Annotated in this window: 53 protein-coding genes; 32 read left to right on the top strand and 21 right to left on the bottom strand. The window is 63.8% G+C overall.

Features of this window, described 5'->3' with window-relative positions; genetic code table 11:
* Positions 1-76: 76 nt before the first annotated feature.
* The 3 genes from LB541_RS26710 to LB541_RS26700 are packed head-to-tail and all read left to right on the top strand — an operon-like array spanning position 77 to position 3,502.
* Entirely contained in the window at positions 77-661 is a 585-nt protein-coding gene (locus tag LB541_RS26710; protein WP_140501131.1) for a TRAP transporter small permease subunit, read from the top strand.
* Positions 658-2,454: a TRAP transporter large permease subunit gene (locus LB541_RS26705; protein WP_224619961.1), complete on the top strand. Its 1,797-nt coding sequence runs from the start codon at positions 658-660 to the stop codon at positions 2,452-2,454. The genes LB541_RS26710 and LB541_RS26705 overlap by 4 nt, the downstream gene beginning before the upstream one ends.
* 19 nt (positions 2,455-2,473) lie before the next feature.
* On the top strand, positions 2,474-3,502 hold the full coding sequence (locus tag LB541_RS26700; protein WP_224619960.1) for a zinc-dependent alcohol dehydrogenase family protein: 1,029 nt from the start codon (positions 2,474-2,476) through the stop codon (positions 3,500-3,502).
* A 147-nt stretch (positions 3,503-3,649) separates the two neighbouring features.
* Here LB541_RS26700 and LB541_RS26695 read toward each other — a convergent pair whose 3' ends face one another.
* Positions 3,650-4,759, bottom strand: a complete 1,110-nt coding sequence (locus LB541_RS26695; protein WP_140501135.1) for a TRAP transporter substrate-binding protein — start codon at positions 4,757-4,759, stop codon at positions 3,650-3,652.
* Between the two features lie 262 nt (positions 4,760-5,021).
* Between LB541_RS26695 and LB541_RS26690 the strand changes: the two genes are divergently transcribed.
* On the top strand, positions 5,022-5,795 hold the full coding sequence (locus LB541_RS26690) for a gamma-glutamyl-gamma-aminobutyrate hydrolase family protein (RefSeq protein ID WP_140513543.1): 774 nt from the start codon (positions 5,022-5,024) through the stop codon (positions 5,793-5,795).
* Here LB541_RS26690 and LB541_RS26685 read toward each other — a convergent pair whose 3' ends face one another.
* From LB541_RS26685 to LB541_RS26665, 5 genes are all read right to left on the bottom strand, one after another.
* The gene (locus LB541_RS26685) at positions 5,796-6,200 is read right to left on the bottom strand and encodes a hypothetical protein (protein WP_140512842.1); all 405 of its coding nucleotides are present in this window, start codon (positions 6,198-6,200) and stop codon (positions 5,796-5,798) included.
* An 86-nt stretch (positions 6,201-6,286) separates the two neighbouring features.
* Positions 6,287-7,270 (bottom strand): 2-hydroxyacid dehydrogenase, encoded by a 984-nt coding sequence (locus tag LB541_RS26680; RefSeq protein ID WP_224619959.1) that lies wholly within the window; start codon positions 7,268-7,270, stop codon positions 6,287-6,289.
* Entirely contained in the window at positions 7,267-8,289 is a 1,023-nt protein-coding gene (locus LB541_RS26675; RefSeq protein ID WP_140501249.1) for a LacI family DNA-binding transcriptional regulator, read from the bottom strand. The genes LB541_RS26680 and LB541_RS26675 overlap by 4 nt, the downstream gene beginning before the upstream one ends.
* 67 nt (positions 8,290-8,356) lie before the next feature.
* Complete coding sequence (locus LB541_RS26670; protein WP_181165295.1) at positions 8,357-9,241, bottom strand: DMT family transporter; 885 nt, start codon at positions 9,239-9,241, stop codon at positions 8,357-8,359.
* Between the two features lie 173 nt (positions 9,242-9,414).
* Positions 9,415-9,822 (bottom strand): DUF2000 family protein, encoded by a 408-nt coding sequence (locus tag LB541_RS26665; protein WP_140525592.1) that lies wholly within the window; start codon positions 9,820-9,822, stop codon positions 9,415-9,417.
* Between the two features lie 49 nt (positions 9,823-9,871).
* Between LB541_RS26665 and LB541_RS26660 the strand changes: the two genes are divergently transcribed.
* Positions 9,872-10,741 carry an AraC family transcriptional regulator gene (locus tag LB541_RS26660; RefSeq protein WP_224619958.1) on the top strand — a complete coding sequence of 290 codons (870 nt, stop codon included), beginning with the start codon at positions 9,872-9,874 and terminating at the stop codon, positions 10,739-10,741.
* Positions 10,742-10,756: 15 nt separating this feature from the next.
* Here LB541_RS26660 and LB541_RS26655 read toward each other — a convergent pair whose 3' ends face one another.
* Positions 10,757-11,227: a MarR family winged helix-turn-helix transcriptional regulator gene (locus LB541_RS26655; protein WP_140501145.1), complete on the bottom strand. Its 471-nt coding sequence runs from the start codon at positions 11,225-11,227 to the stop codon at positions 10,757-10,759.
* 411 nt (positions 11,228-11,638) lie between these two features.
* Between LB541_RS26655 and LB541_RS26650 the strand changes: the two genes are divergently transcribed.
* The 5 genes from LB541_RS26650 to LB541_RS26630 all read left to right on the top strand — a co-directional run bounded on the left by LB541_RS26650 (position 11,639) and on the right by LB541_RS26630 (position 17,443).
* On the top strand, positions 11,639-12,706 hold the full coding sequence (locus LB541_RS26650; protein WP_224619957.1) for a CobW family GTP-binding protein: 1,068 nt from the start codon (positions 11,639-11,641) through the stop codon (positions 12,704-12,706).
* A gap of 128 nt (positions 12,707-12,834) precedes the next feature.
* Positions 12,835-13,809: a WD40 repeat domain-containing protein gene (locus LB541_RS26645; protein WP_224619968.1), complete on the top strand. Its 975-nt coding sequence runs from the start codon at positions 12,835-12,837 to the stop codon at positions 13,807-13,809.
* A gap of 93 nt (positions 13,810-13,902) precedes the next feature.
* Positions 13,903-15,276 (top strand): aspartate aminotransferase family protein, encoded by a 1,374-nt coding sequence (locus LB541_RS26640; protein ID WP_140567824.1) that lies wholly within the window; start codon positions 13,903-13,905, stop codon positions 15,274-15,276.
* Between the two features lie 47 nt (positions 15,277-15,323).
* On the top strand, positions 15,324-16,709 hold the full coding sequence (locus tag LB541_RS26635; RefSeq protein ID WP_140501251.1) for a glutamine synthetase family protein: 1,386 nt from the start codon (positions 15,324-15,326) through the stop codon (positions 16,707-16,709).
* Positions 16,646-17,443, top strand: a complete 798-nt coding sequence (locus LB541_RS26630) for a UdgX family uracil-DNA binding protein (protein WP_318012639.1) — start codon at positions 16,646-16,648, stop codon at positions 17,441-17,443. Before LB541_RS26635 ends, LB541_RS26630 begins: the two co-directional genes overlap by 64 nt.
* A 9-nt stretch (positions 17,444-17,452) precedes the next feature.
* On the opposite strand, the gene LB541_RS26625 is transcribed toward LB541_RS26630, so the two are convergent.
* From LB541_RS26625 to LB541_RS26610, 4 genes are all read right to left on the bottom strand, one after another.
* Positions 17,453-18,718 (bottom strand): glycerate kinase, encoded by a 1,266-nt coding sequence (locus LB541_RS26625; RefSeq protein WP_224619956.1) that lies wholly within the window; start codon positions 18,716-18,718, stop codon positions 17,453-17,455.
* Between the two features lie 178 nt (positions 18,719-18,896).
* Positions 18,897-19,403 (bottom strand): heme-degrading domain-containing protein, encoded by a 507-nt coding sequence (locus LB541_RS26620; RefSeq protein WP_224619955.1) that lies wholly within the window; start codon positions 19,401-19,403, stop codon positions 18,897-18,899.
* Between the two features lie 89 nt (positions 19,404-19,492).
* Positions 19,493-20,806 (bottom strand): guanine deaminase, encoded by a 1,314-nt coding sequence (guaD, locus tag LB541_RS26615; protein WP_224619954.1) that lies wholly within the window; start codon positions 20,804-20,806, stop codon positions 19,493-19,495.
* 2 nt (positions 20,807-20,808) lie between these two features.
* Positions 20,809-22,026: a urate hydroxylase PuuD gene (locus LB541_RS26610; protein ID WP_140729538.1), complete on the bottom strand. Its 1,218-nt coding sequence runs from the start codon at positions 22,024-22,026 to the stop codon at positions 20,809-20,811.
* A gap of 138 nt (positions 22,027-22,164) precedes the next feature.
* Here LB541_RS26610 and LB541_RS26605 point away from each other — a divergent pair, with 138 nt between their 5' ends.
* From LB541_RS26605 to LB541_RS26595, 3 genes are all read left to right on the top strand, one after another.
* Positions 22,165-23,085, top strand: coding sequence for a LysR family transcriptional regulator (locus LB541_RS26605; protein ID WP_140558761.1), 921 nt, complete (start codon positions 22,165-22,167; stop codon positions 23,083-23,085).
* Positions 23,086-23,193: 108 nt separating this feature from the next.
* Positions 23,194-24,177 (top strand): LLM class flavin-dependent oxidoreductase, encoded by a 984-nt coding sequence (locus tag LB541_RS26600; RefSeq protein WP_224619953.1) that lies wholly within the window; start codon positions 23,194-23,196, stop codon positions 24,175-24,177.
* Complete coding sequence (locus LB541_RS26595) at positions 24,174-25,430, top strand: LLM class flavin-dependent oxidoreductase (protein WP_224619951.1); 1,257 nt, start codon at positions 24,174-24,176, stop codon at positions 25,428-25,430. The genes LB541_RS26600 and LB541_RS26595 overlap by 4 nt, the downstream gene beginning before the upstream one ends.
* A gap of 13 nt (positions 25,431-25,443) precedes the next feature.
* On the opposite strand, the gene xdhC is transcribed toward LB541_RS26595, so the two are convergent.
* The 4 genes from xdhC to uraH all read right to left on the bottom strand — a co-directional run bounded on the left by xdhC (position 25,444) and on the right by uraH (position 30,718).
* Positions 25,444-26,451: a xanthine dehydrogenase accessory protein XdhC gene (gene xdhC / locus LB541_RS26590; protein ID WP_224619949.1), complete on the bottom strand. Its 1,008-nt coding sequence runs from the start codon at positions 26,449-26,451 to the stop codon at positions 25,444-25,446.
* A gap of 62 nt (positions 26,452-26,513) precedes the next feature.
* Positions 26,514-28,859, bottom strand: coding sequence for a xanthine dehydrogenase molybdopterin binding subunit (xdhB, locus tag LB541_RS26585; RefSeq protein ID WP_224619966.1), 2,346 nt, complete (start codon positions 28,857-28,859; stop codon positions 26,514-26,516).
* The gene (gene xdhA, locus LB541_RS26580) at positions 28,859-30,340 is read right to left on the bottom strand and encodes a xanthine dehydrogenase small subunit (RefSeq protein WP_224619948.1); all 1,482 of its coding nucleotides are present in this window, start codon (positions 30,338-30,340) and stop codon (positions 28,859-28,861) included. Before xdhA ends, xdhB begins: the two co-directional genes overlap by 1 nt.
* A 3-nt stretch (positions 30,341-30,343) precedes the next feature.
* Positions 30,344-30,718 (bottom strand): hydroxyisourate hydrolase, encoded by a 375-nt coding sequence (gene uraH, locus LB541_RS26575; protein WP_224619946.1) that lies wholly within the window; start codon positions 30,716-30,718, stop codon positions 30,344-30,346.
* Positions 30,719-30,919: 201 nt separating this feature from the next.
* Between uraH and puuE the strand changes: the two genes are divergently transcribed.
* The 14 genes from puuE (at position 30,920) to LB541_RS26505 (ending at position 46,988) form a co-directional block, all read left to right on the top strand.
* Positions 30,920-32,344 carry an allantoinase PuuE gene (gene puuE, locus LB541_RS26570; protein ID WP_140580621.1) on the top strand — a complete coding sequence of 475 codons (1,425 nt, stop codon included), beginning with the start codon at positions 30,920-30,922 and terminating at the stop codon, positions 32,342-32,344.
* 10 nt (positions 32,345-32,354) lie between these two features.
* Positions 32,355-33,218: a bifunctional allantoicase/(S)-ureidoglycine aminohydrolase gene (locus LB541_RS26565; protein ID WP_140501178.1), complete on the top strand. Its 864-nt coding sequence runs from the start codon at positions 32,355-32,357 to the stop codon at positions 33,216-33,218.
* Positions 33,215-33,718, top strand: coding sequence for an ureidoglycolate lyase (locus tag LB541_RS26560; protein WP_224619945.1), 504 nt, complete (start codon positions 33,215-33,217; stop codon positions 33,716-33,718). The genes LB541_RS26565 and LB541_RS26560 overlap by 4 nt, the downstream gene beginning before the upstream one ends.
* On the top strand, positions 33,718-34,311 hold the full coding sequence (locus LB541_RS26555) for a nucleoside deaminase (protein ID WP_140501182.1): 594 nt from the start codon (positions 33,718-33,720) through the stop codon (positions 34,309-34,311). Before LB541_RS26560 ends, LB541_RS26555 begins: the two co-directional genes overlap by 1 nt.
* A gap of 92 nt (positions 34,312-34,403) precedes the next feature.
* Positions 34,404-36,389 (top strand): CocE/NonD family hydrolase, encoded by a 1,986-nt coding sequence (locus LB541_RS26550; RefSeq protein WP_224619943.1) that lies wholly within the window; start codon positions 34,404-34,406, stop codon positions 36,387-36,389.
* Between the two features lie 153 nt (positions 36,390-36,542).
* Positions 36,543-38,129, top strand: coding sequence for an ABC transporter substrate-binding protein (locus LB541_RS26545; RefSeq protein ID WP_140512805.1), 1,587 nt, complete (start codon positions 36,543-36,545; stop codon positions 38,127-38,129).
* A gap of 15 nt (positions 38,130-38,144) precedes the next feature.
* Positions 38,145-39,104, top strand: coding sequence for an ABC transporter permease (locus LB541_RS26540; RefSeq protein WP_140512803.1), 960 nt, complete (start codon positions 38,145-38,147; stop codon positions 39,102-39,104).
* An 11-nt stretch (positions 39,105-39,115) separates the two neighbouring features.
* Positions 39,116-39,940, top strand: a complete 825-nt coding sequence (locus tag LB541_RS26535; protein WP_140501190.1) for an ABC transporter permease — start codon at positions 39,116-39,118, stop codon at positions 39,938-39,940.
* Positions 39,940-41,595, top strand: a complete 1,656-nt coding sequence (locus LB541_RS26530; protein WP_140501254.1) for an ABC transporter ATP-binding protein — start codon at positions 39,940-39,942, stop codon at positions 41,593-41,595. The genes LB541_RS26535 and LB541_RS26530 overlap by 1 nt, the downstream gene beginning before the upstream one ends.
* A 114-nt stretch (positions 41,596-41,709) precedes the next feature.
* Positions 41,710-43,293 carry an ABC transporter substrate-binding protein gene (locus LB541_RS26525; RefSeq protein ID WP_224619941.1) on the top strand — a complete coding sequence of 528 codons (1,584 nt, stop codon included), beginning with the start codon at positions 41,710-41,712 and terminating at the stop codon, positions 43,291-43,293.
* An 80-nt stretch (positions 43,294-43,373) separates the two neighbouring features.
* Positions 43,374-44,213 (top strand): alkaline phosphatase family protein, encoded by an 840-nt coding sequence (locus LB541_RS26520; RefSeq protein WP_140512797.1) that lies wholly within the window; start codon positions 43,374-43,376, stop codon positions 44,211-44,213.
* A 126-nt stretch (positions 44,214-44,339) separates the two neighbouring features.
* Complete coding sequence (locus LB541_RS26515) at positions 44,340-44,906, top strand: sigma-70 family RNA polymerase sigma factor (protein WP_140512795.1); 567 nt, start codon at positions 44,340-44,342, stop codon at positions 44,904-44,906.
* Positions 44,903-45,571: an anti-sigma factor gene (locus LB541_RS26510; RefSeq protein WP_140558770.1), complete on the top strand. Its 669-nt coding sequence runs from the start codon at positions 44,903-44,905 to the stop codon at positions 45,569-45,571. Before LB541_RS26515 ends, LB541_RS26510 begins: the two co-directional genes overlap by 4 nt.
* On the top strand, positions 45,561-46,988 hold the full coding sequence (locus LB541_RS26505) for a S8 family serine peptidase (protein WP_140559800.1): 1,428 nt from the start codon (positions 45,561-45,563) through the stop codon (positions 46,986-46,988). The genes LB541_RS26510 and LB541_RS26505 overlap by 11 nt, the downstream gene beginning before the upstream one ends.
* A 74-nt stretch (positions 46,989-47,062) precedes the next feature.
* Here the strand turns inward: LB541_RS26505 and LB541_RS26500 are convergent, their stop codons facing one another.
* The 3 genes from LB541_RS26500 to LB541_RS26490 form a co-directional block, all read right to left on the bottom strand.
* Entirely contained in the window at positions 47,063-48,409 is a 1,347-nt protein-coding gene (locus tag LB541_RS26500) for an NAD(P)/FAD-dependent oxidoreductase (RefSeq protein WP_140559816.1), read from the bottom strand.
* 170 nt (positions 48,410-48,579) lie between these two features.
* Positions 48,580-49,602 (bottom strand): LacI family DNA-binding transcriptional regulator, encoded by a 1,023-nt coding sequence (locus tag LB541_RS26495; protein WP_140558772.1) that lies wholly within the window; start codon positions 49,600-49,602, stop codon positions 48,580-48,582.
* 16 nt (positions 49,603-49,618) lie between these two features.
* Complete coding sequence (locus LB541_RS26490) at positions 49,619-49,843, bottom strand: hypothetical protein (RefSeq protein WP_140559801.1); 225 nt, start codon at positions 49,841-49,843, stop codon at positions 49,619-49,621.
* Positions 49,844-49,965: 122 nt separating this feature from the next.
* On the opposite strand from LB541_RS26490, the gene LB541_RS26485 reads away from it, so the two are divergent.
* From LB541_RS26485 to LB541_RS26465, 5 genes are all read left to right on the top strand, one after another.
* On the top strand, positions 49,966-51,321 hold the full coding sequence (locus LB541_RS26485; RefSeq protein WP_140559802.1) for an ABC transporter substrate-binding protein: 1,356 nt from the start codon (positions 49,966-49,968) through the stop codon (positions 51,319-51,321).
* 264 nt (positions 51,322-51,585) lie between these two features.
* Complete coding sequence (locus tag LB541_RS26480) at positions 51,586-52,599, top strand: carbohydrate ABC transporter permease (RefSeq protein ID WP_140501210.1); 1,014 nt, start codon at positions 51,586-51,588, stop codon at positions 52,597-52,599.
* Position 52,600: 1 nt separating this feature from the next.
* Positions 52,601-53,755 (top strand): carbohydrate ABC transporter permease, encoded by a 1,155-nt coding sequence (locus LB541_RS26475; RefSeq protein WP_140501212.1) that lies wholly within the window; start codon positions 52,601-52,603, stop codon positions 53,753-53,755.
* Between the two features lie 4 nt (positions 53,756-53,759).
* Positions 53,760-55,424, top strand: coding sequence for an alpha-glucosidase (locus tag LB541_RS26470; protein WP_140512788.1), 1,665 nt, complete (start codon positions 53,760-53,762; stop codon positions 55,422-55,424).
* Positions 55,425-55,449: 25 nt separating this feature from the next.
* Positions 55,450-56,562, top strand: a complete 1,113-nt coding sequence (locus LB541_RS26465) for an ABC transporter ATP-binding protein (protein WP_140501216.1) — start codon at positions 55,450-55,452, stop codon at positions 56,560-56,562.
* 86 nt (positions 56,563-56,648) lie between these two features.
* Here the strand turns inward: LB541_RS26465 and LB541_RS26460 are convergent, their stop codons facing one another.
* From LB541_RS26460 to LB541_RS26450, 3 genes are all read right to left on the bottom strand, one after another.
* Positions 56,649-56,885 (bottom strand): DUF680 domain-containing protein, encoded by a 237-nt coding sequence (locus LB541_RS26460; RefSeq protein ID WP_140512784.1) that lies wholly within the window; start codon positions 56,883-56,885, stop codon positions 56,649-56,651.
* A 71-nt stretch (positions 56,886-56,956) separates the two neighbouring features.
* Positions 56,957-57,163: a DUF680 domain-containing protein gene (locus LB541_RS26455; protein ID WP_140512782.1), complete on the bottom strand. Its 207-nt coding sequence runs from the start codon at positions 57,161-57,163 to the stop codon at positions 56,957-56,959.
* 69 nt (positions 57,164-57,232) lie between these two features.
* Positions 57,233-57,372, bottom strand: a 140-nt coding sequence (locus tag LB541_RS26450; protein WP_224619965.1) for a DUF680 domain-containing protein, incomplete at its 5' end; no start/stop codon positions are given.

The following is a 57,372-nucleotide window of genomic DNA, read 5'->3' as shown; positions in this document are numbered from 1 at the left end:
GGCATACGGTTAGGCCACAGCGGCGCGGCGTAAAACAACGGGGAGCCGTCGCGCCTCGGACAAAAGGGAGGAATGCATGGCAGGGCTTCTCGCTCTATCCAGGACGATCGACCGTGTGAACGAGTTCATCGGCAAATGGATATCGTGGTTGATCCTGCTGGCAATCCTAGTGAGCGCCGCTAACGCGACCATCCGCAAGGTGTTCGACACCTCGTCGAATGCGTGGCTGGAGCTGCAATGGTACCTGTTCGGCGCCGCCTTCATGCTGGCGGCGGCCTACACGCTGAAGCAGAACGACCATATCCGCATCGACATCGTCTATGGCCTGTTCCCGCGCCGCGTGCAGCACTGGATCGACCTTTTCGGCCATGTCTTTTTCCTGATGCCGTTCGTGACGCTGATGGTGATCTATTTCGTCCCGTATGTGTCGCTGTCGTTCCGCAGCGGCGAAATGTCGAACAATTCCGGCGGGCTGATCATCTGGCCGGCAAAGGCGATCCTGCTGGTCGGCTTCTTCCTGCTAGCGCTGCAGGGCATCTCCGAGATCATCAAGAAGATCGCCATCATGCGCGGCGACATGGACGACCCGACCCCGTTCATATCGGCGCATGAGCAGGCGGAACTCGAAGCCAAGGCACTGGCCGACGAGGTGCGCTCGTGATCGAGTTCATCGCCCAGAACATGGCGCCGATCATGTTCGCCTCGCTGGTCCTCTTCCTGCTGATCGGCTATCCCGTCGCCTTCTCGCTCGCCGCCAACGGACTTTTGTTCTTTTTCATCGGCGTGCTGGTCTCACCCTATTCGGGCGGCTCGATCAATCTCGCCTGGCCGCTGCTGCATGCGTTGCCGGATAATTTCTACGGCAGCCGGGTGATGTCGAACGACACGCTGCTGGCGATCCCTTTCTTCACCTTCATGGGCATCGTGCTCGAGCGATCGGGGATGGCGGAAGACCTGCTCGATACGATCGGCCAGCTGTTCGGGCCGATCCGCGGCGGGCTTGCTTATGCCGTGATCTTCGTCGGCGCGCTGCTGGCCGCGACGACCGGCGTGGTGGCGGCATCGGTCATCGCCATGGGGCTGATCTCGCTGCCGATCATGCTGCGCTACGGCTATGACCGCCGGCTGGCGTCCGGCGTCATCGCCGCGTCCGGAACGCTCGCCCAGATCATCCCGCCGTCGCTGGTGCTGATCGTGCTCGCCGACCAGCTCGGCCGCTCGGTCGGCGACATGTATGCGGGCGCGCTGATCCCCGGCATCGTGCTGACCAGCCTCTACATGCTCTACATCCTGATCATGACGATCGTCCGGCCGAATTCGATGCCGGCGCTGCCGCTGGAAGCACGCACGCTCGGCCATGGCGTCGTGTCGCTGCTGGTGGCGTTGCTGGCGACGGTGGCGATCTCCTACGCGGCCTACCGCTATCTCGCACCGACCCATGGCGACAATGCCGACATCCTCGGCGCCAGCATCGGAGTGGCCGTGATCTATATCGTTGCGATCGCCGATCAGCGCCTGAAAATCAACATGATGTCGCGGCTGGCGCAGCAGGTCGTGATCGTGCTGATCCCGCCATTGGCGTTGATCTTCCTGGTGCTGGGCACCATTTTCCTTGGCATCGCCACTCCAACCGAGGGCGGCGCCATGGGCGCTGTCGGCGCGCTGGCGATGGCGGCGATCAAAGGCCGGCTGTCGCTCGACGTGGTCAAGCAGGCGCTCGCTTCGACGACAAGGCTGTCGTCCTTCGTGCTGTTCATCCTGATCGGCGCGCGCGTCTTCTCCCTCACCTTCTACGGCGTCAACGGCCACATCTGGGTCGAGCATCTCCTGACCTCGCTGCCGGGCGGCGAGGTCGGCTTCCTGATCGGCGTCAACATCCTGGTCTTCGTGCTTGCCTTCTTCCTCGATTTCTTCGAACTGGCCTTCATCATCGTGCCGTTGCTGGCACCGGCCGCCGACAAGCTCGGCATCGACCTGATCTGGTTCGGCGTGCTTCTGGGCGTCAACATGCAGACCAGCTTCATGCATCCACCCTTCGGCTTCGCGCTGTTCTACCTGCGCTCGGTCGCCGCCCGGGTGCCCTATCTCGACCGCTTGACCGGCAAGCAGATCGCGCCGGTGACCACGGGTCAGATCTATTGGGGCGCCGTGCCGTTCGTCTGCATCCAGGTGATCATGATCGGGCTCACCATCGCCTTCCCGCAAATGGTGATGCACTACAAGGGCACAGCGGTCGATTCCGGCACGATCGACTATACGGTGCCGGAGGTGCCGGGACTGACGCCGCTCGGCACGCCGCCGGCCGGGAGCGGCCCCGCACCCGCCACTGGCGCCCCGCCGCCCGCCGCGCCTGCCGCGCCCGACCTGTCGCAACCGCCGAACTTCGGCGACACGGCGCCCGCCAAACCGGCGGCACCACAGCCGGATCTGTCGCAGCCGCCGAATTTCAACTGATGCCGGAGGTCGCAAAACCATGAAAGCGGTACGGCTGGAAGCGGTTGGCAGCATCACGCTGCGCGAGGTCGCCAAGCCGGTTCCCGGGCCTGACGATCTGCTGGTGCGCATCGAGTCCTGCGGCGTCTGCGGCACGGACCGGCATCTCTTCCACGGCGAGTTTCCCTGCCGGCCGCCGGTAACACCCGGACATGAGTTCTCCGGCATCGTCGAGGCAATGGGACATTCCGTGAGCGGCTTCTCGATCGGCGACCGCGTCACCGGCGATCCCAACATCGCCTGCGGACGCTGCCGCCATTGCCATGCCGGCCGCATCAATTTGTGCAGCAATCTCAATGCCATCGGCATCCATCGCGACGGCGGCTTCGCCGACTACGTCGTGTTGCCGCAGAAACAGGCCTTCATCCTGCCCGCGGACTTGAAGCCGACGCACGGCGCCTTCTGCGAGCCTCTCGGCTGCTGCCTGCATGGCGTGGATCTGGCCGAGATCAAGCCCGGCTCCTCGGTCGCCATACTTGGCGGCGGCGTGATCGGCCTGCTCACAGTGCAACTGGCAAGGCTTGCAGGGGCGACGACCATCATCCTGTCGACGCGACAGGCATCACGACGCGCACTGGCCGAGGAGCTCGGCGCGACGGCAACGGTCGACGCAAGCGCCGCCGACGTCATCGATGCCATCTCCGGGCCAGCGGGACTGGTGCCCGGCGGTGTCGACGTGGTGCTCGAATGTGCCGGTGTCCAGGAAACGGTCGAGCAGTCGCTGCGGCTGGCGAGGGCCGGCGGCACGGTCGTCATTGTCGGCGTGGTGCCGCAAGGAATGAAGGCGGCGTTCGAGCCCTTCGATCTTCTGTTTCGCGAGTTGAAGGTTCTCGGCTCCTTCCTCAACCCCTACACGCACCGCCGCGCCGCCGAGCTGATCGCTTCGGGCGCGATCGAGATCGACCGGCTGATCTCCAGGCAGGTGCCGCTGGAAGAGGCCGCCGCGGTAATCGCCAACCCGCCTGCCGCCGGCGAGGTCAAGGTGGTGGTGGTGCCGGACCGAGGCTGAGTGCCGCTGTCGCTTCGAACCCGTTCGACCCCCGGCGCTGCGGCGCAAGTTTCGACGCCTTCGACTATCGATGTTTCCAGCACCGACGCCCAACGAATAAACCCCGGACTACCGAGTCCGGGGTCTTCGAAAGGAGGCAGAAAAACCTTACAGCTTGCCGTTGCGCTGCTGGACCATCATGAAGGTGTCGTAATTGTACTCGGCCACCTGCGCCCAGAGATAGTGCTCCTTACGGAATCCCTTGATCGAGTCCCAGATCTTCTTAAACGGCGCGTTCGAGGCTTCCATTTCGGCGTAGACCTCATTGGCCTTCTCGAAGCAGGCGGACATGATCTCCTGGCTGAACGGACGCAGTTTGGCGCCGCCGGCCACCAGCCGCTTCACCGCCGCAGGATTGAGATAGTCGTATTTCTGCAGCATGTTGGCATCGGCGGCTTGCGCGGCGGTATGCAGCAGCGACTTGTAAGTCGGCGAAAGTTCTTCGTATTTCGCCTTGTTGAACATCAGGTGGACGGTCGGGCCGCCTTCCCACCAGCCTGGATAGTAGTAGTAGGGCGCAACCTTATAGAAGCCGAGCTTCTCGTCGTCATAGGGGCCGACCCATTCGGCTGCGTCAATGGTGCCCTTTTCGAGCGCCGGGTAGATGTCGCCGCCGGCGATCTGCTGCGGCACGACGCCGAGCTTCTGCACAACCTTGCCGGCGAAGCCGCCGATGCGCATCTTGAGGCCGGAAAGGTCGGCCACCGTGTTGATCTCCTTGCGGAACCAGCCGCCCATCTGCACGCCGGTATTGCCGCCAGGCAGGCCGAACAAGCCTTGCGTGGCGAGAAATTCGTTGAACAGGTCGATGCCGCCGCCATGATAGTGCCAGGCATTCATGCCGCGCGCGTTGAGCGAGAACGGAACCGCCGCGCCCAGCGCCCAGGTCGGATCCTTGCCCCAGTAATAATATGCCACCGTGTGGCAGGCCTCGACCGTGCCGGCGGTCGTGGCGTCGGCCGCCTGAAGGCCGGGCACCAGTTCGCCAGCGGCGAAGACTTGGATCTGGAAATTGCCGTCGGTGGCTTCCGAAAGCATCTTTGAGAAGACCTCGGCGCCGCCATAGATCGTGTCGAGCGATTTGGGAAAGGACGACGCCAGCCGCCAGGTCACCTTTGGATTGGACTGGGCTATGGCCGGCGCGGCGAGCGTGGCGGCGGCCGCAGCGGCGCCAACGCCGGTCGTCCCGGCCTTGCGGATGAATGAACGACGATCCATGAAGTCCTCCCTTTTGGATCAACAAACCGACGTGCGGCGCATGCTCGATGTCCCGCACGGCTGGGCGAAACAATACACGGGCAAGGAGTCGAGTCCAGCGTGGCGGCCTGATTTGACGGCGTGTGCGCAGGGCCTTGCAACTATAGTCTAACGGGCCGTTTGGTGGCCCATCCGACGGACCGAAACTTGTCATGGAAAAATGTGCTGGGATCGCCTATTTTGAAGGCAGGATTCCCCGGCCCAGATGGAAAACAAAGCCAAAATGCAGCAGCCGCTCGTCGCCATATCGACCGACGTCCGTCAATTCGACAACTACACCTGGCATGCCGCCCCACAGCAATATCTGGAGGCGGCGATCGCCGGCGCCGGCGTGTTTCCGGTGCTGGTGCCCTCGTTCGGCGATCGGCTCGATTTCGATGAGCTGCTGTCGTCGGTCGACGGCGTCATGCTGACCGGCTCGAAATCCAATGTCGACCCCTCGCTCTATGGCGGCGATGCCAGCGAGGCGAACGGCCCCTATGACCCGGCACGCGACGCCACCACCTTGCCGCTGATTCGCAAAGCGATCGAGCGTGGCGTGCCGCTGCTTGCCATCTGCCGCGGCATCCAGGAGATGAACGTGGCGCTGGGCGGCACGCTGGGCACTGAAATCCAGGAGCGTGAAGGCTCGCTCGACCACCGCGCGCCGGTGAGCGACAATCAGGACGAACGTTTCGCGATTCACCAGACCGTTTCGATCAAGGCGGGCAGTTGCCTGGCCAGTGTGTTTGGGGCCGGCGACATGAAGGTCAACTCTTTGCACCGCCAGGCAATCGGCCGGCTTGGTTCGAAGCTGCAGATCGAAGCCGTGGCCGACGACGGCACCGTCGAGGCGGTCTCTGTAAAGGATGCCCGCGCTTTCGCGGTCGGTGTCCAGTGGCATCCCGAATACTGGGTCAAGTCGGATAGTAACTCGGCCAAGATCTTCCGGGCCTTCGGCGACGCGGTTCGCCTGCATGCGGCTGCCAAGGCCGGCGCCCGCGCGGCGGCGGAGTAATCAGTCGTCGGTGCTCGGGTCCCCGGCGGCCGCCAGCGACAGCAGCGGCAGTGCAGGAGCGTAGGATTCGAATCCGTCGCCATCGGCGACCGCGAAGGTGACGATCGGATCGACGCCGTTGACGCTGAAGGCGACCGTGCCGTCCTCCTGCTCGCGCCAGAATTTCGCCCGCTCGATGCCTGGCATGAGTCGGCTACAGTTCGGAGCCACCGTCAAAAGCGACAGGCCGTCCGAGACGGTGGCGCCGCGTTTGATTGCGCAAACCCCCTCATCACCATTGGCGACCAGCCTGTAGGTGTCGGGCGGCGTGGCCTCTTCAGCGACGCTTTCGCCAGTGCCGCCATGAAACAGCTGAACGCCGCCAAACAGGGCGGCGGCTCCGATCAGTACGGAAAGCGTTTTCATGGTGATCCTCATCCATGCGTACGGACAGGATGAAGAATGATTTCAAAGGGTTAAGCTGACGTTAATAAATATGGCAGCCCGACCTCTCAGCCGCGCGCCTTCACATGCACCGTCTCGGGCACAGGTGTGATCGACCGGCGCTCGCTGAACCAGGACACCAGATTGTCGACGCACAGATCCGCCATGGCGCGACGTGTGTGCTCCGACGCCGAACCGACATGCGGCAACAGACTGGCATTGGTCGCGTCAAGCAGCGCCCGCGGCACGTTCGGTTCGTCGGCGAAGACATCGAGCCCGGCGGCGGCGATAGTGCCCTTGGCGAGGGCTGTCGCAAGCGCCGCCTCGTCGACCGTGCTGCCGCGCCCGATATTGACGAAGACGCCGTTGGCGCCAAGCGCCGACAGTATCTCGGCATCGACCGCCTTTTCCGTCGAGGCGCCGCCCGGGACCACCGAAATCAGCGTGTCGACTGCTTCGGCGAGGCCCTTCAGCGTCGGATGATAGGGGTAGGACAGGCCCTCGACCCGGCGCCGGTTGTGATAGGCGACGGGCAATCCGAACGCCTCCAGCCGGCGGGCAATGGCGAGCCCGATGCGGCCCATGCCGAAAATGCCGGCGCTGCGGCCGCGCAAGGTAAGCCGGCTCAAGGGATAGTTGCCCTTGCGCTGCCAGCTGCCGTCGCGCAGCCAGGCTTCGGCGCGCGGCAGGTCGCGCACGGTGTTGATCAGCAGGCCGATGGCGGTGTCGGCGACCTCCTCGGTCAGCACATCCGGCGTGTTGGTGACCATGATGCCGTGATCGCCAGCGTGGCGGGCATCGACCGAATCGTAGCCAACACCGAAACTGGCGACGATCTCAAGCTTGGGCAATGCATCCATGAAGGCCGCGCTGATGCCGCCGAACGAGGCGATGGCGCGCACGTTGTCACGCATTTCATCGGTGACCAGGGACGGGTCGGCGCGCTCGATCCCGACACGCCTGAATGTCCGGTCGATGCGCTCGACCGCGTGGTCGTTGAAATGCCCCGGCACCAGGATGGCGACGGTTTGCAGTTGCTCGGGCTTTGTCATGCACGCTCCACCGGCTTGCCGGTCGACTGTCGCACATGCAGTTCCGGCTTGATCAGTTCCTGAGAGGGCCGCACCGTCTGCCCGTTCAGCTTGTCGAGCAGGGCGCTGGCGGCGCGGCGGCCAACCTCGCGCTGACCGTTCCACACGGTGGTCAGCGCCGGCGTGGCGATTGCCGCCTCCTCGAGATCGTCGTAGCCGGTGACCGATATGTCCAGGCCGGGCACCAGGCCGGCGCGCGCGATGCCGTTCATCAGGCCGATGGCGACGAGGTCGTTCCAGCAGCAGGCGGCTGTCGGCTTGTCCTTCAGGGCCAGAAACTGTCCGGCGGCCTCGAAGCCAGCCTGCTTGGTGCGCGGGCCGGGGATGCGCCAGGCCGGCCGCACTTCCAGCCCGGCGGCCTCCATGGCGTTGACATAGCCCTGGTAGCGATCGCGGCCGGTCGAGGTCTGGTCGGTGCCGCCGATCATGGCGATGCGCTTGTGGCCGAGCGAGATCAGGTGATTGGTGGCAAGCCCCGTGCCATAGGCATCGTCGCCGCGAAAAACCGGCACGTCGGCGCCCTCGACGGTGCGCGCGATCAGCACCGCCGGCAGGCCGTTTTCCTCGGCCATCAGAATATCCGAGGCCGGAGTACCGATGGCCGGCGACATGATGACGCCGTCGGCACCGAGCTGCAACAGCGTGTCGATGAAAGTGCGCTGCTTCTCGAGCTGGTCGTAGTGATTGGACAGGATGAAGGTCTGGCGGCTGCGGTCGAGCTCGCTTTCGATCGAGCGCAGGATCTCGGCGAAGAACGGGTTCATGATGTCATGCACGACGACACCGACAATGCCCGAACGCGAGGTGCGCAGGCTGGCGGCACGGCGGTTGTAGATGTAACCGATGGCGCGGGCATGTTCCTTGATGCGGTCGCGGGTGCCGCCTGCGACCAGCGGGCTGTCGCGCAGCGCCAGCGATACCGTGGCCGTGGATACACCGAGCGCATCCGCGATCGTCGACAGCTTGATCTTCTGTGCCAGCCTTCCCCTCCCCCGTCGTTTTTTTAAACTGTTTAAAGGCGGCCTTATGCCACCCTTCGAGGCTAAATCAAAGTTTTTTTGCCAGCGCTTCCGCCTCGACGTCCAGCACCGCACGATTGCGCAGGCGCAGCCGGTGCTCGCGATGGACGATGTAGAGACCGCTGGCGACGATGACGGCGGCGCCGACGAGCGTCCAGCGGTCGGGGAACTGCTTGAAGACGATGAGCCCGGAAAGGATCATCCACACCATCTGCGAATAGGGATAGGGGGCGAGCGCGGTGGTGGTGGCCATGCGATAGGCCTGCACCAGAAGCCAATGACCGACGCCGCCAAAGACGCCGAGCATGAGCAGGATGAACCAGTGCCAGCCATCATGCGGCAGGGAAAACGAGAACGGCAGCATGGGCAGGAGCACCACCGCCGGGGCCAGTGCCGAAAACAGGATGAGGCTTTCCGATGTCTCGGTCGCCGACATGCGCCGGGTCATGATCACATAGAAGCAGTTCGACAGCATCGAGCCGAGCGCGAACAGGTGGCCGATGCCGAAAACGCCGACTCCCGGCCTTGTGATGATCAGAACCCCGGCGAACGCGGCCAGGATCGCCAGCCACCGCCGCCAGCCCGCCCATTCGCCAAGCAGCGGGCCGGCAAGTGCGGTGATGACCATCGGCCCGAAGAAATAGATCGATGTCGTCTCGGCCAGTTGCAGGGACCGCAGGGCCAGCACGTTGAAGATGGTCGAGCCGAACAGGAACAGCCCGCGCAGGACATGAGCCGGCAGGTTGGCCGGACGGAACCGCGCCGGTTCACGCCAGCCGCGCAATAGCGCGCCGACCAGCACGACATGCACGGCAAAGCGCACCCAGGCGACGACAAGCGCGGAGACGCCGGCTAGGACGAGGTATTTGCTGCTGGTGTCGAGAAAGGTGAAGAAGACATAGGTGGAAAGCATGCACAGGATCGCCACCGGCGGCGTCGCGCTTTCTGAAGATGTTTGGGGAGCACTCACTTGCAGGCCGGATGGAAAGCTGGGCTGAGGCCCACCTTTTGCGGCAATTGCGGGCGTGCGGCAAGCCAAAAGCGGCTGGCACAACAAGACGCGCCGACAGGCTCAGGCCGGCGCCGTCAGGGATGCATGCGAGCGCCCTTGGTGATCTTGTCGACCGTCTTCTTGTCGGCGCGCAATCCAATGCCGACCACCTTGGCGTCTTCCGGCGCGAATTCGGCGAAGACGGCGCGGTTGGCTGCGTCGAACCCGGTCGAGAACATCTCCTCGACATAGAGCGAGCTCGTTACTCCGCGCTCCAGGGCGCGGCTGTGGATCGCGCCGAGTGTCACCTGGTCGGCGGACAGCACGATGACGGGCTGGATCGACAGCGGATTGTAGACATTGCCGGCGCGGTCACGATAGGGCTCGCCGATGATATCGGGGAACTGCGCGACGACGCCGCTGGTCAGGAATGCGGTGACGTTGAGTTTTTGCCAGACCGGCAGATCATCCCTGAGCACGATTGCAAATTTCGTATCGAACATGAGACAGTGACCATTCGTGGTTATGCCCCTTTCAAGGCGAAAGGAAGCGATGTCGCTCGATCTAGGCAGCCAGGCGTTCCAGGGTCTTGGACGTTTGTGCGCGGAGGCCGCGGAAAACTGCATCATTGCCGCCTGCGATCCTGCCGGTATGGAGCGCATCGAGGCGCGATTCCACGGCAGCGCCTTCGACCTGCATCGCCACGACACCTATGCGATCGGGGTGACGCTGCAAGGCGTGCAGAGCTTTCGCTATCGCGGTGCGGTGCGGCATAGCCTGCCCGGCCAGATCATCGTCCTGCATCCCGACGAACTGCATGATGGCGGCGCCGGAACCGAGGACGGGCTGCGCTACAGGATCCTCTATCTGGAACCGTCACTGATGCTGGACTGCCTCGGCGGCGCATCGCTGCCTTTCGTCAGGCAGGCCGTGGTGGCGGACGAACGCCTGCGCGCGACCTTGCTTTCGGCGCTGGGTCCGCTGGAGGAGGAACTCGATGAGCTGTTCGTCGCCGACTTCCTGGCGCAACTGATGCAAGGGCTCGCCCGCCATGCCGGCCAGCCGGCGAGAGCGGTGCCGGGAACGGCCTGGCGGGCGGCCGCTCTGGCGCGCGACTATCTCACGGAAAACTCTGCCCGGCCCGTGCGATCCGACGAGTTGGAGGCGGTTACCGGGTTCGACCGCTATGCCTTGTCCAAGCATTTCCGCGCCGCTTTCTCCACCAGCCCGCATCGTTTCCTTTTGATGCGCCGGCTTCAGCGCGCGCGACGCATGATCGCCGCCGGCGAGCCGCTGGCACAGATCGCGGCCGAGGCCGGTTTCAGCGACCAAAGCCACTTCAACAGGCAATTCAAGAAGGCATTCGGCATGACGCCGGGACGCTGGTCTTCGCTGATCCGTGGGGCCGCAGCGGCAGCCTGATCACCGCACCGGCGGTCAGTCGTCCGACTCGGCGTCGTCGTCGATCAAGGCCAGTTCTTCGTTCGAAAGATTGGCCTCGATGCGGGCTAGAAATTTGAACAGCGCCTTCTGGTCCTTCTTGTCGAGGCCCTTCAGCGCCTGCTTTTCGGTCTTCTTCACCGATTTTTCGATGGCGCGGATGGTCTCGCGGCCGGTGTCAGTGAGAAAGATATGCGCCTGGCGGGCATCGGCGTCGGAGGCGCGCTTTTGCAGGAAACCCTGTGCCTGCAGCCGATTGATGGTCTTGGTGATGGTGGGCGGGCGCACGCCGAGCCGGCCAGCCAGATTGCCCGGGGTCTGGCCATCCTCGCGGTCGAGCGCCAGCATGATCTGGTCCTGGCCGGCATAGAAGCCATGCGCCAGCAGCCGTGCCGCAAGCGCTGTTCTTGCCAGCCTTGCCGCCGAATGCAGCCGGCTCATTGTCGCAGTCTTGTCCGCCTTGGCCATGGTCATCCCTCTTCGGCCATACCGGTGCGGGCAGCATAGACGCAGCCGGCCGGTTGGCAATCGACGATCAAAAAAGATTCCGGCGCCTGAAACAGCTTTGCCGGCAAGCATTGCGGTACCCGCCGTGGCTAATGCCAGATGATTATTTCAGTTAGATGACAAACGACTTTTCGCGAAAGCGATTGCGGTGGATCGGCCGGCCGTGGTCGTCCACAGGCTCTTTTTGCGCACCGATACCGCATGGCCTGCAGGGCGCCGCCAGCCGCCTAGTTCGACGAGACGCTGACCTATGGATTGGACCGCAGCCATTCGCGGTTTGCCTCGTGCAAAAGCCCGCCGCGCATCCTATATGGAGCCGACAATCCCTTTCGAGGCCGAAATCTTTCAAGGCCCATCCATTCGAGGCAAGCCATGAGCGACGCACAGACGCAGATCCCCGTAACCGTTCTGACCGGCTATCTCGGCGCCGGCAAGACGACGCTGCTCAACCGCATCCTGTCGGAAAACCACGGCAGGCGCTACGCCGTCATCGTCAACGAATTCGGCGAGATCGGCATCGACAACGACCTGATCGTGGAATCCGACGAGGAAATCTACGAGATGAACAATGGCTGCGTCTGCTGCACGGTGCGTGGCGACCTGATCCGTGTGGTCGAAGGCCTGATGCGCCGGCCCGGCCGCTTCGACGCCATCGTGGTGGAGACCACGGGTCTCGCCGATCCGGTGCCGGTGGCGCAGACCTTCTTCATGGACGACGACGTGCGCTCCAAGACGAAGCTCGACGCCGTGGTGGCGCTGGTCGACGCCAAGCACCTGCCGCTCAGGCTGAAGGATTCCAAGGAAGCCGAGGACCAGATCGCCTTCGCCGACGTCGTCGTGCTCAACAAGACCGACCTCGTCACACCAGAAGAACTGGTCAAGGTCGAAGCGACGATCCGCGCCATCAACCCGGCCGCAAGGATCCATCGCACCACCCGCGCCGGCGTGGCGCTGTCGGAAGTGCTCGACCGCGGCGCCTTCGACCTGTCCAGGGCGCTGGAGAACGACCCGCATTTCCTCGAGGCGCATGACGACCACCATGACCATGATCATGACCACGACCATCACCACCACGATCATGACGGGCACGATCATGACCACGATGGGCACCACCATCACGCGCACCCATCCGACATCCATGACGTGACGGTGCAGTCGGTTTCGCTGCGCGGGGGCGAGATGGATCCGAAGAAATTCTTCCCCTGGATCGAGAAGGTCACCCAGATGGAGGGGCCGAACATCCTGCGCCTGAAAGGCATCATCGCCTTGAAGGGCGACGACGAGCGTTACGTCATCCAGGGCGTGCACATGATCATCGAGGGCGACCACCAGCGCGCCTGGAAAGACGGCGAGAAGCATGAGAGCCGGCTGGTGTTCATCGGTCGCGAACTGGACGCCGAACGGCTGAAGAAGAGCTTCGAGGCCTGCCAGGCCGCTTGATTTCCGGACTTTATGGCGGTAGCGCTGCCCGCTCTTCCTTCTCCCCTTGCGGGAGAGGGTGGGGCCGCGCCTGGCGCGCTGGCGGCTCCCGAGACGACCAGCAACAATCTGGAATGGACCTGTCCTACATGCCGACCGTCGCCCCGCTTGATCTCGAAGGCCATTGCCTTGCCGCCGTCTTCCTCGGCGACGTGCCGCATTTCGCGCTGGCCGACGGCACCGTCCATCGGCTCGACAATGGCCACAAGACGGTGCAGGCCAATGACGGGCTGCTCGCGGCCTTCCACGATGCCGCCAATGACCGGCTGCTCACCGGCGGTGAAGACGGCAAGGTGTTTGCGGTGAAAGCGGGCGGCGAGGCCAAGGAATTGGCGAGCGCGGGCAAGAAGTGGGTCACCAGCGTCGCCGCTGGCCCGCAAGGTGCCATCGCCTACGCTACAGGCAAGACCGCCTATGTGCGCTTTGCCGACGGCCACACAAAAGAGTTCGCCCATCCGCGTTCGGTCGAGGGGCTGGCATTTTCGCCCAAGGGCATGCGCTTCGGCGTCGCGCGCTACAATGGCGCGACGCTGCATTTCCCGGCCGCCGAGGGCAAGCCGGTGGAGCTCGAATGGGCCGGCGCCCATACCGGCATCACCTTCTCGCCGGATGGCGCCTTCCTGGTCACCACCATGCAGGAAAACGCGCTGCACGGCTGGAAGCTGGCAGACGGCAAGCACATGCGCATGAGCGGCTATCCCGCGAAGGTCAAAAGCCTGTCATGGAGCGTGAAAGGCAAGTGGCTGGCGAGTTCCGGCGCGCCGGCGGCGATCGTCTGGCCGTTTTCAGGCAACGATGGGCCAATGGGCAAGGCGCCGCTGGAACTCGGTACGCGCGGCAATGCGATGGTGACCTCAGTCGCCTGCCATCCGAGCCAGGACGTCGTCGCCATCGGCTATGAGGACGGCATGGTGATGGCGGTGCGTTTTTCCGACGCCAAGGAAGTGCTGTTGCGTCGCCCCGGCAAGGGCGCCATCACCTCGATGATGTGGGACAGGGAGGAACGGCGCATCGCCTTCGGCAGTGCCGCCGGCGACTGCGGCGTTATCGACATCACCGGTTAGGGGAGTAGGGGAGTAGAGCAATATGGGAGCGGGTTTAGAGCATCCGGGCCGTTGAGCGCCCACTACTCCACTACTGCGCTAAAGAGGGGTTTCATGCACAGCGCCCACACGTCCATTGGCGGCGTCAGCCGCGACCGCATTGCCGCATTGCGGGACGCCGAAGGCGCCAGCTTCCGCAAGGCGCGGCCGAAATCGCAGGCCAAGGCCGGCAACGGCCTGCCTGGCTTCTTCGGCGGGGTGCCGATGCACTGGATGAACGACTGGCCGACGCCGTTTCCGATCCTGGTCCAGAGCGCCAGAGGCGCTACGATCACCGACATCGACGGCAACAGGCTCGACGATTTCTGCCTCGGCGACACCGGATCGATGTTCGGCCACTCGCCGCCGGCGATAGCGCGCGCCATCCGCCGGCAGGCCGGACGCGGCCTGACATACATGCTGCCTTCGGAAGATGCGCTCGCCATCGGACCGCTGCTGCAACAGCGCTTCGGCCTGCCGTTCTGGCAGATCGCCACGACGGCGACCGATGCCAACCGCTTCGCGCTGCGCGTTGCCCGCGCCGTCACCGGGCGAGAAAAGATATTGGTTTTCAACGGCTGTTATCACGGCTCTGTCGACGAGACGATGGTGCGGCTGATCGACGGCAAGCCGGCCAACCGGCCCGGATTGGCCGGAGAATTCCGCGACCTGACCCGCACGGCCAAGGTCATCGAGTTCAACGACGTTGCCGCGCTGGAGGCAGCGCTCAGGGACAAGGATGTCGCCTGCGTCATCGCCGAACCGGTGCTGACCAATTCCTGCATGGTGCTGGCCGATCCCGGTTTCCACGAGGCGCTGCGAAAGCTGACCCGCGCGGCCGGCACGCTGCTTCTGATCGACGAGACGCATACGATCTCGACCGGACCGGGCGGCTATTCCGCGAAATACGGGCTGGAGCCGGACCTGTTCGTGCTAGGCAAGCCGATCGCCGGTGGTGTACCGGCAAGCGTATGGGGCATGAGCGAAGAGGTCGCCTCGCGCTACGCCGACTACAACAGGACGAAAGAGCCGGGTTATTCCGGCATGGGCACGACGCTCTCGGCCAATCCTCTGCAATTCGCCGCGATGCGCGCCGCGCTCGAAGAAGTGATGACGGCCGAGAACTACGACCGCATGGATCATCTGGCGCGACGGCTCGATGCCGGGCTGACCACGGTCATCGACCGCTACCGCCTGCCATGGCATGTCGCCCGCGTCGGCGCCCGCGTCGAATTCATCTGCGCGCCGGGCCCGCTGCGCAATGGGGCGGAGGCGGAGGCCGCGCACGCGCCGGAACTCGAAGCCGCCATCCATGTCGCGCTGGTCAATCGCGGCGTGCTTATCGCGCCCTTCCACAATATGATGCTGATCTCTCCGGCGACCACTGGCGCCCAGGTCAACCGGCTGATCACCGCCTTCGGCGCAGTTGCGGCGGAGCTTGCGGCATGAGACAAGCCACCCAACAGACAGGCGCGCAAGCCAGGCCGGGCTCCATCATGACTTCACCTTCGGGCTCGACGCCCACCGAGGCGCAGGCCTTTCTCGACGCCCATCCTGAGATCGAAGCCTTCGATATCGTGCTGACCGATGCCAACGGCGTCGGCCGTGGCAAGATCGTGCGCCGGCACGAGCTGAAAGCCATCTTCGAAGGCGGCCGGCACATGCCGATCTCGATCCTCGGCCTCGACATCACCGGCGAGGACGTGCACGAGACCGGGCTGATCTGGACCACCGGCGACGGCGATCTGCGCGCCTGGCCGATTCCTGGCACGCTGGTGCCGCTCCACGGGACCAACCCGCCGCGCGGCCAGGTGCTGATGGCGATGTATCATCTCGACGGCGCGCCGATGTCATCGGACCCGCGGCTGGCGCTGGCAAGGCAGGTCGACATATTGGCGTCCAAGGGGCTGTACCCGGCCGGCGCCTTCGAGCTCGAATTTTTTCTCCTCGCCAATGAGCGCGACAGCGACGGCAAGGTGCAGCCGGCGCACGCCGTGCTGGATGGCCGCGTCTCGGGCAAGACCGAGGTCTACTCGGTCGACCATCTGCACGGCATGGAGCCGCTGTTTACCGACATCTATGCCGCGGCCAAGGCACAGGGCATTCCGGCCGAGACCGTGATTTCCGAATATGCGCCCGGCCAGTACGAATTGACGCTGAACTACCGCAAGGATGTGATGCGGGCGGCCGACGACCTCGTCATGCTGAAGCGGCTGGTTCGGGCGCAGGCGCGACGCCATGGCGTCACGGCTTGCTTCATGGCCAAACCGATCGAGAAATATGCCGGCTCCGGCATGCATTTCCACGTCTCGCTGCAGGACAAGGCCGGCCGAAACGTTTTTTCGGAGGCCGGTGGTGAGAGTTGGTCGCTGCCACTGCTGCGCGGGCTGGGCGGCCTGATCCAGACCATGGCGGAATCGATGCTGGTGTTTGCGCCGCACGCCAATTCCTGGCGGCGCTTCGTCTCCCAATCCTATGCACCGGTGGCGCCGACCTGGGGCGTCAACAACCGGTCGGTGGCGCTGCGCGTGCCGGCGGGCGACGCCAGGAACCGGCGCATCGAGCATCGGCCGTCGGGCGTCGACGCCAACCCCTATCTGATCGCGGCAACCGTGCTTGCCGGCATCGTCAAAGGGCTCGACGAAGGCCTCGACCCCGGCCCCGAGACGACCGGAAACGGCTATGAGGCGGCGGTGACGCGCACGACCATGCCGGTCGACTGGCGCGCGGCGATCGAGGCGGCCAGAGCGTCCAGCTTCCTCAAAGGCGCGCTTGGCGAAGACCTGCACCGCACCTTCGTGGCGATCAAGCAGTCCGAATACCTGCGCGTGGCGCGCACGGTCAGCGAGCTGGACTATCACCTCTATCTGCACGAGGTCTGAGCCCTCGGAGGAACCATCGCCCTTCCCGTCCATTTCAGTGTCAGAACCGACAGGACAAGATGATGGCGACCACAGGCCAAACGCATGAAGCGAAGAGGCCGGCCAGGCGCATTTCCGGGCCGTCCGACGAGCCACTGCCAGATGTCACCTCGATCTCGGAGCTGCGTGAGGTAGCGAAGGCTTGCCACCGCTGCCCGCTGTGGCGCGATGCGACGCAGACCGTGTTCGGCGAAGGGCCTGACGACGCCAAGGTGATTTTCGTCGGCGAGCAGCCCGGCGATCAGGAAGATCTCGCCGGCGCTCCCTTCGTTGGCCCGGCCGGCAGGGTGTTCGACGCCATACTGGACGACGCCGGGGTCGACCGCCAGAAAGTCTACGTCACCAATGCGGTCAAGCACTTCAAGTTCGAGCCGCGCGGCAAGCGTCGCATTCATTCCAAGCCGAACGCCGGCGAGATTCAGGCGTGCCGCTGGTGGCTCGACCAGGAATTCGGACTGATCAAACCGAACCTTGCCGTGGCGCTTGGCGCAACGGCGGCATTGTCGCTGCTCGGCAAGGCGGTTCCGGTGACGAAGATGCGCGGCCAGGCGATCGAGCGGGAAGATGGCATGCGTGTGTTCATCACCATCCATCCCTCCTTCATCCTGCGCATCCGTGACCGTGCGGACAAGGAGGCCGAGCGAGAACGGTTCCTTGACGACATGAAGCAGGTGAAGCGGCTGATGGCTGCCTGATCCAAACGATTAGCGAATCAGGATGGCCCTGAGATCGTTGACATTGGTGCCGGTCGGACCGGGCACGAACAGATCGCCGACCGCGTTGAAAGCCGTCCAGGCATTGTTGCCTGCCAGCATCGCCTTGGCGTCGATGCCGGCCGCGCGCATGCGCGCGACCGTGGAACCATCGGCGAAGGCGCCGGCATTGTCCTCCGAGCCGTCGATGCCGTCGGTGTCGGCGGCCAGGGCGTGAATGCCCTTCACATCATTGATGCCGATGGCGAAGGCGAGCAGGAATTCGGAGTTGCGGCCGCCTTTCCCCTTGGCACGCAGCGTCACCGTGGTCTCGCCGCCGGACAGGATCAGCACCGGCTTTGAGAAAGGCCGATTGCGTGTCGCTACTTCGCGCGCGATGGCCGCGTGAACCCCGCCCACCTCGCGGGCTTCGCCTTCGATGGCATCCGAGAGAATGACAGCTTCGATGCCCTGTCGGCTCGCTTCCGCTGCGGCTGCTTCGAGCGACACGCCGGCGGAGGCGATCAGATGCACCTCGTTGCGCGAAAAGCGCTCATCCCCGGGAACTGGTGCATCGGCGGCCGGTGAATTGATATGCGCCATGACCGAGGCCGGCAGGTTCATGCCGTAGGCTGATATCGACGCCAGCGCATCCGCCCGGCTGCCGGTGTCGGGAACGGTCGGGCCGGATGCGACCAGCGCCGGATTGTCACCGGGAATATCGGAGACAACCAGCGACACCATTTTGGCCGGCCAGGCGGCGGCGGCCAGCCGGCCTCCCTTGATGGTGGAAAGATGCTTGCGGATGGTGTTCATCGCCGCGATCGGCGCGCCCGACGCCAGCAGCGCCTCGTTGACGGCGATCTCGTCGGCCAATGTCAGGCCGGTTGCCGGTGACGGCAGCAGCGCCGAACCGCCGCCGGAAATCAGCGCCACCACCAGATCGTCGGCGGTCAGCCCTTGCACCTTCCCGAGCAGCCGCCGCGAAGCCTCGAGCCCGGCGGCGTCCGGCACCGGATGCGCCGCCTCGATGATCTCAATGCGCTCACATTTCGCGCCATAGCCGTAGCGGGTGACGACCAGTCCTTCGATCGGACCGTCCCACGCTTTCTCGAAGGCCGCCGCCATCTGCGCCGAGCCTTTGCCGGCGCCGATCACGATGGTGCGGCCCTTGGGCCTGACCGGCAAATGATAGCGGATGGTCTTTTCCGGATCGGCGGCGGCGACGGCGGCGTTGAAGATGGAAGTGAGGAAGGATTTGGGATCGAGAATGGTCATATCCGGCAGCCAGCAGCGTTTCGCGCATTCTTGCAGAGCTGACGTTGCGCCTCACCCCGACCCTCTCCCCGTGAAGAACGGGCATAGGGGGACAGCCAGCGGTGGAGCGTTTCACTTCCACCCGCAGCAGCGCAGCTGCTGCGAAGGACGGGCAGGCGGATGAGGGGCGGCGCCGATGTCACGATTTTTCTTCCGGCGGCAATACCAGTTCGCGCCTGTCGAGGCCCAAATGATTACACAGCGCATCGACCACCACGCCGTGATCCTCGCGCTCCGGCAACCCGGAGACGGCGATGACGCCGATGACCCCGACACCCTTGACCGTGACGGGAAAGCCGCCGCCGGCCAGCACGTAGTCAGCAATATCCAGGCCCTCGCCGATCTTGAAAGTGCGGTCGGGGCGCTGCTGTTCCAGCACCATGCGGTAAGTGCTTTTCAGGAACCGCTTGACGACGTTGATCTTGCGCCGCGCCCAGTCGGGATTGGAAGCGTTCGAGCCCGGCATGGCGGCGTAGAACAGCGGCCGGTCGAAGGTCCTGATGTCGACTATGACCGGGAGATTCTCGGTGAGCGCCCTGTCGCGGATCGCGGACCCGATACTGAACGCGACCGCCTCGTCGAAGGCGGGAAAGACAAGGACTTCCTCTTGTCTCTTGATCAGAGCGATGTCTTCGGCAACGGCCATGTCGTTCCCCTGTCAACGTCGCCGCACGCTTTGACGGATGGTTGCCGCTGGGTCAAGCCCGGGTCAAGCAAGGAACGCGCCGTCACGTTCTAAATTGCCAGATCGGTTTTTGCCGGCCGACCCGCCACATAGACCTCGCGCACGGCGCGATCATCGCCCAGCGTCTGCAAGAGAAAGAGTTCCTGCGCCAGCGTCTCGACGGTCTCCATCCTGAGCCGCATCGACGACGTCGCCCTGGCATCCAGCACGACGATATCGGCATCGGTGCCTTCCTCCAGCGTGCCGATCCTTTGCGCCACCGACAGCGCCTCGGCGTTGCCGCGCGTGACCTGCCAGAAGGACTGGAACGGGTTCAGCTTCTCGCCGTTCAGCGCGATCACCTTGTAGCCCTCGTCCATGGTGCGCAGCATGGAATAGTTGGTGCCGCCACCGACATCGGTGGCGGCGGCGATGCGGAGGGCTTTATCGCGGGTGCGGTAGCGCTGATAATCGAACAGGCCGGAGCCGAGGAAAAGGTTCGAGGTCGGGCAGAACACGGCTACGGAGCCGCTGTCCGAAAGCGCGTCCGCTTCCCGCTCCGACAGATGGATGCAATGGCCGAGCAGGCTCTTTCTACCCAACAGCCCGTAATGCTCATAGACGTCGGTGTAATCGCGCGACCACGGATAAAGCTCCTGCGTGAAGGCGATCTCGGCATGGTTTTCCGACAGATGCGTCTGGATGTGCAGGTCGGGGTATTCGCGGCATAGCGCGCCGGCCATCTCCATCTGCTCCGGCGACGAGGTGATCGCGAAGCGAGGGGTGATGGCATAAAGCTGCCGGCCCTTGCCGTGCCACTCCTTGATCAGCGCCTTGCTGTCGTCATAGCCCGATTGCGGCGTGTCGAGCACGCCATCGGGCGCGTTGCGGTCCATCATCACCTTGCCGGCGATGTTGAGCATGTTGCGGTCATGCGACTCGGCGAAGAAAGCTTCTGCGGAGGCCTTGTGCACGGAACAGTAGGCGGCAACCGTCGTGGTGCCGTGGCGCACCATCTCGTCGAGGAACAGCCGCGCGACGCGCCGGCCATGCTGCGCATTGGCGAATTTCGTCTCCTCCGGGAAAGTGTAGGCGTTCAGCCAATCGAGCAGTTCGGCGCCGTAGGAGGCGATGATCTGCATCTGCGGGAAATGCACATGGGCATCGATGAAGCCCGGCAGCAGCAGATGCGGCCGGTGATCAATCCTTCTCGCTGTCTCGCCTGCCTTCCTTTCAACATCGACGTAAGCGCCTGCAGCAACGATCCTGCCGTCGCGGATCAGCAGGCCGCCATCCTCCTCGTAGCGCCAGGCGGAATGATCATCGATGCTTTCCGGCCAGCGCGCGAAGGACAGCGTGCGGCCACGCAGAAGCGTCGAGGTCATGCTTATTTCCCCGCGCCTTCGAACCAGGCCACCAGCAGCGCCCGCTCCTTGTCGGTGATCTGGCTGACATTGGCGGGCGGCATGGCATGGCTGCGGCCGGCCTGCAGATAGATCTCGCGGGCATGCTCGGCGATGCCGGCGTCGGTATCCAGCATCACGCCCTTGGGCGCATGGTAGATGCCCTCGTAGACCGGCTCCTGTGAATGGCACATCGAGCAGCGGCCGAGCACGGTGTCGCGCACGGCCGGGAAATGGGCCGAGGCGATATAGACTTGCGCCGAGGCGGACGCCTTTGGTTCGCCGGTCAACACCTTCGGCACGGTGGACAACCAGACGATGATGAGGAACAGGACAAGGGCGCCCAGCCAGGTCCAGTGCGGGTTGCCGGCGCGCTTGTGCACGGTGTTGAAGTAGTGGCGGATCAACACGCCGATGATGAACACCAGGGAGGCGATGATCCAGTTGAACTCAGTGCCGAACGCCAGCGGGTAATGGTTCGACAGCATCAGAAACAGCACCGGCAGCGTCAGGTAATTGTTATGGAGCGAGCGCTGCTTGGCGATCTTGCCGTATTTCGGATCCGGCTTGCGGCCGGCGATGAGGTCGGCGACGACAATCTTCTGGTTGGGGATGATGACCATGAAGACATTGGCCGACATGATCGTGGCGGTGATGGCGCCCAGATGCAGGAAAGCGGCGCGGCCGGTGAACAGATGGGTCAGTCCCCAGGCGATGAACACCAGCACGCAGTAGAGCACCAGCATCAGGCCTGTATCGCTTTTGCCCAGCGGCGAACGGCAGAGCAGGTCATAAACCACCCAGCCGACGCCGATCGTCGCCATCGACAGGACGATGCCGACCGGCACAGACATCGGCAGCACGTTGGGATCGATCAGGAACAGGTCGGCCCCGGCATAGTAGACCACGCACAGCATGGCGAAGCCGGACAGCCAGGTGGCGTAGGATTCCCATTTGAACCAGGTGAGGTGTTCCGGCATCTCGGCCGGCGCGACCAGGTATTTCTGGATGTGATAGAAGCCGCCGCCATGCACCTGCCACTCCTCGCCGAAGGCGCCGGCAGGCATGCCCGGTCGCTGGCGCAAACCGAGATCGAGCGCGACGAAATAGAAGGACGAGCCGATCCAGGCGATGCCGGTGATGACATGCAGCCAGCGCACGGCAAAGCTCAGCCAGTCCCAGAAAATAGCGAAATCCATCATTGAAGTCGTCCCTGCCGATGAAGCGACTTTACGGTGTGGCGCGCAAACGGAAAGAGGCGAGGTGTGCGATGACTTTCAAAAAAAATTGGAAAATACTAGGTTGCTCGCACGCAGCTTGATTGAAAGCCACTGAACCGCATGGCCTATCTCGACAACATCGCCGTCTTCGTCCGCGTCGTCGAGCTCGGCAATCTGTCGGCGGCCGGGCGCGACATGCGCATTTCGCCGGCGGTTGCTTCCAACCGAATCAAGGAGCTGGAGAAGCACCTTGGTGTGCGGCTGTTCAACCGCACGACACGACAATTGATGCCGACCGAGCATGGCACGGTGTTCTACACCGGCGCCAAGCAGGTGCTGGAAGCGATCACCGAGGCGGAGGCCGCGGTTTCGGCCCTTTCCGGTCAGCCGCGCGGCACCATCCGCGTGACCGCGCCGCTCGGCCTCGGCCGCCGCCTGGTCGCCTCGGGTATTCCCGATTTCCACGACAAATATCCTGATATCGAAGTGCGGCTGAGGCTCTCGGATCACAATGTCGATATCATGAAAGAGGGCATCGACGTCGCCTTCCGACTCGGTATCATCGAAGATTCCAGCCTCAGGATGCGCGGCATCATGGAATGCGAGCGGGTGCTGGTGGCGGCACCCAAATATCTGGAGGCGCGCGGAGAGCCGGCCGAGCCGCAGGAACTGATCAGCAGGAAGCACGATTGCCTGATGCTGCGCTATTCCGGCGCGCGCGAATATGTCTGGACCTTGCAGACGCCGAACGGACCGCAGAAATTCGAGGTGCACGGGCCCTATGATACGGACGATGGCGACGTGCTGACCGGCTGGGCGCTGTCGGGGCGCGGCATCATCAACAAGCCGCGCTTCGAGGTCGAGCCGTTCATCCGCGACCGGCGGCTGAGGATCATCCTGGCCGGCACGCCGCCGACGCCGGTGCAGTTCGCCGCCGTCTATCCGCACAAGAAGCTGCAGGACCCGAAGGTGCGCCTGCTGCTGGATTTCATGGCCGAGCGCTGCCAGCGGCTGATCAAGGACATACTGGTCGGCAAGTGAGCGGCTCCTGGCCCAGTCGCAAGGGTTGCCTTGCGCGAAGGCGAACTTAGGTTCGCGGATGCCGCCTCATGGCCGATGGGCTTTGCGCCGACTGACGAGCTAGCCACAATGCATCTCACCGTTTCGCTCAACATTGCCTCCACGGCCGGGCAGGCCGGCGCGCTCACCTTCAGCGACTTGGCCGGCTTCGCGCAGCGGGCGGAAGCGGCCGGGCTGGACATGATTGTTCTCGACGATGCGCCGCCGGGCAGGGCCGGGTCGGGCAACCCGTTCGAAGCGACGACCCTGCTTGCCGCACTGGCGACCGTGACGAGCAGGATCGGGCTGGTCGCCACCGCGTCGATGGTTGCCCACCAGCCCTACAATCTGGCGCGCCGGTTCGCCTCGCTCGATATCATCAGCCACGGTCGCGCCGGATGGAACGCAACGATGGCGCAGGCGCCGAGCGAGGCGGCCAATTTCAGCCGGCCGGATGGATTTTCCAGCGACGAGTTTCGCCGCCGCTCCGAGGAATACATCGGCATCGTCCAGGGCTTGTGGAATGGCTGGGGGGCGGACGCGCTGTTGTTCGACAAAGACAGCGGCCGCTTTCACGATCCCGGAAAAATGCACCAGCTCGACCACAAGGGCGAATTCTTCGCCGTGCGCGGACCGCTGAACGTGGCGCGTTCGCCGCAGGATACGCCGGTTCTGGTCCTGTCCGGCCTGGCGGCAGGCGACCTCGACATTGCCGCGCGCACAGCCGATGTCATCCTGCTGGACGAAAGGCAGGCAGCGCGGCGCAAGGCACGCCATGACGAATTCAGGCGCCGCGTTTCCGCGTCCGGGCGCGAACCGGATGCCGTGAGAATATTGGCTGACATATCCCTCGCCGCCAACGGCGTCGCCGGGCTGGCCGACAGGATGGAGGAAGAATTCCGGGCGAACAATTGCGACGGATTCAACATCCGGCTGTCCGCGCACATTTCAGCGCTCGACGATTTCACCAATCGCGTTCTGCCGGAGCTGCGGCGGCGCGGCGTGATTCGACAGAGCCATGGGGGCACAACGCTGCGCTCGCATCTGGGACTCAGCGGCGGAGGCGACCGATGACCGCGCGCCAGATGAAGCTCGGCGTCTTTCTGTGGGCGACGGGCCACCATATCGCCGCCTGGCGGCATCCCCAGGCCCATGTGAAGGCCGGGATCGACATCGATCATTACGTCGCGCTGGCGCGCACGGCGGAAGCGGCGAAATTCGACCTGTTGTTCTGCGAGGATGCGGCCGGCCTGCGCGAAGCCGATGTCAGCATCGCCAGCCAGACCTCGCGTTCGATCGGCTTCGAGCCGATCAGCCTGCTTTCCGCACTCGCTGTCCAGACCAGCCGCATCGGCCTCGTCTCCACGGCTTCGACCAGCTACAACGAGCCTTACGGGCTGGCACGAACCTTCCTTTCGCTCGACCAGCTGAGCGGCGGGCGCGCCGGCTGGAACCTGGTCACGTCGGCCAGCCCGATCGAGGCCGCCAACTTCGGCGCAACGGGTCTCAGACCCCACGCCGATCGTTATGAACGGGCACGAGAATTCGCCGAAGTCGTCACCAGGCTTTGGCACGGCAAGCTCGGCGCCTCCGGCCATGACGGCCAGAGCTTTTCGGTGTGCGATCCACTCGATTTGCCGCGTTCGCCGCAGGGCGCCCCGGTCATGGTTCAGGCCGGCGCCTCGGATGTCGGCCGCGATCTCGCCGCTCGCACCGCCGATGTGGTGTTCACCGCCGCGCAGACTTTCGCGGAAGCGAAGGCTTTCTACGACGATCTCAAGGGCCGTCTGGCGGCCTATGGACGCGAACCGGACGACATCAAGATCATGCCCGGCGTCGCCCCGGTGGTGGCGGAAACCGAAGCGGAAGCGCGGGCGAAATACGAGGAGCTGCAGGAGCTGATCCCCGATGACGTCGGCGTAGCGCTGCTGTCCAGCTATCTCAGCATCTCCGATCTTCGGCGCTATCCGCTCGACGGGCCGCTGCCCGAATTGCCGGAGAGCGAAGGCATGAAAAGCCGGCAGGCCCTGGTCATCGAGCAATCGCGCCGCGACGGCCTTTCCATCCGCCAGCTTGCCCGCCATTTCGCTGGCGCACGCGGCCATTGGCGCATCGTCGGGACCGCGGTGCAGATCGCAGACGAACTCCAGGCCCGGTTCGAGGGCGGTGCGGCGGACGGCTTCAACGTCATGCCGTCATATTTCCCCGGCGAACTCGATGCCTTCGCCACCCTGGTCGTGCCGGAGCTGCAGCGGCGCGGCCTGTTTCGTAGGGATTATGAGGGCCGCACACTGCGCGATCATCTGGGCTTGAAGCAACCGGTATAGCCGCGACGTGACCTTACCCGGCCGTCGTCCTATCATGCGGCACCTGGTGCTCGGCATTTGCCGCGGCGCCGTGATTGACCAGCGCCGTCATGATCTCGGCGGCCGCTAGCGCGGCAATGACGGATGGGCGCTTGTCTTTCACGGCATCACCGCCAATTGGGGAAACGAGGCGGGCAAACTGCGCTTCCGTGCCCTCAGCCGACTTCAGGAACCAATTCCTGAATGTCGCTTTCTTGGTCTTCGAGCCGATCATGCCGACATAGGCGGTGTCATCACGCTTCAGGGCTTCGGCGACAATCAGGAAGTCCAGCGCATGATCATGGGTGAGGATGGCGAAGGCGCTGCCTGCAGGCGCGTTGCGCACCTCGGCTTCAGGCATCGGGGTCAGCCGCGTCTCGATGGCTTGCGGCATTCCGTCTAGCGCGTCGGCCCGTGTTTCGATGACAACGGCACGCACAGGGAGAAGCGCTACCGCGGAGGCCAGCGCCTGCCCGACGTGGCCGCCGCCGAAGATGTAGACATAAGGCAGTTCAGCCTGCTCGATTTCCGCGGCCGAAATCAGCTCCTGCGCCAACGTCGCATCGACGAGGCGGATCGACACCTCGACGCGCCCGCCGCAGCATTGGCCGATCTCCGGACCGAGCGCCACGTCGAGGATCACGCGGGCGTCGGGGCGGGTCTCTTCACCCTCCCCCTTGTGGATAGGGTTGGACGACGTCGTCGTCGAGGGATCTGTGAACGCCGCTCCCCCGCCCCGTTTCGCTGACGCCGCTTCGCGGCGTCCGCTCGCCGACCCTCCCCGCAAGGAGGAGGGTAAAGAGCCCAGCATCTGCCGTGCCTTGTCGATGGCCATATATTCCAGTTGGCCGCCGCCGATCGTGCCCGATGTCGCTGCTTGCGAGACGAGCATGAAGGCGCCCTTCTCGCGCGGCGTCGAGCCCTTCGTCGCCGCGACCTCGACGAGCGCGACCCGGCCGGTTTGGCCAAGAAAGGCTTTCAGGCTTTGCACAGTCGTGTTCATTTTTTACATTCCCTGTCGGGAAATATAGGCCTTTTCGGCCTGTTTTGCACGTTTTGCCGGAGTCAGGTCTTCGCCTCTTTCTTCAGCCGCTCGATCGCCATCAGCACGCGTTCCGGTGTCGCAGGCGCATCGAGACGTGGACAGATCCTGTGGTCGGCGACGCTTGCCACCGCGTCGGACAGGGCATGCAGCACCGACATGCCGAGCGGGAAGGGCGGCTCGCCGACCGCCTTGGAGCGATGGATCGTCGGCTCACCGGCCTCCGGCCAATCGGCCAGTGTCACGTTGAAGATCTTAGGCCGGTCCGACGCCAGCGGGATCTTATAGGTCGAGGGCGCATGCGTGCGCAGCCGGCCCTTGTCATCCCACCACAGTTCCTCGGTCGTCAGCCAGCCCATGCCCTGGATAAAGCCGCCCTCGACCTGGCCGAGGTCGATGGCGCGGTTCAGCGAGCGGCCCGTCTCGTGCAGGATGTCGGTGCGTTCGACCATGTATTCGCCGGTCAGCGTGTCGACCGAGACTTCCGAGCAGGAGGCGCCATAGGCGAAATAATAGAAAGGACGGCCCTCGCCCTTGTCGCGGTCCCAGTGGATCTTCGGCGTCTTGTAAAAGCCGGCCGCCGAAAGCTGGATGCGGGCCATATAGGCCTGCTTGACGAGGTCGGCGAAAGGTATCTCCTGGTTGCCGATTCGCACCCTGTTGGGCAGGAACAGCACCTGGTCGCGTGGCACCTGGTATTTCTCGGCGGCGAAATCGGTCAGCCGGTCCTTGATCTGGCGGGCGCCATTCTGCGCCGCCATTCCATTGAGGTCGGTGCCGGACGACGCGGCGGTGGCCGAGGTGTTCGGCACCTTGCCGGTGGTCGTCGCGGTGATCTTCACCTGGTCGAGATCGATCTGGAACTCTTGCGCCACCACTTGCGCCACCTTGACGTTGAGGCCCTGCCCCATCTCGGTGCCGCCATGGTTCAGATGCACCGAACCGTCGGTGTAGACATGCACCAGCGCGCCGGCCTGATTGTAATGCGTGGCGGTAAACGAGATGCCGAATTTGACCGGCGTCAGCGCCAAGCCCCGCTTGATGAAGCGGCTGTTGTTGTTGAAGGCCGAGATCTCGCGCCGGCGCCTTGCATAGCTGGCGCTTTCTTCCAGTTCCCCAACGATGCGGTGGATGATGTTGTCCTCGACCACCTGATGGTAGGGCGTGACGTTGCGGTCGGCGGTGCCGTAGAAATTCCGCTTGCGGATCTCGAGCGGGTCCTTGCCGACGGCGAACGCCACCTCGTCGATGATACGCTCGGCGCCGACCATGCCTTGAGGGCCGCCGAAGCCGCGAAAGGCGGTGTTCGAGACCGTGTTGGTGTAGAGCGGCGCCGACTGTGCATGCACAGCCGGCCAGAAATAGGTATTGTCGCAGTGGAACAGCGCGCGGTCGGTGACCGGCCCGGAAAGGTCCGCAGAAAAGCCGCAGCGCGCCGCGAACATGAAGTTGACGCCGAGAATATTGCCCTCATCGTCGAAGCCGGCCTCGTAGTCGATGAGGAAATCGTGCCGCTTGCCGGTGGCGATCATGTCGTCATCGCGATCGGGCCGGATTTTCACTGCCCGATGATGCTTCTTGGCGGCGATCGCGGCCAGCGCTGCAAACTGGTTGCCCTGCGTTTCCTTGCCGCCGAAGCCGCCCCCCATGCGACGCATTTCCACGGTAATGGCGTTGCTCGGCACGCCGAGTGCATGACCAACCATGTGCTGGACTTCGCTCGGATGCTGGGTCGAGGAATAGATAGTGACATCCTGATCCTCGCCCGGAACCGCCATCGCGATATGGCCTTCGAGGTAGAAATGCTCCTGGCCGCCGACGCGCATTTTTCCTTTCAGCCGGCGGGGGGCCTGACGGATCGCAGCAGCCGCGTCGCCGCGCTTCAGCGTCAGAGGCGGCGTGACGAGTTTGTCCCTGGTCGGATCGAGCGCGCCGATGTCGGTGACGAAAGGCAATTCCTCGTATTCGACCCTTGCCAGCCTGGTGGCGCGCCGCGCCTGCTCGCGCGTCTCGGCAATCACGCAAAAGATCGGCTGGCCGAAAAACTGTACCTCGCCGTCGGCGAGTACCGGCTCGTCATGGCGCCCGGTCGGCGAAATGTCGTTCTCGCCCGGCACATCCTTTGCCGTGAGCACGTCGATCACGCCGGGGGCGGCGCGCGCCGCCGACAGGTCCATTTTGGCGATGGTGGCATGCGTGGCCGTGGCCAAGCCGAGGCAGCCATGCAGCGTGCCCGCCGGTTCGGGCATATCATCGATGTAAACGGCGCTGCCGCTGACATGCTTGTGCGCGGAATCATGGCGCTGGTCTGTGGCGACGCCGCCGACGATCTTTTCGGCCTTTAAATTGGCGCTGGCGTGCTTGTTCATCATGCCGCCACGTTGCGCGACACCTGGAATGGTGCCCTGGTGCCGGTGGTTTCGACAAAGAAACGCAACAACAAGTTTTTCGCCGCCAAAGCCCGATATTCAGCGCTCGCCCGCATGTCGGTGAGCGGCGTGAAATCCGTTGCGTATTCGGCCATCGCAGCCTCGACTGTTTCTTCGGTCCAGGGCTTGCTGAGCAGTGCCTTCTCGACGTTCGCAGCCCGCTTCGGCGTCGCCGCCATGCCGCCATAGGCGATGCGGATATCGGCCACGGTGCCGTCCCTGGCCAAGGTCAGAAAAAACGCGCCGAGGGCGGCGGTGATATCCTCGTCGCGGCGCTTGGTGATCTTGTAGACGCCGAACTTCGTTTCGTTTGCCGGAACCGGCACATGCACGGCCTCGACGAACTCGCCGGCCTGCCGGTCCTGCTTGCCATAAGCGATGAAGAAATCCTCGAGCGGGATCGTGCGCCGCTTGCTTCCACGGCGCAGCGTCAGCCGCGCGCCGAGCGCGATGAATGGCGGCGGTGTGTCGCCGATCGGCGAGCCATTGGCGATGTTGCCGCCGATCGTGCCCATGTTGCGCACCTGTTCGCCGCCGATGCGATCGAACAATGGCCCGAGCGCCGGGATGCGTTTCGACAGCATCGCGAAGGCATCGGAATAGGTGACGCCGGCGCCGATCGAGATCACGTCCTTGTCCTCGGCAATGGCGCACAGCCCGTCGAGATTGCCGATGAAGATGACAGGCGAAATATCGCGCATGTGCTTGGTCACCCAGAGACCGACATCGGTCGAGCCGGCGACGATGGTGGCGCCCGGTTCCTTGTCGAGCACGGCGGCGAAATCGTCAACGTCAGCCGGCACGACGAGCCGCGCCTTGCCGGCGCCGATCTCGATCCGTGCCCCGTCGCCCATCGCCTCGAGTCTGGCCATGATCGACTGACGCTCCAGCGCAAGCGGATCCTTCTGTGCTTTGCCGTAGCTGGAGATGGCGCGGGCCGCGCGCATGATCGCCTCATAGCCGGTGCAGCGGCAGAGATTGCCCTGCAAGGCCTTTTCGATGGCCGCGTCCGACGGTTCCGGTGATTTCATCCACAAGCCGTAAAGCGACATGACGAAACCTGGCGTGCAGAAGCCGCATTGCGAACCGTGGAAATCCACCATCGCCTGCTGCACCGGGTGCAACTGGCCCGGCGTTCCACGGAGATGCTCGACCGTCACGACATGGGTGCCGTCCAACGAACCCAGAAAGCGGATGCAGGCGTTGACACTTTCATAGACCAGTTCGCCGGCGGAAAGCCTGCCGACCAGCACGGTGCAAGCGCCGCAATCGCCCTCTGCGCAGCCTTCCTTGGTGCCGCGCAGCGATCGGTCGAGCCGCAGCCAGTCAAGCAAGGTCGCGTCAGGCGCCACGGATGACAGCACGACATCCCTGCCGTTGAGGATAAAACGAATATCGTTACGGATCTTGACCTCGGCCACGTCTCAGCTCCCCCTGTAAGTCGAATAGCCATAGGGCGAGACGAGCAGCGGCACATGATAGTGCACGGCATCCGCCATGCCAAAGCGGATCGGCACGGTGTCGAGGAAGGCCGGCTCGGGCAGTTTCGTTCCCTGGCGCCGCAGATAGTCACCAGCGGCGAAAACCAGCTCGTATTCGCCGGTCTGGAAATCCGCGTCGGCCAAAAGCGGTGCGTCGCAACGGCCGTCGGCGTTGGTGGCGACCGTCTTCAGATGCGTCCTGGCCGAGCCATCGATCCGGTAGAGCGCGATCGACAATCCCGCCGCGGGCTTGCCGGTTGCCGTATCCAGGACATGGGTCGTCAGACACCCGCCATCGATTTTCGACGTTTCTGCCATTGTCCGCCTCCCATTCCAATACGAACAAACCGGCCGGTACAGCCAAACATTGCTGATGAATTGTGCGCCAATTAAAGGCGATGCATAAGTCCCGGTCGAGCGGAGTGCGACAAAAACACTTTCAAAAATTTTCGGGGGAATGCGAGAAGCACCCTTTCGATATCCTGATCATACTTCGGGCGATGCCCCGTGGGAGGGACGATGCGTTACACCAGAGACATGCGCGGCTACGGAGCCAATCCGCCGGATCCCAAATGGCCCGGTGGCGCGCATGTGGCCGTGCAATTTGTCGTCAATTACGAAGAAGGCGGCGAGAACTGCGTCCTGCATGGCGACAAGGCTTCGGAAGCCTTCCTGTCGGAAATCGTCGGCGCGGCTCCCTGGGCGGGCCAACGCCATTGGAACATGGAATCGATCTACGAGTATGGGGCGCGGGCAGGCTTCTGGCGGCTGCTTCGCCTGTTCACCGAGGCCGAGGTGCCAGTGACCTGTTACGGCGTCGCCACGGCACTCGCCCGCTCGCCCGATCAGGTGACGGCGATGCAGGATGCCGGCTGGGAGATCGCCTCGCACGGACTGAAATGGATCGACTACCGCGACCACAGCGCCGAGGACGAGCGCCGCGACCTCAAGGAGGCGATCCGGCTGCACTACGAAGTGACAGGCGCGCGCCCGACGGGCTGGTACACCGGCCGGACGTCGGTCAACACCGTGCGGCTGGTGGCGGAGGAAGGCGGCTTCGACTACGTCTCCGACACTTATGACGACGAGCTGCCCTACTGGTTCGCGGATGACGGGACCGACAGGCCACAGCTCATCATCCCCTACACGCTCGATGCCAACGACATGCGCTTCGCCACGCCGCAGGGCTTCAACTCGGGCGACCAGTTCTTCGCCTATCTGAAGGACAGTTTCGACACGCTCTATGCCGAAGGCAAGGCTGGGCGGCCGCGCATGATGAATATCGGCCTGCACTGTCGCCTCGTCGGGCGGCCGGGGCGGGTGGCGGCGCTGAAGCGCTTCGTCGACTATGTGAAGTCGCACGACAAGGTCTGGCTGGCGCGGCGTATCGACATCGCCAGGCATTGGCGCGAGACCCATCCATACAAGCAGCCGGTGCTGCGCCCTTCGAGGATGGAATTCGAGGCCTTCGTGCATGCTTTCGGCGGCGTTTTCGAACATTCGCCGTGGATAGCCGAGCGCGCTTACGAGCTGGAACTTGGCCCGGCGCACGACAGCGCCGGCGGCCTGCACAATGCGCTCTGCCGCGTTTTCCGCGCCGCAAGCGAAACGGAGCGGCTGGGCGTGCTCAACGCCCATCCAGACCTTGCCGGCAAGCTGGCAAGGGCCAGGCGGCTGACGGCGGAATCAGCCAGGGAACAGGCTTCGGCCGGCCTCGATGAGCTGACCGACAAAGAGCGCGAGCTGTTTTCCAAGCTTAACGCCGCCTACGTCACCACCTTCGGTTTCCCGTTCATCGTCGCGGTGAAGGGCAAGACCAGGCAAGAAATCCTGGCGGAGTTCGAAAGGCGCATCGGCAACAGCCGCGGCGTCGAATTCGAGACCGCCTGCAAACAGGTCGAGCGCATCGCGCTCTTCCGCCTCAAGGACATGCTTCCGCAATAGGTTTGAACCCATGGATACGATCAGGATGCCCGAGCGAACCTATTATGCTCCACATGGCGGCCATTCCGGCCAGAGTGAGCTTCTGACCGGCCGCGCCGTCTTCACCGAGGCCTATGCCGTCATCCCCAAGGGCGTGATGCAGGACATCGTCACCAGCGCCCTGCCATTCTGGGACAAGACCCGCGTCTGGATATTGTCGAGGCCGCTGTCGGGCTTTGCCGAGACGTTTTCGCAGTACATCGTCGAGATCGCGCCCGGCGGTGGCAGCGACCGGCCGGAACCCGATGCCGGCGCCGAGGGCGCCTTGTTCGTGGTCGAAGGCGAACTGACCGTCCTGCTTGCCGGCGAAAGACATGTCTTGCGGCCGGGCGGCTTCGCCTTCCTGCCGCCGTCGAGCGGCTGGACTGTTCGCAACGAAAGCAATGCGGCTGTCCGCTTTCACTGGATACGCAAGGCTTATGAGTCCGTCAGCGGCCTCGAGGTCCCGCAAGCCTTCTTCACCAACGAGCAGGACATCGGGCCGACGCCGATGCCCGGTACCGACGGCCGTTGGGCGACGACGCGCTTCGTCGATCCGGCCGACATGCGCCATGACATGCACATGACCATCGTCACCCTCGAACCGGGCGCGGTCATTCCCTTTGCCGAGACCCATGTCATGGAGCACGGGCTCTATGTCCTGGAAGGCAAGGCCGTCTACCGGCTCAACCAGGACTGGGTCGAGGTGGAGGCCGGCGACTATATGTGGCTGCGCGCCTTCTGTCCGCAGGCCTGCTATGCCGGCGGACCGGGAAAATTCCGCTATCTGCTCTACAAGGACGTCAACCGGCACGCCAAGCTCGGCAGTGCCGGGATCGCAGGGCGTGCGCCGTGACCCGCATCGTCGCGCGGCCGCTGACCCGCGAGGGCTTTGCCCCGTTCGGCGATGTCATCGACATGGGCGGCGACAACCACTACCCGATCAACGGCGGCAAGGCCGAGCGCTACCATGATCTGGCGACCGCCGAGGCCGTGGGGCCGAATGCGCGCGTGCTGATCTCGATGGTGCGCGGCACGCCTTACGAATTGCCGCTGGCGCTGACCATGGTCGAGCGTCACCCGCTCGGCAGCCAGGCCTTTATCCCGCTGTCGCCACGACCGTTCCTGGTCGTCGTCTGTCATGACGGCAAGGACGGTCCGGCCGAGCCGCATGCCTTCATCACCAAGCCAGGGCAAGGCATCAATTATTCACGCAATCTATGGCACGGCGTACTGACGCCATTGGGTGAGCCGCAGGATTTCCTGATCGTCGACCGTGGCGGCGACGGCTCCAATCTCGAAGAATTCCATTTTTCGCACACCTACGAGATTCATCTCCCCGACGAGATCCTTTGATGACCGACATTTCGCTGATCGACCGCCTGCTCGACGTCATCGAGCACGACATCGTGCCGAAGACGCAGGAAGGCGTCGCCCATGGCAACAAGCTGTTCGGCGCGGCGATCCTGAAGAAAGGCGACCGCTCGCTGGTGCTGGCCGAAACCAACAACGAGATCGAAAACCCGCTCTGGCATGGCGAAGTGCACTGCCTGAAACGCTTCTACGAAATGCCCAAAGCCGAACGTGTCGACACCAAGGAGGCCATCTTCCTGGCCACGCACGAGCCCTGTTCGCTCTGCCTGTCGGCGATCACCTGGACCGGTTTCGACAATTTCTACTATCTGTTCAGCCACGAGGATTCGCGCGACAGTTTTGCCATCCCGCACGATCTGAAAATCCTGAAAGAGGTCTTCACCCTCGATCCCGGCGGTTACAATGCCGAGAACGCCTATTGGAAGAGCTTTTCGATCCGCAGGCTGGTGCGGGCGCTGCCCGAGGCGGAACGCGGGCGGCTGGAGGCGCGCATCGGCAAGATTGCAGCACTTTATGAAGCGCTCTCTGGCGACTACCAGGCGAACAAGGCCGAGAACGACATTCCGCTGAACTGAGGGCACCAAGCAGCGGCACAGGTCGCATATTCCGCTGCTCCAGTCGCGAATGGCGATTGAAACTTGCCGCGCCGCGAGGCGTTATGCGCGCCATGAAAACCGTCACCGAGTTTCCCCGCAAGGTCGTCGAATTCCCTGATATGGACATCGTCATGCCGGATGGCTGCCGGCTGTCGGCGCGGGTGTGGATGCCGGAAGATGCCGGCGACGATCCGGTGCCTGTCATCCTCGAGCACCTGCCCTACCGCAAGCGCGACGGCACCATCTTTCGCGACCAGCTGACGCATCCCTATTTCGCCGGCCACGGCTATGCCTCGATCCGTGTCGACATGCGCGGCAATGGCGATTCCGAAGGGCTGATGGACGACGAATATTCCGAGCAGGAATTGCAGGATGCCTGCGACGTCATCGCCTGGGCGGCCGCCCAACCCTGGTGCAACGGCAATGTCGGCATGATGGGCATTTCCTGGGGCGGCTTCAACTGCCTGCAGGTGGCAGCCATGCAGCCGCCGGCGCTCAAGGCGGTGATCAGCCTGTGCTCGACCGTTGATCGCTATGCCGACGACATCCACTACAAGGGCGGCTGCCTGCTGCTGGAAAATTTCGGCTGGGCCTCGACAATGCTGTCCTATTCGTCACGGCCGCCGGACCCGCTGCTGGCGGGCGACAACAGATGGCGCGACCTGTGGCTCAGCCGGCTGGAGAACCAGTCGTTCCTTTTGCCACTCTGGCTTGGCCACCAGCACCGCGACGCCTACTGGAAACGGGGATCGATCTGCGAGGATTTCTCCGCCGTCAAGGCCGCGGTGCTGTCGATCGGCGGCTGGCATGACGGTTACCGCAACACCATCTCGCATCTCGTCGCCAACATCGAGGCGCCGGTCAAAGGCATTGTCGGCCCTTGGATCCACAAATACCCGCATTATGCCGGGCCCCAGCCGGCAATCGGCTTCCTGCAGGAAGCGCTGCGCTGGTGGGACCGCTGGCTGAAGGGTATCGAGACCGGCGTCGAGGCCGACCCGGCCTACCGCGCCTATGTGATGGACAGCGTGCGGCCAGCGCGCTGGCATCCGGAACGGCCGGGCCGCTGGGTGGCGGAGCGGCAGTGGCCGTCGCCCGACATAAAGACCCAAACGATCGACCTGATCCCGGCGGGCGGTAAATCCGTCATCATCGCTTCGCCGCAAAGCTGCGGGCTGGCCGGCGGTGAGTATTTCCCGTTCACCTTCGGCCCGGAATTGCCGGGCGACCAGCGTCCCGACGACGCGCTGTCGGTGTGTTTCGACCAGCCGGAACTCGCCGAGGCGACCGACGTCGTCGGCGCACCGGAAGTCGAGGTCCGGTTATCCTGCGACCGCCCGCAGGCCAACATCGCGGTGCGGCTTTGCGACGTGCATCCCGATGGCGCCTCCGAACTGATCTCCTATGGCGTGCTCAACCTGACGCATCGCCTCTCGCACGAATTCCCGCAAGCGCTTGTCCCCGGCGAGAGCGTTTCGGCACGCGTCGTGCTCGACCAGTGCGCCTATCGCGTGCCGGCCGGCCACCATTTGCGCATAGCCGTCTCGAACGCCTATTGGCCCATGATCTGGCCCTCGCCGGAGCCGGTCCGCCTGAGCCTGTCGGCGGCGACGCTGAAGCTGCCGCTGCGCCCGCTGGCGACGGGCGACGAGGTCACGTTCGCCGCGCCGGAGGCTGCTCCCCCCTGGGCAACCGAGACGATCCGCCCGGCCAATTCGGAACGCCGCGTCGACCGCGACGAGAAGACCGGCATCGTCACGCTTTCCATAGAAGACGATTTCGGCGAGGTGCGCGATCTTGCACATGGCCTGGCGAACGGCAGCATCGCCCGCGAGACCTGGACGATCCATCCGGACGATCCGTTGTCGGCTGGGGGACGGACGCATTGGACGCAAACCCTGTCGCGAAGCGGATGGTCGGTGCGCACCGAAACATCGGCCGAAATACGCTCGGACGCCAAAAACTTCATCGTAAGCGCCCGAATTGAAGCTTACGAAGGCGAAAAACTCGTCTTCGAACGCGATTTTGAACAGGCGGTTCCGCGCTCGCTTGTTTGAGCGGCAAGGCATTGGTCCAATTGCGACGTGCCATTTACGCCACGGCATGTCGCATTCGGTCTTGCTTACCGCTTTCCCTTGCGGTCATTATTCCCCTCACAAGAAACAAGAAAACGACCACTAAGGTCGAACCAACAGAGTGAGGAACTCAAAATGTCAAACGAACTGGAATTCCTTAGCCGACGCGTCGCCTCAGGCAAGCTCAGCCGTCGTGATTTTCTCGGCCGGGCGGCAGCGCTCGGCGTCACCGCGACCTTCGCCAACTCACTGCTTTCGAGCGCGGCGCGCGCAGCCGGCCCGGTCAAGGGCGGCACGCTCAAGGCAGGCCTGGTTGGCGGCGAGTCCACCAACAGCCTGGATCCAGCCCTGTTCATGACGCAGGTGCCGTTCGCCTTCGGCAAGATGTGGGGCGAACTGATCGTCGAGCTTTCCCCAGAGGGCAAGCTCGAGAACCGCATCGCCGAGGAGATCGGCTCGTCCGACGATGCCAAGGTCTGGACACTGAAGATCCGCGACGGCGTCGAATTCCACAATGGCAAGACGGTGACCGCCGAAGACGTCGCCGCCACGCTCGAGCGTCATTCGGACGAGAAGTCGAAGTCCGGCGCGCTCGGCTACATGAAAGGCATCGAAAGCATCAAGGCCAGCGGCAAGGAAGTGGTGCTGACGCTGAAGGAGGCCAATGCCGATCTGCCCTACCTGCTCAGCGACTACCACCTGATCGTCCAGCCCAATGGAGGCAAGGACAAGGCCGATGCCGGCATCTCGGCGGGCCCTTACAAGGTCACCACCAACGAGCCCGGCGTGCGCCATGGCGGCGAGCGCTTCGCCAATTACTGGCAGGGCGACAAGATGGGCCATGCCGACCAGATCGAGATCATCGTCATCAACGACGCTACGGCCCGTACGGCCGCCCTGCAGGGCGGCCAGGTCAACATGGTCAACCGCGTCGAGCCGAAGATCGTCGACCTGATCAAACGCGTGCCGGGCGTCACCATCCGCAACCATGCGGGACCGGGCCACTACGTCTTCATCATGCACTGCAATACGGCGCCGTTCGACAACAACGACCTTAGGATGGCGCTGAAGCTGGCGATCGACCGCGAAGAAATGCTGAAGAAGGTGCTGCGCGGTTACGGTTCGCTCGGCAATGATTTCCCGATCAATGCCGCCTACCCGCTGTTCACCGAGATCGAGCAGCGCACATACGATCCGGACAAGGCCAAGTTCCACTACAAGAAGTCGGGGCATGACGGCGCGGTGCTGCTCAGGACCTCCGACGTCGCCTTTCCCGGCGCCGTCGACGCGTCCCAGCTTTTCCAGCAGAGCGCGGCCAAGGCCGGCATCCAGATCGAGCTCAAGCGCGAGCCGGGCGACGGCTACTGGAACGAGGTCTGGAACAAGCAGCCCTTCTGCGCCTCCTATTGGGGCGGACGCTCGACCCAGGACCAGATGTACTCGACCGCCTACCTGTCGACCGCCGACTGGAACGACACGCGTTTCAAGCGCCCGGATTTCGACAAGATGGTGCTGGCGGCGCGCGCCGAGCTGGACGAGGCCAAGCGCAAGGCGATGTATCACGACATGGCCGTCATGGTGCGCGACGAAGGCGGCCTGATCCTGCCGATGTTCAACCAGTTCATCGACGCCACCGGCGCCAAGGTGGGCGGCTGGGTGGACGATCCGCACCAGGAGTTGATGAATGGCTATGCCCTGGCAAAGTGCTGGCTCGAAGCCTGAGCCGGCCTTGCCCAGATGTCCTCACCCATCGTGAAACTGGTGGCCCAGCGCGTCGCGCTGGGCATCCTCCTTTTGTTGGCCGTCTCGGTCCTGATCTTCGCCGGCACACAGATCCTGCCCGGCGACGTCGCGCAAGCCATCCTAGGGCAGTCGGCGACACCGGAATCGCTCGCCAATCTGCGTGAGCAGCTTGGGCTCAACGATCCGGCCTATATCAGGTATTTCCGCTGGCTCGGCGGCGTTTTGACCGGCGATCTCGGGACCGCCATGTCGAGCGGACAGGATATCGCGACATCGATCAAGGGCCGGCTGTGGAACACGCTTTTCCTCGCCTTCTGGGCGGCGATCGTGGCCATTCCACTGGCCATAACGCTTGGCCTGATCGCGGTGCGCTACCGCAATGGCTGGGTCGACAAGCTGATCTCGGGACTGGCGCTCGCCTCGACCTCCTTCCCGGAATTCTTCATCGGCTACTTGCTGGTCTTCTACTTCGCGGTTCAGCATCAGTGGTTCCCCGCCATCTCGACCGTCTATGACGGCATGCCTTTCGGTGAACGCATGCAGGCGATCGCGCTGCCGGCGGCGGCGCTGACGCTGGTGGTGCTTGCCCATATGATGCGCATGACGCGCGCTGCGATCCTAAACGTCATGCAATCGGCCTATGTGGAGACCGCCGAGCTCAAGGGGCTCTCGGCTTTCGCGGTCATCCGCAAACATGCCTTCCCGAACGCCATCGCGCCGATCATCAACGTGGTCATGCTCAACCTCGCCTATCTGATCGTCGGCGTGGTCGTGGTCGAAGTGATCTTCGTCTATCCCGGCATGGGGCAGTATCTGGTCGATCACGTCACCAAGCGCGACGTGCCGGTGGTGCAGGCGGTCGGACTGATCTTCGCCGCCGTCTATATCGGCCTAAACATCATCGCTGATATAGCGGCAATCGTCGCCAATCCGCGCCTGAGGCATCCCAAATGAAGAGGGCGGGCATGCTCGACATCAAACGCATCCCCGTGCCCGCGCTGGTCGGCCTGGTGCTGACGGCCCTGTTCGTGCTGGCGGCCATCTTCGCGCCGTGGCTTGCGCCGCACGGCAATGGCGAGATCGTCGGCGACGTCTGGGAGCCGATGTCGGCGGCGCATTGGCTGGGCACCGACAACCTTGGCCGCGATCTGCTGTCGCGCATGATCTATGGTGCGCGCATCACCCTTTTCATCGCAGTGCTCGCCACGGCGTTGTCCTTCTCGCTTGGCGCCATTCTCGGCTTTTCGGCGGCGGTGTTCGGCGGCTGGTTCGACACGCTGCTGTCGCGCCTCGTCGATCTTCTGATGTCGATCCCGACGCTGATCATGGGCCTTGTCGTGCTCTCGGTGCTGCCGACAAACCTGGTGACGCTGATCCTGGTGATGGGCATTCTTGACTCGACCCGCGTCTACCGCCTGTCGCGCGCGGTGGCCGTCGACATCAACGTCATGGATTATGTCGAAGCCGCCAAGCTGCGCGGCGAAGGCAGCACCTGGATCATCTTCCGCGAGATCCTGCCCAATGCGCTGTCGCCGCTGGTCTCGGAACTCGGCCTGCGCTTCATCTATGCCGTGCTGTTCCTGTCGACGCTCTCCTTTCTTGGCCTCGGCGTACAGCCGCCGGATGCCGACTGGGGCGGCATGGTCAAGGAAAACAAGGACGGCATCGTCTTCGGCATTGCCGCGGCGCTCATACCGGCGGCCGCGATCGCGGCGCTTGCGATCTCGGTCAATCTCGTCGCCGACTGGGTGCTCAACCGCACGACAAGCCTGAAAGGAGGACGCGGATGATGGCCGACAGCAAAGCGAAATCCAGCCCGCTCCTCGATATCCGCAACCTGCGCATCGAGGCCATGGTCTACCCACCGGGCGAAGCGCCAAAGACCATCACGCTCGTCCATGACGTCTCGCTGACCCTGGAAAAGGGCAAGGTGCTCGGCCTGATCGGCGAATCCGGTGCCGGCAAGTCGACCATCGGCCTGTCTTCGATGGGTTATGGGCGCGGCGGCGTGCGCATCACCGGCGGCGAGGTGCTCCTCAACGGCCGCGACATCCTCAAGGGCGGCAAGGAAGGTTTCCGCAGGCTGCGCGGCCGCGAGGTCTGCTATGTCGCGCAGTCGGCGGCAGCGGCGTTCAACCCGGCGCACAGGCTGATGGACCAGGTTGTCGAAGCCACCCTCCTGCACGGCAGGGCGACGCGCGCGGAGGCCGAGAAACGCGCCGTCGCGCTGTTCAAGAAGCTGAGCCTGCCCAATCCCGAAACCATCGGCGAGCGTTTCCCGCACCAGGTCTCCGGAGGCCAGCTGCAGCGTGTGATGACGGCGATGGCGCTGTGCTCGGAACCGGACCTGATCGTCTTCGACGAGCCGACGACGGCGCTCGACGTGACGACGCAGATCGACGTGCTGTCGGCGATCAAGGACGCCATCCGCGACACGCATGTGGCCGCGCTCTACATCACCCACGACCTCGCCGTCGTCGCCCAGGTGTCGGACGAGATCATGGTGCTGCGCCATGGCCGGCTGGTCGAATGGGGCGGCACCCGCCAGATCATCAAGGAGCCGCGCCAGGAGTACACCAACGCTCTGGTGTCAGTGCACGAGATCGAACACGCCGAGCAGAAACCCGGCGTCTCGCCATTCCTGTCCGTGAAGAACGTCACCGCCGCGTATGGCGGCGGTCATGTCAAGGTGCTGAAGAACGTCTCCGTCGATATCTATCCCGGCCAGACGCTGGCGGTGGTCGGCGAGTCCGGCTCCGGCAAGTCGACGCTGGCGCGCGCCATCACAGGGCTCCTGCCGCCCGAACAGGGCACGGTGACCTTCGACGGGCGCCCGCTTGCCAACCGACTTGCCGACCGGCCGAAGGAGGATCTGCGGCAGCTGCAGATGATCTACCAGATGGCCGACGTGGCCATGAACCCGCGCCAGACCGTCGGCACCATCATCGGCCGGCCGCTGGAGTTCTATTTCGGCATGCGGGGACGTGAGCGCGACCGGCGCGTTGCCGAATTGCTCGACGAGATCGAGATGGGCAAAGGCTTCCTCGACCGCTATCCGGCGGAGCTGTCGGGCGGCCAGAAGCAGCGCGTCTGCATCGCCCGCTCGCTCGCCGCCAAACCGAAGCTGATCATCTGCGACGAGGTGACCTCGGCGCTCGACCCGCTGGTGGCCAACGGCATTCTCAAGCTTTTGTTGAACCTGCAGCAGCACGAGAAGGTCGCATATCTCTTCATTACCCACGACCTTGCGACGGTAAGGTCGATCGCCGATTCGATCGCGGTGATGTATCGCGGCGAGGTGGTCCGTTACGGTTCCAAAAGCAAGGTGCTCACACCGCCTTTCGATGCCTATACCGACCTCCTGCTGTCCTCGGTTCCGGAAATGGAGATCGGCTGGCTGGAAAAGGCGATCAAGGGGCGACGCATGGCGAGCGCCGGGAACTAGCCAGCGGTTCGCCAGTCAAGGAGATGACGAACGTCATCCGGATGCAACACTGGAGGGCCAGACGTCCTTCGGACGGCATAGCCTGTGTGCGGTTGTTTCAAAAAGGGGTAGGACATGAAGACTGAACTCGATCATCTCGCTGAACTCGCTGGCCAAGGCCGGATATCGCGGCGTGACTTTCTCGGCCGCACCGCGGCGCTGGGCATGTCGGCGGCGCTGGCAACGACGCTGGCCGGGAAAGCCTTCGCGCAGATGCCGGTCAAGGGCGGCATTCTCAAGGCCGGCCTGCAGGGCGGCGAATCGACCAACAGCCTCGATCCGGCGCTGAACCTCAGCCAAGTCACCTTCAGCTTCGGCAAGCAGTGGGGCGAATATCTGGTTCGCCTCACCCCCGACAACAGGTTGGTCAACCTGATCGCCGAGGACATCGGCGCTTCCCCGGATGCCAAGACCTGGACGATCAAGATCCGTGACGGCATCGAGTTCCACAATGGCAAGACGGTCGGCGCGGAGGATGTCGCGGCCACCATCGAGCGCCACGCCGACGAGAAGTCGAAGTCGGGCGCACTCGGCATTCTCAAAAACATCAAGGGCATCAAGGCCAACGGCAAGGAGGTCGTCGTCACGCTTGCCGACGCCGATGCCGACTTCCCCTATCTGATGGCCGACTATCATCTCGTCATCCAGCCCAATGGCGGCAAGGACAATCCGAACGCGGGCATCAGCGCCGGCCCCTATAAGGTGACCGTCAACCAGCCCGGCGTGCGCCACGGCGGCGAGCGCTTCGCCAATTACTGGCAGGGCGACAAGGCGGGCCATGCCGACCAGGTCGAGATCGTCGTCATCAACGATGCGACGGCGCGGCTGGCGGCCCTGCAAGGCGGCCAGGTGCACATGATCAATCGCGTCGAGCCGAAGGTGGTCGATCTCGTCAAGCGCATCCCCGGCGTCAGCATCGAGAACGTTTCGGGCAAGGGCTATTACCCGTTCAACATGTTCTGCGACACCGCGCCCTTCGACAACGGCGATCTCAGGATGGCGCTCAAGCTCGCCATGGACCGCGACGAGATGCTGGAAAAGATCCTGCGCGGCTACGGTTCGGTCGGCAATGACTTCCCGATCAACGAGTCCTATCCGCTGTTTTCGGCCATCGAACAGCGCAAATTCGACCCGGAAAAGGCTGCGGCGCTCTACAAGAAGTCGGGCCACAGCGGCTCGATCCTGCTGCGCACCTCCGACGTCGCCTTCCCCGGGGCCGTCGATGCGGCACAGCTCTATCAGCAGAGCGCCGCCAAGGCAGGCATCAAGATCGAGATCAAGCGCGAGCCTGGCGACGGCTATTGGTCGGAGGTCTGGAACAAGCAGCCTTTCTCGCTGTCTTACTGGGGCGGGCGTGCCACGCAGGACCAGATGTATTCCACCGGCTATGTGTCGAACGCCGACTGGAACGACACGCGTTTCAAGCGGCCCGAGTTCGACAAGATGCTGTTTGCAGCGCGCGGCGAGCTCGACCAGGACAAGCGCAAGGCGATCTATCACGACATGGCCGTGCTGATGCGCGACGAAGGCGGATTGATCGTGCCTTTCTTCAACCAGTTCATCGACGCCGCCACCAACAAGATCGGCGGCTTCGCCAAGAGCCCGATCGGCGAGATGATGGACGGCTACGCGCTCGCCGAATGCTGGCTGAACGCCTGACATCAAGTTCCCGCCGAAGCGCCGCGTGTCCGTGCGACACGCGGCGTGCTCGTTCCCCCGACCATCGCATGGAGCAGCTCGTGGCGCTCAAGACCAAACTGTTGCTGATCATCCTCGACGGCGTGCCTTACCGGAACTGGCGCCGGCTGATGGGCAACCTCGAAGGCTGGGTGCAGTCGGGCGAAGCGCGGGTATGGAGGATGCGCTCGGTGCTGCCGTCGACCTCGGCCTGCTGTTATGCTTCGATCCACACCGGGGTGCCGCCGCAGGCGCATGGCATTCTTTCCAACGAGAACCGCTTCCGCGTCAGCCGGCCCGACATCTTCTCGGAGGTCACCAGGGCCGGGGGAATAACCGGCGCGGTCACCCACTCCTACTGGTCGGAGTTCTTCCGTTCCTACCCGTTCGACCTCGTCGAGGACATGGAGTATGACGAGCCGGGCGGGCCGATCACGCATGGCCGCTTCCACACCATGACCGGCTACAACGCGCGCAACCAGATGACGCCGAGCGACGTCGACCTGTTCGCCACGCTGACCATGCTGAGCAGCCGCCACGGCATCGACTACGGCATCCTGCACACTTGCACGCTGGACTCGATGGGCCACCGTTTCGGCCATGACTGTCACGAGATGGACCATGCCTGCTACGCGATGGACGGCATGCTGGCCGCTTTCCTGCCGCGCTGGCGCGACGCCGGCTATGAAGTGATCGTCACCGCCGATCACGGCCAGACCGACCGCGGCCACCATGGCGGCCGCGATGACGAGATGCAGGATTTCGCGCTGTATTATTTCGGCGGCGGCAACGGACCAGATGCCGACACGCTGCTCGACCAATTGCAGCTGGCGCCAACGGTTCTAAGCCGGCTGGGGGTGGCGATACCCGAGACGATGAAGGCGAAGCCCTTCCTGAGCTAGCTTCCCCTTCACCCACTGGCAAGGCTCATCTTCTTCGGTTAGCCTCCGCAAATTCCTTGGCGGAGGATGAACCTTTTTGAGCCGATCAGCGACAGAGCAGGCAGGAGCCAGGCGGCTCGATCGGTCATGACCGGCGCGATGGAGACCGATCGCGCGCTTGTCGAGCGGGTCGCGAAGGGCGACCGGGCCGCCGTGCGGCTCCTGTTCATGCGCCACCACGCGCGGATATACCGCTTCGTGGCGCGCCAGACGGGATCGGAAATGATGGCTGACGACATCGCGAACGAGGTGTTCCTCGAACTGTGGCGCCAGGCGCCGGGTTTCGAGGGACGTTCCGAAGTCTCGACATGGCTGCTCGGCATCGCCCGCTTCAAGGCGCTGTCCCTGTTGCGCAAGAAAAAGGAAGACTGGATCGACGACGAGGCCGCAGCCGCGGTGCCCGACGGCGCCGATACGCCCGAGATCGTTGCCATGAAGGAGGACAAGAGCACTGCCTTGCGCCGCTTCATCGATGCCTTGCCGCGCGAGCATCGCGTGGTCATCGATCTCGCCTATTATCAGGGGCAATCGGTGACCGAGATCGGCGAGGTGCTCGACATCCCGGTCGCGACCGTCAAGACCCGCATGTTTTATGCCCGCAAGAAACTCGGCGAAGCCCTCAAGGCCGCCGGTTACGACAGGGGGTGGCCATGAGCGCCGCTGAAAAGATGTCGCGCCGCGACGAAATGGAAACGTTGCTGCCGTTCTACCTGAACGGTTCGCTGGAAGGCTCGGAACTGGAGGCCGTCGAGGAATGGCTGGCCAGCGATCCGACGGCGATGGCCGCCCTTGGCGAGGCGGAGGCTGAATTCTCCAGCACCGCGGCCGCCAATGAGGCGATCCGTCCGCCGGCCGACGCGCTGAGCCGCTTTTCCAGGGCGCTCGATGCGGAGGCTGGCCCGGCGCGCGCCGCCGCCGGTTCGTCCTGGCTGGCGCAGGCCTGGGGCCGTTTCATGGCGCTGCCGGTCGGCGTCGCCTGGGCGGCGGCCGCGGCTCTGCTGGCGCTGGTCATGGTGCAGTCGTTCGTGCAGCCCGGCGGCAAGGACGGCAATTTCGAGATCGCGGGCGCGCAGGACGAGATGGCGAAGATGCCGTTCGCCCTGGTCAAGTTCAAGCCCGACGCGAAAATGTCCGACATCGCCGCCTTTCTCGGCAGCAGCGGCCTGAAGATCCTGGACGGACCGACCGCCGGGGGCGTGTTCCGGCTCGGCATTCCGGCCGCCAACGCGGCCGACTACACCAGGCAACTCGGCCTTGTTGCCGCCCAGCCTTTCACCGACACCGTGATCGAGGGAAGGAAACCGGCCGATGGCGGCTGAGGCGGTCATCCGATTTGCGGCAATTCTTGCGGCAGCGATGACGATCGCCACCGGGCCTGCGTCGGCGCAGGGCAACGACGCCAATGCCAACCGGGGAAAGATCGACTGCCGCAACGGCACCGATGCGGCGGGCGCCGACTGTGGCAAGGACGGCAAGAGCATCAGTGACGGCGCGGCCGGTGCCGTGTTTCTTCCCGCCCTGATCGTCGACCTGTTCCCCAATCCGGCCGCTCCCGCGGCACCGGTGCCGACGCCACGGCCGGACCCGGCGGCGCCGCCCGCCGGCACGCAGGCCGGACTGCCTTCGGGCGGGCCGATCGTCTCGCCAAGCGATCTCATCGCCGTTCAGCCGCCACGCGCCGTGGCCGGCGATTTCGTGCCCGACGAGGTGCTGGTGACCGTCGATGGCGATGCGGGCGCCGTGCAGCAGATCGCCGCTTCCTTCGGCCTCGATGTGCGCTCGCAGCGGCAATCATTTTTGCTCGGCACCACGCTTGTGCGCTTCGGCATTCCCGACGGTCGCCCCGTCGGCGTGGTGCTGGCGCAGCTTGCCGCCGACAGCCGCACGCAGCGGCGTGAGCCCAACCATATCTATTCGCTTCAGCAGGCGGCGGGCATCGTCAACTATGCGTTCGAGCGCATCGCGCTCGACGCCAACCATGCGAGCGGCGAGAACGTCCGCGTCGCGGTAATCGATACCGGCGTCGACGACACCAATCCGACGCTGGCCGGGGTCATCGCCGGCCAGTTCGACGCCATGCCCGACGTGCCGGTCGAAAAGCGCGACCACGGCACCTCAATCGACGGGCTGATCGCCGGCGTCGGCGCGCTCAAGGGCATGGCGCCCGGCGCCAGGATCTATCACGCACGTGCCTTCGAAGGCGGCAAGTCGACAATGGACGTCATCCTCGCTGCGCTCGACTGGGCGGCCGAGCAGGACGTGCGCATCATCAATATGAGTTTCGTCGGTCCGAAGAACGACCTGCTCGGCATCGCCTGCCGCAATGCACGCGCGCTCGGCATGGTTCTTGTCGCCGCCGCCGGCAACAACGGGCCCAAGGCGCCCTATGGCTACCCGGCCGCCTTCGACGGCGTCATCGCGGTAACCGCCACCGACGCCAGGGATGGGCTAATGCCGCAGGCCAATCGCGGCGCCTATGTCTTCATCTCGGCGCCGGGCGTCGAGATGGTGGCGCCGAGCGGAGCCGGCTCGGATGTCGTCACCGGCACATCGTTCGCCGCCGCGATCGTCTCGGGCGCCATTGCCAATCTCATCCACGCCGCGCCGGACCGCTCGGCCGACGCCATCGAAAAGGCGCTGGCCGCAACGGCCCGGGATCTCGGTTCGAAAGGGCGGGACGATGACTTCGGCTACGGGCTGCTGGACATCAAGGCCGCCGAGACGGCGAAGGAATGATCCTTGGCAACATGCTCCTAAATCCAGTCGGCTATTTGCGATGGCCGAGACGGGACGAATGCTGGACTAAACATCTAGAGGGCCGGACCCAACCGAACGGCGCTTCCATCATAGAAGCGTGACAGCCGAAAGCGGCTGAGATCATGCCCACTCGTGTTACCCTGTATCAGGTCGGAAACGACGCGACCGATTCCAGGTCCGATACCGAAGCCGTGACCACTCATTCCCGTGGCCACGAAAAGACCGACGACCGCCCGGGCGTGATCCACGACGGGGACGACATCGGGCATGGCGTCAATCATGCCTCCCCAGCCTGCCTTCAAGCGAACTGTTTCGAACTGTGGAAAAAGGCGTCTGAAATTGCGCTTTACAGAACGGAGGCCGGAGCGTTCAGCGGCCGGGTTGAGCACCCGCATTCTTTCGAAAGGACTCCGGGAATCCGGGGTCCAATCGCGCGGGGTCGACCAGCTATCAGGGTAACCCGATGGAGCGTACGGAAAGTAGCGGGTTCCGAGCGGATTGGCCATGAGGGCGGAAAGATACTTGGTGGCGTGCCGGAATGCGTCAGGCCCCAGGTAAAGCAAATTACTACCTCCCGGGGCGAGCGTGTATCCGCCATCCTGTCGGCGCCTGAAAGCGATGTGTTCGTCCGCTGCCGCACCTGCATAGATTTCAGGCATAGGCTCCGTTGCGGCTACGGTTACCCTGACGCTGAGTTGGGGGATGGAGACGCCATGTCTTCTCAGGAACAGGGACGACCAGGCGCCGCCCGCGACCAGTACGCTGGAGCTTTCAATGTATCCCGCCTCGGTCCACACTCCTCTGATCCTGCCGGCTGAGATTTCGAGGGTTCGCGCTGCGCAATTCTCTATGATCTTGGCGCCTTTTCGGACGGCAAGACGAGCAAGCGCAGGTACCGCCAACCAAGGCTCCGCGCGCATGTCGGAGGGCGTCGTCATCGCGCCCTTGAACTTGCGCGACATGCCCTTGATGAGTTTCGCGGTTTCGTCCGCGTCCAGGAGGCGAGTGTCGAGCCCATGGATGGCGGCGATCTTCATGAACTCTTCGAAACCGGCCATGTCCTTGTCGGAGTTCGCCAGATAGGTCACACCTGTCTGGTCCAGCCCGATGTCTTCGCCGCATTCCTCAGCCAGTTGCCGCCATAGGCGAAAAGCCTCGATGACAATTGGCAGTTCATCTGCGTCGCGCCCCTGCTTTCGAATCCAGCCCCAGTTTCGGGACGATTGTTCGGCCGCAACGCGGCCTTTTTCCAGCAGCGTGACCGGAATGTTCCGCTCCGCCAGGAAAAGAGCCGTCGTTACGCCGATAATGCCGCCACCAATGATGACCACCTCCGAACGCTTCGGCGGTGGGCCAGGATGTTGGATTGGATCCTTTTCGGAGAACGGGAATATGGGCAAATTGGGCATCCAGGAGGGCTGGTTGATGGCTTCGGCTTTACTGGTTGCCACCCTCTAAAAGCCAAAGCAAGCGCGGTGCAGGCAGACCACTATCCATGACACTGCAATCGATCTTCCGGCAACGCCCGCAAGCGGTCGAACTCGGCCCCTCGGAGCGATTGGCTCTAACCCTAGGCAGGCGCTCCGGCAACCGACCCCCTGATCACCAGGTCGACCGGCCAGACCTCGCCGCGCGGGCCCTCCTCCAGGCCCGATATCCGTGCGGCCAGACGCTCGGCGATGCGGGCGCCGGCGAGCCGGATCGAGGAGCGCGTCGTCGACAGCGGTACGGAGAAATTCTCCGGCTTCAGCCATGGGAAGACGTCGTCATGTGCAATTAATGAGATGTCGCCGGGGATGCTCAGGCCGAGGTCGCGCACGGCGCGCACGACGCCGAGCGCCATGATCAGGCTGGAGCAGGCGATCGCGGTCGGCGCGCCGTCCTGTTCGAGCAGGCGCCGGGCGGCGCGATAGCCGTTCTCCTCGGTCATGGCAACGGAGCAGACATGGCGGTCGCCCAAGGTCAGGCCGCTCGCGGCGAGCGCCCGGCGCACGCCTCGCTCGCGATGCACGGCGAAGGTTTCGCGGTCATCGCCATTGATCAGCGCCAGCCGCCGGTGGCCGAGCTGGACGAGCAGTCGCGCCGCCTCGTAAAAGGCGCCCTCATTGTCGATGTCGAGATAGGGATAGTCGAAATCGAAACCTTCGCTGCGGCCATGGATGATGAAGGGTATACCGAGCGTGTTGACCAGCGCCACACGCCGGTCGGCCGGCGTCGGCGAGGAGATGTAGACGGCGTCGACCTGGCGGTTGGCGACGATGCGCCGGTAAGTCGTCTCCTGGTCGTCGGCGTCGGCGGGAGACAGCACCAGATCGAGCTCGTGCGAGCGCGCATAATCGCCAAGGCCGGACAGGAATTCGACGAAGTGCGGGTCGATGTCGACGGCAGCACCCGTCGGCAAGACATAGCCGATCATTCCGGACTTGCCGGTCGCAAGCCGGCGTGCGCTCGGATTGGGGCGATAGCCATGGCGCTTGGCGGCGTCCATGACGCGCCGGCGCGTCTCTTCGTTGACCTCGGGATAGCCGTTCAGCGCCCGGCTTACCGTGGTCTGCGAAAGCGCCAGCATGTGCGCGAGTTGCTTCAGGTTCACGAGAGGGCTCCATGCCTCAAAGCGCTTTCAAATTGAATCGACCCAAGCCCTGCGGCAGGCCCGTCATATCATGGCGACCATAGGCAGGCTTGGTGCAGGTTTGAAACATAAATTGCTGCTGCACTGCCAAAAAAGCATGCTGCAGCGCGATTTTCCAGGCGCCAGACTCCGGAACTAAATCGATTAAGTTACCACGCCTCTTGACTTCTGGACGATTCAATGGCGAGATCGAAATAGCCAAAGCGCTTTGGAAGACTCTTCGAAAGGTTGCGGTTCCTTTCCGACTGAGTCACAGTCCTGCGGCGTCGGCGGGCGGAATGGAGGTTCCGTCCGGTGTTTGTGACCCACTGGGAGGGAATACCGATGAAGAAAATGCTTTTGCTGGGCGCCGCGCTTGCCGTGCTCGCCCTCGGCGCGCCCGCGCAGGCCGAGCTGAAATTCAAGCCGGGCGAGGACAAGCGTTTCAACTGGGCAAACTACGAAGAGCTCAAGAAAATCGACCTCAAGGGGGAGACCCTGTCGATCTTCGGGCCATGGCGCGGCGAGGACGAGACCCTGGTGCGCGGCGTACTCGATTATTTCTCGGAAGCCACCGGCGCCGAGATCAAATATTCCTCCTCGGAAAATTACGAGCAGCAGATCGTCATCGACACGCAGGCCGGCAGCCCGCCCAACATCGCCGTTCTGCCGCAACCCGGCCTGATCCAGGACCTTGCTTCCAAGGGTCTCTTGACGCCGCTCGGCGACGATACCGCCAAATGGGTCAAGGACAATTACGGCGCCGGCCAGTCATGGGTCGACCTCGGCACCTTCAAGGACAAGGACGGCAAGCCGGGCTTCTTCGCCTTCCCCTACAAGGCCGACGTGAAGTCGCTGGTCTGGTACTCGCCGGACAATTTCGAGGAAGCCGGCTACAAGGTGCCGAAGACGCAGGAAGAACTCGCCGATCTCCAGAAGAAGATTATCGCCGACGGCGGCACGCCGTGGTGCATCGGGCTCGGCTCGGGCGGCGCCACCGGCTGGCCGGCGACGGACTGGGTGGAAGACCTGATGCTGCGCACGCAGTCTCCGGAAACCTACGACAAATGGGTGAAGAACGAGATCCCGTTCAACGACCCGGCCGTGGTCAATGCAATCGACATCTTCGGCAAGATCGCGACCGACGACAAGATGGTGGATGGCGGCGCCAAGGCGGTCGCGGCCACAGATTTCCGCGACAGCCCCAAGGGCCTCTTCGCGGTGCCGCCGAAGTGCTACCTGCACCATCAGGCGTCGTTCATCCCGACCTTCTTCCCCGAAGGCACGAAAATCGGCCAGGACGCGGATTTCTTCTACTTCCCGCCCTATGCCTCCAAGCCCGAACTCGGCACTCCCGTGCTCGGCGCCGGAACGCTGGCGATGATCACCAAGGACTCGAAGGCCGCCCGCGCGTTCATCGAATTCCTGAAGATGCCGCTGGCCCATGAGATCTGGATGGCCGAAGGCGGTTTCGTGACGCCGTTCAAGGCGGTCAACAAGGATGCCTATGCCAGCGATGCGCTGCGCAAGCAGGGCGAGATCCTGGCCAACGCCTCGACTTTCCGCTTCGACGGGTCGGACCTGATGCCGGGCAAGATCGGCGCCGGCGCCTTCTGGACCGGCATGATCGACCTGGTCGGCGGCAAGTCGGCGCAGGACGTCGCCACCGACATCCAGAAGAGCTGGGACGCGATCAAGTAAGAGCCGCGTCTGCGGAGGCCTCGGCCTCCACCTCCCGAGCGGATCCGGGCCAACCGGCCCGGATCCGACCGGCCCCATCGCAACATCCCAGCCCGGCCAACCGGGACGGATCAGGTTCCAGTCTTGACAGCGTAGACATTCCGGCATGCGGCGGGCACGGAGCCACACGCTTCCCTGCCTGCTCGCGCTCAACAACGAGATCGGCGCGCGGCGCAATCGCAAGGATCGTTTCCATCCTGGCGGGTCGTGCAGGGAGAGGGACCCATGGCGGCTCAGATTTTCTCGGCCATATTCGTCATCATCATCGGCGTCGGCGGCTGCGTCGCCTATTTCTGGGGCGCCAACAAACTGCTCGACGTCACCTTTCCCTCGCGCGGCGTCTCGGGTGCCGCCGCCGTCGACAATCTGCGCCGGCAAGGGCTGATCCGGCCCTGGCTGTTCGTCGGTCCGGCGATGATCATCCTGACCATCTATCTCATCTATCCGGTGGTCGAGACGCTGCGGCTGTCCTTCCTCGATCGCGGCGGCGCCAATTTCGTCGGCCTGGCCAATTATCAATGGGCTTTCGGCGACCGCGAGTTTCGCAATTCGATCCTCAACAATGTGCTCTGGCTGGCCGTAGTGCCCGCCGCCTGTACCTTCCTTGGCCTGATCATCGCCGTGCTTACCGACAAGATCTGGTGGGGCACGATCGCCAAGAGCCTGATCTTCCTGCCGCTGGCGATCTCGTTCGTCGGCGCCAGCGTCATCTGGAAATTCATCTATGAGTATCGCGGCGAAGGCCAGACGCAGATCGGCATCCTGAACGCCATCATCCAGCATTTCGGCGGCCAGCCGCAGGTCTGGATATCGCTGCCGTTCTGGAACAATTTCTTCCTGATGGTGATCCTGATCTGGATCCAGACCGGCTTTGCCATGGTCATCCTGTCTTCGGCGCTGCGCGGCATTCCGGAAGAGACGCTGGAAGCCGCCGTCATCGACGGTGCCAATCCGTTCCAGATCTTCTGGAAAATCATGGTGCCGCAGATCTGGGGCACCATCGCCGTGGTCTGGACCACAATCACCATCCTGGTGCTCAAGGTATTCGACATCGTCCTGACCATGACCAACGGCCAATGGAACAGCCAGGTGCTGGCCAATCTGATGTTCGACTGGATGTTCCGTGGCGGCGGTGATTTCGGCCGCGGCGCGACAATCGCCATCATCATCATGATCGCGGTCATTCCGATCATGGTCTGGAACATACGCCAGGCCAACAAAGAGACGGGAGGACATTGAGATGACCGTCGCGACCGGAAACTCCTTCGCCAGCCGCTTCGGCGTTCACATCGCCGTCCTGGTCTTCGTTGCGATCTGGACCATGCCGACGCTCGGCATCCTGGTATCGTCGCTGCGCGACAAGGACCAGATCATCGCCTCGGGCTGGTGGAACTCGTTCGCCAGTTCGACCCAGACCGAAGCTGGACGGCTGCCGCCCGCCTCGGCGCAGGTCGAGAAGGACGGCAAGTTCGTCCTCCAGGGCAACATTTTCGGCGATGGCGCCAAGCGCGAGATCAGCGCCTTCGGCGTCAAGTCGGCGGCACCGACGCAATATCCGGCCGGCACATCGGCCGATCTCGGCGACGGCGTTACCTTGCAGCTCAATGCCGACGGCAGCTTCGTCATGACCTCGCCCAAGGCGTTCGAGGGCGACCGCGGCCAGCGCGTCTACTATGCCTCCTCGGCGCCGCCGAAATTCACCACCGACAATTACAGGACCGTGCTGTTTTCGGAAGGCATCGGCCGCTCCTTCATGAACTCGCTGACCGTCACTATCCCGGCGACCGTCATCCCGATCCTGATCGCCGCCTTTGCGGCTTACGCTCTGGCCTGGATGCGCTTTCCCGGGCGCGCGCTTCTGATCGCGGTCATCATCGGCCTGCTGGTGGTGCCGCTGCAGATGTCGCTGATCCCGCTGTTGAAGCTCTATAACGGCGTCGGCGCCTTCTTCGGCGTGCCCTCCAAGACCTATCTCGGCATCTGGCTGGCGCATACCGGCTTCGGACTGCCCTTCGCCATCTACCTCTTGCGGAGCTACATTGCCGGCCTGCCGCGCGAGATCATGGAATCGGCGCGCATCGACGGCGCCAGCGATTTCGAGATATTCGTCAAGATCGTGCTGCCGCTGTCATTTCCCGTGCTGGCGTCCTTCGCCATCTTCCAGTTCCTGTGGGTATGGAACGATCTCCTGGTGGCGATGGTTTTCCTTGGCACGGAGGCGGATCAGATCGTGCTGACCGCCAAGCTCAATGCCTTGCTCGGCTCGCGTGGCGGCGACTGGGAGATCCTGACGACGTCGGCTTTCGTGACCATCATCGTGCCGCTGATCGTGTTCTTCTCTTTGCAGCGCTATTTCGTCCGCGGGCTGCTCGCAGGCTCGGTGAAAGGAGGCTGAAACCATGCAATCCGCTTTGAAAGCCAGTTCGAGGCCCGATCTCGCCGTCGATAGCGACTGGTGGCGAGGTGCCGTGATCTACCAGATCTATCCGCGCAGCTACCAGGACTCGAATGGCGACGGCATCGGCGACCTCAAGGGAATCATCGGGCGGCTGCCCTATATCGCCGCGCTCGGCGCGGACGCCATCTGGATCTCGCCCTTCTTCAAATCGCCGATGAAGGATTTCGGCTACGACGTCTCGGATTACTGCGACGTCGACCCGATGTTCGGCACGCTGGCCGATTTCGACGCGCTGACGGCGGAGGCGCACAGGCTGGGGCTGAAGGTGATGATCGACGAGGTGCTGTCGCACACCGCCGACATCCATCCCTGGTTCAGGGAAAGCCGATCGAACCGCAGTAATCCGAAAGCCGACTGGTACGTCTGGGCCGATCCCAGGCCGGACGGCACGCCGCCCAACAACTGGCTGTCGATCTTCGGCGGATCGGCCTGGCAATGGGACACCAGCCGCCAGCAATATTACCTGCACAACTTTCTCGCGGAACAGCCGGACCTCAATTTCCACAACGGCGAAGTCCAGGACGCGCTGCTCGACGTGACCCGCTTCTGGCTGGAGCGCGGTGTCGACGGGTTCCGCCTCGACACCATCAATTTCTACTTCCACAGCCAGGGGCTGGAAAACAACCCGCCGCTGCCGCCGGAGCAGCGCAACGACCAGACCGCACCCGCGGTCAATCCCTACAACTACCAAGACCACATCTACGACAAGAGCCGTCCGGAGAACCTCGGCTTCCTCGAACGCTTCCGCGCCCTGCTCGACGAATATCCGGCAACGGCCGCGGTCGGCGAGGTCGGCGATTCACAGCGCGGACTGGACGTTGTCGCGGCCTATACAGCCGGCGGCAAGCGCGTGCACATGTGCTATTCCTTCGACTTCCTGGCGCCGGAAAAGATCAGCGCCGCCAAGGTCCGTTCGGTGCTGGAAACCTTTGGCAAGGTTGCCAGCGACGGCTGGTCGTGTTGGGCCTTCTCCAACCATGACGTGATGCGCCCGGCCTCGCGCTGGGCCGCCAACGAAGCCGACCCGACCGCGTATCTCAAGGTTATCTCGGCATTGCTGATGTCCTTGCGCGGCTCGGTCTGCATCTATCAGGGCGAGGAACTGGGGCTCGGCGAAGCCGAATTGCGGTTCGAGGATCTGCAAGATCCCTACGGCATCCGTTTCTGGCCGGAATTCAAGGGTCGCGACGGCTGCCGCACGCCGATGGTGTGGGACGGCAGCGCCAGGAATGGCGGCTTCTCCCAGGCAAAGCCGTGGCTGCCGGTGCCGGCCAAGCACCTGTCGCAAGCCGTCAATGTCCAGCAAGGCGACGAGCATTCGCTGCTCGAACACTACCGGCGCTTTCTCGGCTTCCGCCGCGCCCATCCGGCGCTGGCCAAGGGCGATATCAGTTTCATCGAGAGCCAGGGCGACACTGTCGCCTTCACGCGCCGCGCCGGTAACGAGCAGATCGTCTGCGTCTTCAACCTGGGATCCGGGCCGGCGGAGGTTGACCTTGGCGGTCGATCGCTGCAACCTTTGCCCGGACACGGATTTTCGGGACAACAGAGCTCCGGCTCCATCCGCCTCGGCGGCTACGGCGCCTGGTTCGGGCGCATCGACTGAATTCTAGGGACCACTGGAGGGAAACATGGCCGATGTCACGCTGAGGCAAGTGAAGAAATCATACGGCAATCTCAACATTCTGCACGGCATCGACCTCGACATCAAATCGGGCGAGTTCATCGTCTTCGTCGGGCCGTCGGGTTGCGGCAAGTCGACATTGCTGCGCTCGATCGCAGGGCTCGAGGAGATCACCTCGGGCGAGCTCAGAATAGCCGGCGAGGTGGTCAACGACGTGCCGCCGTCGAAACGCGGCATCGCCATGGTGTTCCAGTCCTACGCGCTCTATCCGCATATGACGGTCTACGACAACATGGCGTTCTCGATGAAGATCGGGAAGGAAAGCAAGGCCGAGATAGACAAGCGCGTGCGCCAGGCGGCAGAGATCCTGCAGCTGACCAACTATCTCGACCGCCTGCCCAAGGCGATGTCGGGAGGCCAGCGCCAGCGCGTGGCCATCGGGCGCGCCATCGTGCGCAACCCGAAAGTGTTCCTGTTCGACGAACCGCTGTCGAACCTCGACGCCGCGCTACGCGTCGCCACCCGCATCGAGATCGCCAAGCTCAAGGAATCGATGCCCAACACCACCATGATCTATGTCACCCACGACCAGGTCGAGGCGATGACGCTGGCCGACCGCATCGTGGTGCTGAAGGAGGGCCATATCGAGCAGGTCGGCACGCCGATGGAACTCTACAAGAAACCCGGCAATCTGTTCGTTGCTCAGTTCATCGGCTCGCCGGCCATGAACATCCTGCCGGCGACCATCGACAAATCGGGCAATCCGACCGTCATCAGTCATGTCGGCGGCCGCAAGGCTACGGTGCCGATCGCGACGCCGGCCTCGGCCAAGGGCGCGTCGGTGAGCTTCGGCGTGCGGCCGGAGGACCTGACGATCGCCGGCGGCACGGACTATCTGTTCGAAGGAACGGTGGATTATGTCGAGCAGCTCGGCGAGGTGCAACTCGTCTATGTCGACATCGGCCGCGCCGACCTGCCGCTGGTGACCAAGCTGCCGGGCAATGTCGAGGTCAAGCGCGGGGCGACGCTGCGGCTGAGCGCCGACGCCGGAGACCTTCATATCTTCGACGCGGATGGCCGATCCTTCGCGCTGCACGAGACGGAAGCGAAAGCGGCCTGAGAGCAGGCCATGAATTAATTGCCGGTCACGCAAAAAAGGAGCGGCGGGCCAAGCCCCCCGCTCCTGTTTGGTGTCAGCTTCGGCTGTTAGTGGCCGAAGAGATTCCGGTCACTGCCCTGAGGGGCGGACTTGTGTTCATCGCCCGACGAATTGAGCAGCTTGTAGACCGGCGAGCCGCTGTCGCGGATCGAAGCCGTGTGCGCATTGTCGACCGAGGTGACGGCAGGCTGGTTGGCGCCATTGGAGCCATAGTTGTCGCTGCTGGCAAAAGCGCTGCCCGAAACGGCCAGGACGGCGGCGGCAGCAAGGATGATCTTTTTCATTTCAAGTCTCCTGAATTCTCAAATTCCACCGCAGAGGCGGGCTTGCCCGCCATCTGCTGCAGGATCGGCTGTTAGTTGTTGCCGAAGAGGTTACGGTCGGCACCCTGAACAGGTGCCTGGGCAGCCGGAGCCGACGTCTTGGTCGAAGCGGTGTATGAGCTGTCCGTCGAAGTGGCCGCGGGCTGGTTGGCGCCATTGGAGCCATAGTTGTCGCTGCCGGCGAAAGCGCTGCCCGACACCACCAGAACGGCGGCGGCAGCAAGGATGATCTTCTTCATTTCAAGTCTCCTGAATTTTCGAATTACGCCAGGACGGCGGAAGGCCCGCCGTCAACTGGAGATCGGCTGTTAGTTGTTGCCGAAGAGGTTATGGTCGGCACCCTGAACAGGTGGCTGGGCAGCCGGAGCCGGCGTCTTGGTCGAAGCGGTGTATGAGCTGTCCGTCGAAGTGGCCGCGGGCTGGTTGGCGCCATTGGAGCCATAGTTGT

Source organism: Mesorhizobium sp. BR1-1-15, assembly GCF_020165475.1.
Taxonomy (GTDB): Bacteria; Pseudomonadota; Alphaproteobacteria; order Rhizobiales; family Rhizobiaceae; genus Mesorhizobium.
This window is presented reverse-complemented; position numbering and strand designations above follow the sequence as displayed.

Bases quoted from the DNA above. Each gene is read 5' to 3' on its own strand.
- LB541_RS26555 (WP_140501182.1), top strand. From the start codon at position 33,718: ATGACCGACATTTCGCTGATCGACCGCCTGCTCGACGTCATCGAGCAC.
- LB541_RS26540 (WP_140512803.1), top strand. From the start codon at position 38,145: ATGTCCTCACCCATCGTGAAACTGGTGGCCCAGCGCGTCGCGCTGGGC.
- LB541_RS26640 (WP_140567824.1), top strand. From the start codon at position 13,903: ATGCACAGCGCCCACACGTCCATTGGCGGCGTCAGCCGCGACCGCATT.
- LB541_RS26600 (WP_224619953.1), top strand. From the start codon at position 23,194: ATGCATCTCACCGTTTCGCTCAACATTGCCTCCACGGCCGGGCAGGCC.
- LB541_RS26710 (WP_140501131.1), top strand. From the start codon at position 77: ATGGCAGGGCTTCTCGCTCTATCCAGGACGATCGACCGTGTGAACGAG.
- LB541_RS26620 (WP_224619955.1), bottom strand. From the start codon at position 19,403: ATGGCCGTTGCCGAAGACATCGCTCTGATCAAGAGACAAGAGGAAGTC.
- LB541_RS26470 (WP_140512788.1), top strand. From the start codon at position 53,760: ATGCAATCCGCTTTGAAAGCCAGTTCGAGGCCCGATCTCGCCGTCGAT.
- LB541_RS26695 (WP_140501135.1), bottom strand. From the start codon at position 4,759: ATGGATCGTCGTTCATTCATCCGCAAGGCCGGGACGACCGGCGTTGGC.
- LB541_RS26650 (WP_224619957.1), top strand. From the start codon at position 11,639: ATGAGCGACGCACAGACGCAGATCCCCGTAACCGTTCTGACCGGCTAT.
- LB541_RS26665 (WP_140525592.1), bottom strand. From the start codon at position 9,822: ATGTTCGATACGAAATTTGCAATCGTGCTCAGGGATGATCTGCCGGTC.
- LB541_RS26595 (WP_224619951.1), top strand. From the start codon at position 24,174: ATGACCGCGCGCCAGATGAAGCTCGGCGTCTTTCTGTGGGCGACGGGC.
- LB541_RS26545 (WP_140512805.1), top strand. From the start codon at position 36,543: ATGTCAAACGAACTGGAATTCCTTAGCCGACGCGTCGCCTCAGGCAAG.
- uraH (WP_224619946.1), bottom strand. From the start codon at position 30,718: ATGGCAGAAACGTCGAAAATCGATGGCGGGTGTCTGACGACCCATGTC.
- puuE (WP_140580621.1), top strand. From the start codon at position 30,920: ATGCGTTACACCAGAGACATGCGCGGCTACGGAGCCAATCCGCCGGAT.
- LB541_RS26645 (WP_224619968.1), top strand. From the start codon at position 12,835: ATGCCGACCGTCGCCCCGCTTGATCTCGAAGGCCATTGCCTTGCCGCC.
- LB541_RS26480 (WP_140501210.1), top strand. From the start codon at position 51,586: ATGGCGGCTCAGATTTTCTCGGCCATATTCGTCATCATCATCGGCGTC.
- LB541_RS26685 (WP_140512842.1), bottom strand. From the start codon at position 6,200: ATGAAAACGCTTTCCGTACTGATCGGAGCCGCCGCCCTGTTTGGCGGC.
- xdhC (WP_224619949.1), bottom strand. From the start codon at position 26,451: ATGAACACGACTGTGCAAAGCCTGAAAGCCTTTCTTGGCCAAACCGGC.
- LB541_RS26525 (WP_224619941.1), top strand. From the start codon at position 41,710: ATGAAGACTGAACTCGATCATCTCGCTGAACTCGCTGGCCAAGGCCGG.
- LB541_RS26655 (WP_140501145.1), bottom strand. From the start codon at position 11,227: ATGGCCAAGGCGGACAAGACTGCGACAATGAGCCGGCTGCATTCGGCG.
- guaD (WP_224619954.1), bottom strand. From the start codon at position 20,806: ATGACCTCGACGCTTCTGCGTGGCCGCACGCTGTCCTTCGCGCGCTGG.
- LB541_RS26670 (WP_181165295.1), bottom strand. From the start codon at position 9,241: ATGCTTTCCACCTATGTCTTCTTCACCTTTCTCGACACCAGCAGCAAA.
- LB541_RS26565 (WP_140501178.1), top strand. From the start codon at position 32,355: ATGGATACGATCAGGATGCCCGAGCGAACCTATTATGCTCCACATGGC.
- LB541_RS26465 (WP_140501216.1), top strand. From the start codon at position 55,450: ATGGCCGATGTCACGCTGAGGCAAGTGAAGAAATCATACGGCAATCTC.
- LB541_RS26530 (WP_140501254.1), top strand. From the start codon at position 39,940: ATGGCCGACAGCAAAGCGAAATCCAGCCCGCTCCTCGATATCCGCAAC.
- LB541_RS26455 (WP_140512782.1), bottom strand. From the start codon at position 57,163: ATGAAGAAGATCATCCTTGCTGCCGCCGCCGTTCTGGTGGTGTCGGGC.
- LB541_RS26605 (WP_140558761.1), top strand. From the start codon at position 22,165: ATGGCCTATCTCGACAACATCGCCGTCTTCGTCCGCGTCGTCGAGCTC.
- xdhB (WP_224619966.1), bottom strand. From the start codon at position 28,859: ATGAACAAGCACGCCAGCGCCAATTTAAAGGCCGAAAAGATCGTCGGC.
- LB541_RS26635 (WP_140501251.1), top strand. From the start codon at position 15,324: ATGACTTCACCTTCGGGCTCGACGCCCACCGAGGCGCAGGCCTTTCTC.
- LB541_RS26515 (WP_140512795.1), top strand. From the start codon at position 44,340: ATGACCGGCGCGATGGAGACCGATCGCGCGCTTGTCGAGCGGGTCGCG.
- LB541_RS26625 (WP_224619956.1), bottom strand. From the start codon at position 18,718: ATGACCATTCTCGATCCCAAATCCTTCCTCACTTCCATCTTCAACGCC.
- LB541_RS26690 (WP_140513543.1), top strand. From the start codon at position 5,022: ATGCAGCAGCCGCTCGTCGCCATATCGACCGACGTCCGTCAATTCGAC.
- LB541_RS26550 (WP_224619943.1), top strand. From the start codon at position 34,404: ATGAAAACCGTCACCGAGTTTCCCCGCAAGGTCGTCGAATTCCCTGAT.
- LB541_RS26680 (WP_224619959.1), bottom strand. From the start codon at position 7,270: ATGACAAAGCCCGAGCAACTGCAAACCGTCGCCATCCTGGTGCCGGGG.
- LB541_RS26700 (WP_224619960.1), top strand. From the start codon at position 2,474: ATGAAAGCGGTACGGCTGGAAGCGGTTGGCAGCATCACGCTGCGCGAG.
- LB541_RS26505 (WP_140559800.1), top strand. From the start codon at position 45,561: ATGGCGGCTGAGGCGGTCATCCGATTTGCGGCAATTCTTGCGGCAGCG.
- LB541_RS26475 (WP_140501212.1), top strand. From the start codon at position 52,601: ATGACCGTCGCGACCGGAAACTCCTTCGCCAGCCGCTTCGGCGTTCAC.
- LB541_RS26660 (WP_224619958.1), top strand. From the start codon at position 9,872: ATGTCGCTCGATCTAGGCAGCCAGGCGTTCCAGGGTCTTGGACGTTTG.
- LB541_RS26510 (WP_140558770.1), top strand. From the start codon at position 44,903: ATGAGCGCCGCTGAAAAGATGTCGCGCCGCGACGAAATGGAAACGTTG.
- LB541_RS26460 (WP_140512784.1), bottom strand. From the start codon at position 56,885: ATGAAAAAGATCATCCTTGCTGCCGCCGCCGTCCTGGCCGTTTCGGGC.
- LB541_RS26610 (WP_140729538.1), bottom strand. From the start codon at position 22,026: ATGATGGATTTCGCTATTTTCTGGGACTGGCTGAGCTTTGCCGTGCGC.
- LB541_RS26485 (WP_140559802.1), top strand. From the start codon at position 49,966: ATGAAGAAAATGCTTTTGCTGGGCGCCGCGCTTGCCGTGCTCGCCCTC.
- LB541_RS26535 (WP_140501190.1), top strand. From the start codon at position 39,116: ATGCTCGACATCAAACGCATCCCCGTGCCCGCGCTGGTCGGCCTGGTG.